This window comes from Carnobacterium divergens (assembly GCF_900258435.1).
GTDB classification, from domain to species: Bacteria; Bacillota; Bacilli; order Lactobacillales; family Carnobacteriaceae; genus Carnobacterium; species Carnobacterium divergens_A.
Window position 1 is genome coordinate 72035 of record NZ_LT992558.1, and the last position, 57671, is coordinate 129705.

A 57671-nucleotide genomic window follows, 5' to 3' on the forward strand; every position below is an offset into this window, starting at 1 on the left:
TGCAAGTTTGCGATTTGACCGCTCATTTCTCCTTCTCTCCAAGTCTCATGCAGTTCATTAAAAAGGTGTTGGACTCTTTGAAAAATACTCTGAACGTCCCCTGTGTTCTGTTCTAACTTACGGAGATCCGTTTCTGTTTGATAGCGGTCTTCCGTGATATTTCTTAATTGTTTTTGCAACTCGTCAATCGTTGACTGTGGTTCCAATCCTTATTCCTCCAAACATTAGTTTATGCTAAATAAGGATTTTGCTAGTGTTTGATCCGTTGCTTCAAAATCCGTCGCGATACTTTGGATATTTTGGCTATCACGCTGTAAGGCACCTAAAAAGCTCGTTAACAATGAGCTTGTTTGATCACTAGTAAGACCAGATTTTTGGTTTCCTAATACCGTTGTAGCGGAAGCTTTTGAGATTGAACTAGGTTGAGAGAACGTCTGTGTAGCGTTGAAAAGTTCGGTAGCTAGAGAACGAGCTTGATTGAAATCACTTTTTATTACTCCCATTTTAAAATCCCCTTTAGTTTAATAATAGCGCATTTGATTTTTAAAATACAGATGTTTTATTATTATTAAACCATAGATTTCTAAAAAAGAAAATAGTAAACAAAATCATTATTTGAAATTCTATCTGTAACGCTTGTTGATTGTAAATTTAGCCATTCAGAGTTGGAGAGATAACATTTCAGCCATTTCTTCTATAATACTGCTTTAAATGTATAGTCCATATAGCCTGAATAGATGGCATAAGAATTTTCTGTTTCGTGCTTGCGTACTAATAACATGTATTCTAGTAATTCTTCATAACTTACAGCTATTTTTTCTTCTTTTTTATGTTGAATTAAAAACTCAAGCATCGCTTTTGAATACTCGAAAAAATTAAAATAAACTTCCTTAAAGGGTGTGTTCATTGCAGCGCGGTCTTCCCCTATTCCTTGACAGATATCTGATAAATTCGTTTTTTTCATCTGCGTATCTAAACTGGCCTGAAATAAAAACAAACATTCTTTTCGATATTCAATTAAGTAGTCCTTCTCAGAAGCTCTTAGTGTATGTTCATTTGAGTGAATGTAATATTCATTTACCCAATAATCAATAAATTCTAAATCGTGTTTTTTTAAGTAGTCGTAGATTTTCTGATTCATGTTTTATCGTCACCTTCCCGATTTTCACTATTTCTTCAAATAACTAGATTATACTTTTTTTTTTACTTTACCATAAATCTTTCCAATTTTAAAAAGAATTCCATAGTAAAATTCATCCTTTTCTTGATTTCGCCATTCTTTTGTAACATTCCCATTCTATACTCTTTTTAACAACTACAACAGAAATGAGGACGAACATTTATGGCACCTTTAACTATTGCGAAAAAAACATTCTTACCTATTTTATTTCTTATGCTGGCTTTATCTTTCTGGTTCTTTTCAGTGACGAATATTTCGCAAAATAAGACATTACCGATAGAACAGCCTGACAATTCAACAGCTTATCAACAAAAATTCATTGATGAAATAGTTTTGGAAGCCCAAGCTCTTCAACAACAAACAAACTTATTTGCAAGTATTACAATTGCTCAAGCAATTTTAGAATCTGACTGGGGACGAAGTGATTTGGCAGTTGATTCTCATAATCTCTTTGGGATTAAAGGAAGTTTCAACGATCAATCTAGTACCCTGCCAACGGATGAATTTGAAAATGGAGAACGTATTACAATTGAGGCTAGCTTTAAAAAATATGACACTATCCAAGAATCAATGGTTGATCACATCGACTTTCTAAAAGGTGGAACGTATGACGCCATCAAAACTAGTACCGATTATAAAGAAGCTGCTTATGCCTTACAAAATGGAGGGTATGCTACAGATCCTCAATACGCAGAAAAATTAATCGAATTGATTGAACAGTTTCATTTAAATAAATACGATCAACAAGGGAGTTTATCATGAGCAAACAAACAACTATCCAAAAAAGACGTCGTCACTTTTTACTAGGCGGTATTATCCTTTTAGCAATTGGGCTAACGAGTTTTGCGGTTTATGGCGCTACATTATTAACTGAAACAAAACAGGTTATTGATGGTTCTTTTCAGCCCTTAAAAAGAGATGACGGAATTAAAAAATCGCTTTCAAAGAAAGATCCATTCTCTGTTTTACTGATGGGAATTGATGATACGAGTGAACGTAATTTAGGCAGTGCTCGGACAGACGCTCTAATTTATTTGACTATAAATCCTAAAAATCATACGGTTGATATGGTCAGTATTCCTCGTGATACCTATACAACAATAAAAACAAAGCAAACTACTTATCAAACAAGAATCAACGCTGCCTACGCTTATGGACAAGAGGAAATCACGGTTCCAACAGTGGAGAAGCTGTTAAATGCTCCCGTTGATTATTATGCTACCTTCAATTTTAATTCATTTCTTGAAATCGTTGATCAATTGGGCGGTATTGAGGTTGATGTTCCCGTTACTTTCACGGATACCAATACTCTTGGAAATGGTGAAATTCACTTAAAAAAAGGAAAGCAACATTTGACTGGTGAAGAGGCATTAGCACTGGCAAGAACTAGACATATTGATAATGACGTCAAGCGTGGCGAACGCCAGCAACTTGTTCTTGAAGCGATTGCAAAGAAAGCTATGGACACTGGTTCAATCAAGCAATATTCAAGTGTTTTAGCCGTCATTGGTAAAAATATGAAAACTGATTTAACATTTAATGACATTCTTGATTTAGGAAAAACCGCTTTGGGAAAACCTTATACATTTACTTCTTATGTCTTTGACTGGGGAGATGTTACAATTGATGAGGCAAGTATGGTGGAATTATTTCCAGACAGTCTTGATTTTATCAGCCATCGTTTGAGAGTTTCTTTAAAATTAGATGATGCTGATCAACGTGATAAAAAAGAGTATCAGTTTACAAGTACTAAGGAAAGCCAGTATAATTAAGGAAAGAATAGAATCCAGCAACTGGGTTCTATCTTTTTTTGAAAGGAAGTTACTCAATGAATATTTTAATTGCCGACGATAGTCTAGAAATTGTCCATATTGTTCGTGCTTATTTAAAAAAAGACGGATTTACTGTATTTACAGCATCCAACGGGGAAGAAGCCCTAGATATTTTTTATCAAGAAAAAATTGATTTAGCTATTGTTGATTGGATGATGCCTAAACTCGACGGGATTGAGGTTACTAAAACAATCAAAGCAGAAAGTCCCGTGAAGGTGCTGATGTTGACTGCAAAAAATACCGGGGCTGACGAGTTTCTTTCATTAACAAACGGCGCCGATGACTACATCACGAAGCCTTTCCATCCGCAAGTCTTAATGTTGCGCATCAAAAAGTTATTAGGTTTGGCTCAAACCATTTTCATTCAAGATTTGATGATTGACCCTACCAATATGAAAGTTTGGAAAAAGGATGACTCCATCGATTTAACGAAAAAAGAATTTGAATTATTAATGATGCTTTTTAAAAATCGTGGCACTATTTTAACTAGAGAACAATTGTTAATTGGCGTGTGGGGAATGGAATATGATGGCGTTGAACGAACAGTCGATACTCACATCAGACGACTCCGGGAAAAAGTCGGAACCTCTATCGTCCATACAAAACGAGGAGTGGGATATACCATTGAAAATGAACTTTAAAAAAATAAGCACTACGTTAACCGTGACCCTATCGTCGATTTTAATTGCTAGTTTTATTTTAATGTTTCTCCTCAACACCTTGATTTTGCCTCACTACTATTTTTCAAAAATGGAAGATAAAGTAAGTCAGGTGATGACATCTATTAAAGCCTTGCCTGATACAAAAAGAACAACAGATGCATTAAATCAGCTAGAAAATACTCAACAAGTAACGATTTTAAAGTTAAAAAACGACCCTGCCCACATTGATGAGTTTAATGAAGCTTTAAATACACAACTTAATCGCAAAAGAGTTGCCTTAAATCGGTTTTGGATTACTGAAGACACATTGAATCAGTTACAAAAAAGTCCCTCTTCCATCCAAAGAAATTTCGATCAAGGAAAACAAAAATCAAGCTTCTTAGTAGAGATGGCAATGATAAAGGACACTTTTTATCTCGTTGGCGTTTCAACTGTCGACTTTACAGAAACCGTTGAAATTATTAATACTTTTAATTTAATCTCTTTAAGCGTGACCTTGCTCATCATTATTGTCTTAATTTATTTTTCTGCAAAAAAAATAACCGATCCTTTAGTTAAATTAAAAACCATTGCTGAAGAAATTTCAACGTTAACTTTTGTTACAACGACTGATATTCCTAGCAATGAAATTGGTGAATTAGCCATCAGCATCAATAAAATGAGTCACGCACTTGCTCGTTACCAACAAAATTTATTAGCTACTAATAAACAATTAAAGCAATTTACAGCGGATTTAACCCATGAATTAAAAACGCCGATTGCAGTGATTAAAGCCTATGGTTCAGGAATTGAAGACGGTTTAGATGATGGGACCTATCTCAGCGTTATCTTGCAACAAACCCAACGTCTAAATGAAATCGTAGACCAAATGTTAACCTATGCCAAGCTTGAATCTCAGCCTCTTCAAAAAACGTCTCTTCAGCTAAGTGAATGTTGGAATCAAAGCGTGATGGCGTTAACACCGATGATGAAAAAAGAGCAGCTCTTATTATTAGAAGCCAAAACAGATCACCCCTTACCCGCTATTGAAGCTGATCCAGCACTTATTAAACGTGTTTTTGATAATCTTCTAACCAATAGTATTAAATACACAACCGATAAGGAAATCCAAGTAACTTGGCGAGAAACCGCTACATTGATTGAATTTTCTATTAGCAATCAAACAAACTTACCGACTGGATTCGATGTAGATAAACTTTGGGAAGCTTTTTACGTTTATGAAAAGTCTCGAAACAAAGATTTATCAGGAACGGGATTAGGGTTGCCAATTGTGAAATCAATTATGGAGGAACACGGCTTCAGCATTGAGGCAAAATTAGTTCATCATTTGTTAGTCTTTACGTTGACTTTTCATAAAAATGAAACAAAAAACCGTTAATTTTATAACTAAAAAATAATGTGAACCCTCATTTTTAATAAAAAGAGGGTTCACATTATTTTAGTGTTCCTGCATAGCAACTATTTTTTTAAATTGAGTATAGGTTTCTTTAAACAAATTGGCTTGATAATGGAATTCCAAATTTTCTAAAGTATCGATGGCGTTGTTTACTTTTTTTTCACCATCAAGCAACTTATCTTCATAAATTAACATTAAGCCCATGTAATAAAAATAACTAATTCTAAAAAACAGTTCTTCAATTCCGTTAGAAAAATAATCTAACTCTTTCAAAAGGATTTTAGCCGTTTCAATATCAAGCAACATCATGGCTTCACGAGTAGAATTGACTAGTAATGTACAGATAACTTTTTTTCCTCTTCCAAAATCTTTATATTTCCTCATTTTTGGAAGCAGCAACTTAAAATAATCGAGTCTCTCTTTATAATCAATATAGTCAATCGTGTTGGCTAAAAAGCGCAGTTCGTCGATTGTCCAATCTTGTATAGTCTCTAAATGAGTCATAATTAGATTTAAGGCTTGTTCATCTATCTTTTCTTTTCTATATATCCCAGTCTCATTATAATCATTTAGTTGATCGATTCGAGCAGTCAGTTCAGCTATTTTTAAGTTAACCTGATTGTTATCAACTGCGTTGCTGATTTTATTTTTCAAGTTCACTAGACCCGTAATATCATTTATATTTCCGTAATGTCCGTATTCATTATAAAAAGCTTCTGATTGAGACTCATGGTAATGATTGTAAATATATAGAAATTCATCTACTTCCATTGGGATTTTTTCTAAAATTTGATTGAATAAAAAAAACGAAATGTCATGTTTTCCTTGTTCAAATCGAATCGCATATGATTTTGACATAATCGATTGATATAAGTATTTTTGCGTTATATTTTTTTTAATTCTAATTTCTCGAATTAACTCACCGTATGTCAAACGATCACTCTTTTCTCTTTTTTACTAACTATTATAAAATAAAAGTGTTAAATAAGGTACTTTTAAGCATTTATTGCTTTTTTTATTTATAATAAGTCGTGTAAGTATTACGTACAAGGAGGATCAGCATTATGTATGAATTAAAAGAAAATAAGTTATCTGGAAGAAGAATGATTATTGGTTCTCTGCTATTATTGATAGGCTTTATCTTCCTTATGGTTTACAGTTGGGCTTGGTGGGGACTATTTGTTGGAGGAGCGATCGCTTGGATAATTGTTTTTGGTGCTACTGGACGTGAATCGTTTCATTTTCCAAAAAAATTGTGGGTTATTCCATTAGGTGTTCTGCTTTATTTTGTGGTTGGAATCGTCTTCGGCACACTTGCAAAAGCACTTGGACTACATTGGGCAAGTAGTCCCGCAGTTGGTCATCTTAACGAACTTATCCTCATGCTTCCTATTATGTTAATGGGAGAAGAGTTGTTGGGCATAGGTATTTTAGAAGTGGCACGAAAAAAAGGACTGTCCTTAACTACCAGTACACTAATAAGTGCTGTAATTTTTGGTTTACTGCATGTGATTCCATATTGGGATGGCAGTCTATTTTCAACCTTATTGCATGTTTTACTTTTGCAAGGTGTTGCTAGAATTATTTTTAATTTCATTTATTTGAAAACAGGAAATAGTATATGGGGCTCTTGGGTAGCCCATATGCTAGTAGATATCATTGCATTATTTGTGGCACAATCTATAATGGTAGGTATGATATAATTCTGTTCTATCATTTCTAAAAACAACGACAAGAGAGGAAGGATTTACATGCTAATAACAACTACTGAAGCGATACCAGGAAAAGAATATGAAGTGATTGGAGAAGTTTTTGGACTAACCACACAATCCAAAAATGTCTTCAAAAATATTGGTGCTAATTTGAAAAACATTGTGGGTGGTGAAATAAAAGCCTACACGGAAATGTTGGAAGAATCTCGTGAAAAAGCGATTGAACGCTTGAAACAAAATGCTAAGGACATGGGAGCAGACGCCGTTGTGATGATGCGCTTTGATTCCGGTTCGATTGGAACAGATATGCAGTCCGTTGCAGCATATGGAACAGCCGTAAAATACAAATAATTTTTATCTAAACCAGTTTACTCTTTCTCCATCTCTTTATTTTAAATAGAGAGATGGGGAATTTTTTTATTTAAAATACCCAATCCATTCAATCCTCCTTTATCGTTCTTACTCTACTTTCGCCATTTTTCTGTAACATTCCCTTGCTACACTAAGTCCATCTTAAAGGAGGACAATTATGAAAAAATTTGGAGTGTATTTAAGTTTAGCAATGATTTCACTGTCATTACCCGCTTGTAGTTTGGCAAATTCAAAAGAAGCTGGAACGGTTGACGCTGCTGTCGTAAACAAAGAGGTCGAAAAAAATAAATCCTACGCGAAAAAGGATTTTGATTTTGACGTTGTTCCTGAAACCTTTCAAGTAGCCATCACAGAAAATGGAACGAAGGAAATTGTTGCACAACCTTTGGAAGCTAAGAAAGTTACCGATTTAAAAAAAGAGAAAAAACAGATTAGTTGGACTTATCCAACCGAACAAATCCACGTTGACATTCAGAAAAAAGCGAATCATCTGGCTATTTCCATCACAAGTTCAGATAAAGAAGACCGCACCTTTAATTGGCCAAAGCTAGACGCAACAAACTATACGTTGCCTATCGCTGAAGGAAAGACCATTCCCAATGACCAAAAAGATTGGCTGGCCTATTTTAAACAAAACGACGAATTAGCTATGAGTGAGTCTTTTTCAATGAACTTTTTCACAACCAATCAACAAAAATTCGCTACTACTTTTGTGATGGACAATACTTTTGATAGTGACTTGATTGCTCAAACAGAGCCTCATTTAACACTTGAAAATGCGCATCATTTTATTGGGTTTAATCCAAATAAAACCTTGAATTATCGTTTATATGTAACCGATAATGATCCTGTTGCAATTGCCAAAACCTATCAAATGGACCGGATGGAGCGTGGGGAATTTAAAACCCTTGATGAAAAAGCTGAAAAAAATCCGGAAATCAAAAAAATGGCAGGTGCGATTCAAGTTTATTATTGGAACAATCGTATTTTAAATACCGAAGATATCAAATGGAACAAGCTTCCCGATAAAGTCGACGAACCTATTTTTAAATGGATTGGCGAACTATTGGATCAATACGGCGAAGATGGTTCCGAAGAATATTTAAATGCGTTAGCTGCCTTTAAAAATCATGAAGGGTATACATTTGAAAAAAATACTATTTTAACAGCGATTAATTATACTTTGCTTTATCCTCAATTTTACAACGACGCTATTTTTAAAAATCCTGATAAGATAGCTCAACAGTTACTGGATAAAGGAATTGATTCCCTGAGTGAACAAGAACGCTACACGCTAAATAAACATTTATTAGCTGGGGTTCTTTCGGATTTGACACCAGAACTTAATTCATGGGGACAAGCTTCTTCTACGGATGTTTTAAAAGATATGAAAGCCAGTGGCATTGAAAATGCTTGGATTGGTTTGCCAAATTGGGCGAATGGCTTGATGAATCCAACGATGGTTAAAACAGCAAATGACCAAGGCTACTTAGTTGGCCCCTATGATTCTTATCAATCGATTCAAGAAAATGCAAGTATTGACTGGAACACAGCTTCTTTCCCTAATAAAGACCTTTACGAGCAAGCAACGGTTTCCAAAAAAAATGGGGACAAAGTGGCTGGTTTCTTAGGTAAAGGACGTAAGCTAAATCCAACGCTTATTTTCCCAGATGTCAAAGAGCGCTTTACTGGCATCGTTAAAAATAAAATTCCCTTTAATTCTTGGTTTTTAGATACCGATGCTGCAGGTGAAATTTATAATGATTACAGTAAAGATCACTTAACAACTAAAAGCGAAGATGTCGCTGGACGTTTACAACGAATGGATTATTTCGATCAACAAGGAATGGTCGTTGGCTCTGAGGGGGGAAATGATTTTGCCTCAAAAGAAATGGTTTTTGCTCATGGATTAGAAACACCCGTCATTATGTGGTCAGATCCTGATATGCGTGAAAATAAAGACAGCCCCTATTATGTTGGAAGTTACGCTGCTCTTGATGGCGGCATCCCTAGCAAATACAATAAAGTAGTCCCTATCAAAGAAGAATATAAAGCTATTTACACAGATCCAGTTTATTCGCTACCACTGTATAAACTTGTCTACAATCGCTCTGTTATTACATCTCATCATTGGGAATGGGATAGCTACAAAATCAAGGATCAAGTTAGCGAGCGTCGTATGACAGAATATTTATATAACACGCCACCGATGGCCCATTTAGATAAAGCGAGCTGGGAAGAACATAAAGCTGATTTAAGCCAAAATGCTAAAACTTGGGCGCCGTTCCAAAAAGCAACTTTACAACATGAAATGACTGATTTCAGTATGTTAACAGCGGATCGTTTAGTCCAAAAAACACAATTTGGAGATAAACTGTCTGTCATCGCTAATTTTTCTGATACTGATTATGAGGCTAATGGTGTGAAGGTTGCTGCTCAAACCGCTCTTGTTCTAAATGATGGAAAAGAAACAGTGATTAAAGGAGACTAACTAAAAAGATCCACAGCCCAATTAAACTGGGTTGCGGATCTTTTTGTTTAATTCAATTCAAATGTCATCTCAACTGGATTGTGATCTGAATGTTCAAATCCCGCATCAATCACATTGGTACGACGATTCGTTACATTATCCGAAATAATAAAGCCATCAATCACCGCAACAAAAGATTTATCTTTTTCATAGGGTTTATCCAAATTGCGGACACTTGGAACTGGCGTTTTCACGTCACTAAGTTCTGCTAGTGATAAATTTTTTGGCAAGTCTTTTTTAGGGAATGCTTGTAGCCACGTGTACTCTTCCTCTTGATTATTATCAAATACCTCTGAGGATGTTTCTAGTAAATCATGATTGAAGTCCCCACCGCAAATAACATAGTTCCCTTTTTTATATTCGGCCTCCATATGATTAAATAATTTGGCAATCTGTTCTTTTTGTACTTTTTTATCCTTCATATAGGCAGATAAATGAACATTATAAAGCATTAAATTCTTTCCATTTTCTACGGGTATCTTCGAGACCGTAAAGGCTCTGTCTAAATCAAAAAACTTATTGAAATTTGTTTCAATCGGCAAACTGTAGCGCGTGCTTTCGGTTATTTGAACATCACTCATTGTGACAATTCCAGATTTTGATTTTCCAATCGGATCAAAAATAGGATACATCAAGTACGCTGAATCGTAATTGGTCGCATAGCTTCTTGAATAGGTTGGGAAACGTTGACTTAGTTGTTTGATTTCATTGATTCCTCGACTACGTGTTGCGTTTACATCTACTTCTTGAAACAGTGCAAAATCCGGATTAGCATTTTGAATGGTTTTTGCCGCACCATTTACATTGGTTAATACACTTTCTTTGCTATACGCTTTTGATTCTTTTCCGCCATCCATAAAAAAGGTGTATTCGGGACTGTAGGAACCGTAACCGATGTTAAAGGTCGTAACGTTATATTCTTTCTTTTGAACTATTTTTGTAGCTGTTGCTTTTTGTTTGATTTCAGCAGGGAGCTGATCATCCAGTCTAGCATAGCTCACATAAACATAGCCGACATAAATCAAAACGGCTACTAAGATAATCCCTAACATTCCACCAACTATTTTCAAAAACTTTTTTATCTTCATATTCCATAAACCCTCCACCCTTTAGTAAATTCCATTATATCATCAATGGATCTCAATTTGCTAAATGAAGGGTAAAAAAACTGCTCTTAAAAGAGCAGTTTAAACGACTACAGTCACCGCTTCAAAGGGTTCTAATTTCCCACTGAATAAATGCGTTCTCTCAGGTTCATAATTTGAAATCACAATTTCTTGAACTGCATACTTTTGGTTGAGTTGAAAATACTGGCTTTCTTTTGAAAAATTGACGATCGTCAGCCATTTGGTTGATTGCTCCGTTCGTAGATAGGCTAATACAACAGGATTCCCTGTTTCTATCTGTTGATAATCCCCCTCAACTAAAATTGAGTTTTCTTTCCGCAACGCAATTAATTTTTGATACGTATAAAAAATTGAATTTGAATCTGCCAAGGCATTTTCTACATTAATTGTATGAGAATTCTTGTGAACAGGTAACCACGGTGTTCCTTTTGTAAAACCACCATGCAATTCATTCCCCCACTGCATCGGATGCCTTGCGTTATCTCTACCTTTGGCATTAATCGACTTTATTAATGATTCTTTCGCGTATCCTTGGCGCAATCGCTCCTCATACATTCGTCTGCTTTCAATATCATCCACTTCACTAATTTCTGTAATTGGATAGTTTGTCATCCCAATTTCTTCGCCTTGATAGATATAGGGCGTTCCCTTCATTCCATGGAGATAAATAGCCAACATTTTAGCACTTTCTACACGATACTCGCCGTCATCTCCCCATCTTGAAACGATTCTAGGCAAATCATGGTTGTTCCAAAACAAACTATTCCAGCCTTCATTTCCTAGTTCAACTTGCCACTTAGAAAATACTTGATGCAACTCTGCTGGATTCAAGGTTTTTAAATCCCATTTTCGCTGTCCTTGAATTTTATCTAAATTAATATGCTCAAATTGGAAAACCATTGATAATTCCTGACGTGCTGGATGGGAATAATCTTTCGCAATTTCTGGAGTCGCACCCCATGTTTCACCCACTGTTACAACGTCATACTGACCAAAAGACTGTTCATTCATTTCTCTAAGATATGGATGCAACATCGGTCCATTTTTGGTGATTAAGTTTTCAGGTTCCTTGCCAATCAAATCAATTACGTCCATCCGAAATCCGCCTACTCCTTTGTCCAGCCAGAAGGTCATCATTTTCCATATTTCCTGTCGCAATTTTGGATTTTCCCAATTTAAATCTGGCTGTTTTTTAGAGTGGATGTGTAGATAATATTGTTGGGTAACTTCGTCATATTCCCAAGCAGAGCCACCAAAATCTGAAGTTAATTCATTTGGCTTATCTCGCCAAATATAATAATCTCGGTATCGATTTTCTTTACTTTTTTTAGCTTCAATAAACCAGCGATGTTCGTCTGAAGTGTGGTTGACAACTAAATCCATTATCACTTTGATGTTTCTTTTTTTCGCCTCGTCCAACAATTCATCCATGTCTTCCATTGTGCCATATTCCGGTTGGATTTCTTGATAATCGCTAATATCATAGCCATTGTCATCATTTGGAGATGCATAGACTGGACTAATCCACAAGCCTGTAATCCCTAGTTTTTCTAGATAATCTAAACGTTGGATGATTCCTTTAAGGTCTCCGATTCCATCCTCATTGCTATCTTGAAAACTCCTTGGATAAACTTGATAAATAACTGCATCTTGCCACCATTTTTTAGTCATTTTTTTTAACTGGTTGGGTTAAGGCAATCAGTGCTTCACCTGCTCCAACTTCCTCCTTGGTGATCTCTTCAACATTTCCATAAGCCAAAGTGTTGGTCACAATAACCATTACTGTAGCGTCATAACCAGCCGCTTGAATGTGTTCTTTATCAAAGGTACCTAATACGTCCCCTCGTTTAACTACTTGACCTTGGGTTACTTGTTGGGTAAAGCCAGTCCCTTTTAATTCTACCGTATCGATTCCCACATGAATCAACAGTTCACTTCCTAATGCTGATTTAATCCCATAAGCATGCTTGGTTTCATAAGCCACTTCAATCACGCCATCACAAGGCGCGTAAATCGTCCCGTCTAAAGGAATAATGGCTGCACCTTTTCCCATAAGTTCTGCTGAAAAAACTTGATCTTTTACTTGACGTAAGCTTTCGACTTGACCGGAAACAGGTGCGTAAATTACTTCATCCTGCACACCTTGCGCCACTTCTGATGGGTCTTCATTAATTGTTTGGGCTGTTGATGTACCTGTTTCCACATTCAATACTTTTTTTCCATACATAAAAGTAAACACAAAGGCTAAAACAAAACTAATGACACTGCAAATCATAAAGACTGGAATTGATTTTGGTGAAATGGAAATAAATCCTATCACACTGGCTGGTCCCATTGCTACTGCTAAAACATGAAATAATCCGATAAAAGCAGAGGCGATTCCAGAAGCAATCATCCCGCAGACAAACGGGAATTTTAATTTTAAATTGATCCCAAAAATAGCTGGCTCCGTAATACCTAAAAGTGCTGAAATACTAGCTGAAGAAGCTAAACTTTTTTGTTTATCATTTTTTGTAATAAAGAAAACAGCCAAACAAGCCGCCCCCTGCGCAATATTTGCCATTGACGCTACTGGGAAAATAAAGGAACCTCCTGTTTTAGCAACTTCTGCCAAAAGAGTCGTTTCAATTGCTGGAAAACTTTGGTGTAGTCCCGTAATAACAATCGGTGAATAAAACAAACCAAAAATTCCCATACCAAGAAAGCCTGTTGTTTCATACAACCAAACAAGGCCATCTGTCAAACCGTCACTCACAATACGCATCAAAGGTCCGACTAGGATAAAGGTTAAAAATCCCGTAATAATAATGGCCAACATCGGTGTAAAGGTAAAATCAAAAGCCTTTGAAATTCGTTTGTGGAAAAACTTCTCTAATGTTGCTAAGATCCAAGAAACAGCCAGAACAGGTAAAACAGAACCTTGATACCCTGCTTGAGCTACATTCAAACTAAAGATGTTCCAGTAAGGCATACTTCCATCTGTAATAGCATTGGCCACGCCGTATCCATTTACTAAACTTGGCATCACCATCACCATTCCCATGGCTGCTCCTAAATAGGGATTTCCTCCAAAACGTTTGGTTGCTGAAAAACCAACTAAGATTGGTAAAAAGGCAAAGGGTGCTGAGGCCATTAAATTAATAATATCTGCTAAATCTTTAATCGCTGGAAAATTTTCAACAACCGATTGAGGTCCAAATAGATGTTGTGCTGTCAATAAATTATTCAATGCCATTAACAAACCACCAGCAACTAAGGCTGGAACAATTGGTACAAAAATATCAGATAAAATTTTAATAAATGCCATTAAAGGATTCGGCTTATTTCCTTCGCTTGCAACAGCTTTTAAATCCTCTGTTGACGTTTCACGAACACCGGTCAACTTTACAAGTTCGTCATAGACGACATCCACATCCCCTGGTCCAACTATAATTTGAAATTGGCCATTCGTTTTAAACGTTCCTTTGATATCTGCTTGATTATCTAATAATTGCTGATTGATTTTACTATCGTCTTTTAGAACAAGACGCAATCTTGTCGCACAGTGGGCCGCAGCTTGAATATTATCTTCTCCTAATGCCGTTAAAATATCCTTGGCAACTTGTTTGTGATTCATCTTATCTCCTCCTATGAAATCGCTTTTATAGTTCTATCATACACGATTTTATTTTTATGTCAAACGTATATCATATTTATTGTTAATAAATACTAAAACGACACATTTCATCTATATAAAGCTTTTTAAAAATGACAAACGATTGACATATTTCAGAAACTACCGTATTCTAAAAATAGATAACGCTTTCTACTGGAGGTTTTTTTATGTCAAAGTTAATTGAAAATTGGACGACCGATTTACGTTACAAAAAATACAATGCTTGGGATTCCACCTATTTATCTGCATTAACAGAAAAAGTGAACGCTGCACCTTGGCGTTTGCAGTATCATATCCAGCCAACATCAGGTTTATTAAATGATCCAAATGGTTTTTCTTACTTTAATGGCAAGTGGCACTTATTTTACCAGGCCTATCCATTTGGCCCCGTGCATGGATTGAAATCTTGGGCTCATATGACTTCCACCGATTTAGTCCACTGGGAATATGAAGGCATCCCACTTGTACCAAGCAACGAATATGACAGCCACGGGGTTTATTCTGGCTCCGCTCTTCCAATTGAGGACAAGCTTTTTTTAATGTATACAGGAAATGTGCGCGATGCTGATTGGAATCGTTCTGCTTTCCAATTGGGAGCATGGCTCGACCAAGAGGGACAACTCACAAAATTGACACACCCTTTAATTGAAACAGATACTACTCAGTACACACATGATTTTCGTGATCCGCAAATTTTTAACTACGGAGATACTTATTTAGCAATAATCGGTGCACAAGATACGAACAAACAAGGAAAAGTCGCCGTCTATCAGTCTGAAAATAGTCACGATTGGCACTATCTTGGAAATTTAGCGTACACCGATTTACCGATGGGTTATATGGTAGAATGTCCCAATTTAGTATTTATCGACGAGCAACCGGTTTTACTTTTTTGTCCACAAGGTATCGATCATTCCTTACTGGATTATCAAACAATTTATCCAAATGCCTACGTTTTGGGAAGCCGCTTCAATAAAGAAACGTTAACTATTGAAAATCCGACAACTCTTCAAAACTTAGATGAAGGATTCGACGTTTACGCAACGCAAGCTTTTAACGCACCAGATGGTCGAGCGTTAAGTATTAGCTGGATTGGCCTTCCAGAAATTGAGTACCCTACTTTTTCTGATGGCTGGGCACATTGTCTAAGCTTGGTTAAGGAGCTATCCATTAAAGACGGGCACCTTTATCAGTTTCCTGTTGCTGAAACTCAAACACTACGCCAAAATGAGCTTTCTTTTAAAGGTCAGCTTCTTTCCTCAGGGCAACAATTACTTGAAAATACGTCTTTTTCCTATGAACTAGAGCTAGCATTGCCAAAAGACGAACGTGGTGAGTTGAAACTCTTTGCAGATGAGGACGCTACACGCTATTTAAGCCTATCTTTTGATACAATATCTGGTAAACTAACAGTAGATAGAACGCTAGCTGGTGTCCCATTCGCAGAAGAATTCGGCAATACTCGCTCTATAACTATTCCAAGACACGAAGCTCTTAAGCTTTCTATCTTTGTTGACCATTCAGTCTGCGAAATTTTTATCAATAATGGACTTAAAGTAATCACACTAAGACTTTTCCCTGCAGACAACCAAACTCATTTATGGTTATCTGGTTCTGGCAAGGGTTCTTATCAAGGAAAGTTCTGGGAATTACTTAGTCAATAAAAGGATGGAAATCAATGACAATCAAATTAACCGACGTTGCAAAAAAAGCAGGCGTTTCGCCAACCACCGTTTCAAGAGTCATTAATCATTATGGCTATTTAAGTCAAAAAACCATTGATAAAGTTCATTTAGCGATGGAAGAATTGAATTATCAACCTAATTCACTTGCACGCTCCTTGCAAGGTAAAAACACACAATTAATTGGCTTGATTTTCTCATCTGTAGGCAATCCTTTTTTTGGCGAATTAGTTGAAAAATTAGAAAATAAATTATTTGAAAAAGGCTACAAGACGATCTTATGTAATAGTGCGGACAATAAAGAAAAGGAACGTGATTATTTAAGAATGCTCGCTGCCAATAAGGTAGATGGCATTATTGCTGGCGCCCATAATTTAGGTATTAAAGAATACGAAAAAGTTGGTTTGCCTATCGTTTCATTTGACCGTTTTTTAGCCGATAATATTCCTATTGTTAGTAGTGACAATTTTCATGGTGGGCAAATCGCTACTCAGGCATTGATTCAATCTGGAGGAGAGAAGATTGCTATTTTTACAGGAACCAATCGTTCTAACTCTCCCACAAATAGTCGGCTAGAAGGATATTTAGCAACGATTAAAAAAAATCAATTAGAGCCTTATGTTTTTGAATTTGATTCTCATTACTCTCCTGCTTTAAAATCGCTTGAAATTAAAAAGATTTTAAAGGAAGAAGCGCTTGATAGCGTCTTTTGTACGGATGATCTAACGGCCATCTTAGTGATGAACGAAGCGGTGAAGTTAGGATTAAACGTTCCTGAAGAATTGAAAATTATTGGTTATGACGGAACTACTTTCATGCAGCAGTATTTTTCACAATTGACTACCATTGTACAACCTATTGAGGATTGTGCTACTCTCTTAATTGATTTGCTTGTCCAACGAATCACAGATAAAGACGTCGCCTTAGAACCGCTTTACACTCTTCCTGTAAAATTAATTCAGGGAGAATCAACTTAATGACAGCAAAAGACCCTTTTTAGCTAGCATAATTTGCTCAGTTAAAAGGGTCTTTTTTTGTTATTTTTTATCATTCAAATGACGACTTACTGTTTATAAAATAGAACTAAAATCATGCTCAATAATGTCTTCTAAACTAAATTGGTTGTCACTATACGTGTATTTAAACAACGAACAGTTTTGAATTTTGACATTTTTTTTAACTGGACTTGTGTGTTCCCAGTGACGATAAAAGTTCGCAATTGCAGCACCATGAGAAACAATCAAACTATTTTTTGCATGACTTTTTTCAATAATTTTTTTTATCGCTGAACTGATTCTTGCTTCTACTTCCTCTTGGGATTCGCCACCAAATTGCACAAAGTAATCCTTGTATGGAAGTGGGGGATTTAAATGTTCCCCTTCTCCTTCATAGGAACCAAAATTCCATTCTCGTAGATCTTTGATACGTTCATAGGGAAGATCCGTCAGCAGTTCAAGCGTATCAATGGCTCTTTCAGAGGTGGAAGTATACGCCTCATCAAACTGAATGCCTTCCTTTTCCAAATGCGCTCGTGCCATCTTAGCTTGTTTGATTCCTAGTTCAGTTAAAGGAGAGTCACAAAATCCTTGTATTTTGTGTTGAGCGTTGAATAGAGTTTGTCCATGTCTCACTAAATAGAGTGTTGTCATTTATTTACCTCTTTTCATAGGATTTAATTGATTGTACATTTGGAAAAATGTTTTTTTATCACCCTTTTTAGATGCCTTCTATTTCACGAGTTACCATCCATTTAATCATAGCAGGATCTGCATGTGAGAAGAATTGACTTTCGCCATCATTTAATGTGGCTATCTGATTGATATCTTCTGCTGTTAATTCAAAATCAAATACATCGATATTCTCTTTCATTCGATCTGGATTAACTGATTTTGCTAGTACGATAATGTCTTGTTGAATTAACCAACGCAGGATAATTTGAGCGACACTTTTGTGATAGGTTTGACCAATTTTCGTTAGAATAGGATTTTTAAAAATATCCCTTTTTCCTTCAGCAAAAGGCGCCCATGCTTCAACAGCAATCCCATCTTCACGTAATGCTTTGATAGTATTGGTTTGCTGTTGGAATGGATTGATTTGTGGTTTAATTTCATTAAATGCGGCTAAATCAATTGCACGATCGACGGCAAAATTTGAAATACCAATTGCTCGTACCTTGCCTGATTTTTGCAATTCTTCCATGGCACGCCACGCACCATAAACGTCATTGTACGGCTGATGTATCAGTAATAGATCGACATATTCAAGATTGAGGCGTTTAAGGGATTCGTCGAAAGATTTCATGACGCCGTCATAACTGACATTGTGTACCCAAATTTTAGTGGTCACAAATAGCTCTTCCCGCGCAATGCCAGAGGCTGTAATTCCCTGACCAACTTCACTCTCGTTTAGATAACTTTGTGCGGTATCAATATGACGGTAACCTGCTTTAATTGCATCTTCGACTGCTTGTGCTGTCTTTTCTTTCGGAATTTGATATACCCCAAATCCTATGATTGGTACCTGAACACCGTTTGCTAACGTTACTTTTTTCATAATTAACTACCCCTAGTTTTTTTATACATTGAGTATAAACTATGGAGTCTACTCTAGGTCAACTACTTTACATTTAACTCCCATCATTTTTTTCTTTCTTTCCTATCTTATTGCATTTAGTCGCAATTTTTAACTATATAAACACTTCCTTGCTGAATCGCTACTAACTATTTTTTAACCTAGCAAATAAAAATCTTGCCTCTCACTAACAAAAAAAGTTGCCTAAATACCTCTCAAAAGAGAGATACCTAGACAACTTTTTTAATGTTAAATCTTGATTCCTAAACCTTCCGCAACACGTGCGCCATATTCAGGATCTGCTTTTAAGAAATGCCCAATTTGGCGAATCTTGATTTGCTCGTCCTTCACTGGGCTCATCGCTGCCACAATATTTTCTATCAAACGAGTCTTCTCATCTGCAGGTAACAGACGGTAAAGATCACCCGCTTGCGTGTAATGATCGTCGTCGTCATAAGGAACTGCATCTGCTACGCCATGAATTTCAAAGCTTGCTTGTTTATTTTCTGGTGTTTCTGTTGGTCCACCTAAGCTATTAGGCTCGTAATATGCGGAACCACCTCCATTGGCATCACTTCGCATGGCACCATCTCGATGATAGTTGTTTACGTCAGTTTTCGAACGGTTGATTGGCAATAAATGACTGTTTGCTCCCACACGATGACGGTGAGCATCACCATATGCAAATAAACGACCTTGAAGTAATTTATCTGGTGAAAAATCAATTCCTGGTACAATATTTCCAGGTGAAAAAGTCACTTGTTCTACTTCAGCAAAATAATTTGCCGGGTTTTCATTTAAAACCATACGACCTAGTTCAATTAATGGATAATCTTTTTGTGACCATACTTTAGTTACGTCAAATGGATTGAATCGGTAGTGGTCAGCGTCTGCTAATGGCATTAATTGGACACATACTTTCCACGCTGGGAAGTCTCCATTTTCAATGGCATTGAATAGATCTTCGGTATGATGATCTGGATTTTCACCGGCAATTTGCTCCGCCACATCAGCCGTTAAATTTTTGATTCCTTGTTCTGTTTTAAAGTGGTATTTCACCCAAACGCTTTCTCCTTCCGCATTCGTCCACTTAAAGGTATGACTACCAAAACCATGCATATGACGGAAAGTAGCTGGAATGCCTCGGTCAGACATTAAAATCGTTACTTGATGAAGTGCTTCTGGTGATAATGACCAAAAATCCCAAACAGCATTTGGATTTTTTAAATGAGTCTGTGGATCACGTTTTTGAGTATGAATAAAATCTGGGAATTTGATTGCATCTCGAATGAAAAATATGGGTGTATTGTTCCCTACAATATCGTAATTGCCTTCTTCTGTGTAAAACTTCAATGCAAACCCACGCGGGTCACGAAGTGTATCTGCTGAACCACTTTCGCCAGCTACCGTTGAAAAACGAGCAAACATCGGCGTTTTTTTGCCTACTTTTGAAAATAAATCAGCTTTCGTATAATGGCTTAAATCATTGGTTACTTCAAAATAACCATGAGCTCCTGCTCCTTTTGCATGTACCACACGCTCAGGAATTCGTTCACGGTTAAAGTGTGCTAATTTTTCTAATAAGGCGACGTCTTGTATTAAAACAGGTCCTCGTACGCCAGCTGTCATTGAATTTTGATTGTCGCCAACTGGAGCTCCCTGATCGGTTGTTAAGTTTGATTTTGTTGGATCTAAATTTTTAGTCATTCTTTTTCCCCTATCCATCTTTATTTATTATCATTCTAAAAATAGAACGATTATAATAAGGATAACGTTAAAAAAACTGCCGGTCAATCTATCTGCTCTTATCTAATTGACGATTTGAATGAAAATCATAAAATTATGTTTCGAGTTTTTTATGGAATTCTATTTAATTCTTTTGATTGTTACTATTTACAATGTAGTGATTATGCATTAAACTATTTTATTAATCATTGAAGACCGATTAGGAGGACAAAAACGATGCATCACCCAAAAAAGCTAGCTCTACTATTCTGCGTTATAGCGCTTCTTGCTATTATTGGATTTTTTATAATTACTACTAACACAGGAGACTTGAAAAAAAAGCTTATTCATACAACTTGGACTATACATACCGCTGAAGGAGAAGTAGGAACTGTTCTATTCAACAAAGATACTGCATCTTTTTCTATAAAATGCAGCGATGGTCGAAAAGAAAAAATAAAGGGATACTTTAAAGTTAATAACTATACTAGAAAAATAAAAATAAAAAATTCAAAAAAAGAACTCACTATATCTGTAGAAAACACAAAATTCAATGAGTTTGATAAAGGGAGCAATACCGTTAATCTTGAAGGTTTTTGTGATTATTCCTATCCAAATACAGTGGATGGTGTGATGGAAAAAAGCATTAAGTTATCTGATTGAAAATTGATAGAGTTATTTTCAAATTCGCAGAATTTCTACTTTTTAAACACGCACTTAATTTTTTACTTTATAACAACTAAAAATCTTATTTATTTTTTATTGCTCCAATTTCTTGCAACCCGATTTGAATGCCATTTTTTTCTGGGCTTTCTGTAATCTTATCTGCTACTTGTTTTAATTCTTCTCGTCCATTTCCCATTGCAATACCTGTTCCAACCAATTTCAACATTTCTATATCATTTAATCCATCACCAAAAGCTGCAGTTGCTTCAATGGGAATGTGTAAGTGTTCTAGTAGTTTAATGATTCCGACCGCCTTTGAACCGCCTTCTGGACAGACGTCCACTGAATAAGGATTCCATCGCATAAAATTACAGTCTGGAAATTCTTTTGCGTAGTAGGCATCGTATTTTTCAGTTGCATGTAACATACACTGGTAAATAACACGATTTTCATAATATTCTTTTAAAATGGGTTTTTTGCTTTTATCGCCATATTTAAAAATTAAGTTCACGATAAAGTGAGGCGGTGTAAAGGGGAGATGGTTGCTAATTTTTTTCTTCCAGCCTTTACTGCTGGCACTTACTAATGAATTGCCTAAAATTTTGTCTGAACCACAAAAGGCAACCGTTTGATTGTTTAATTCAGCTGCTTTTGCAATTCGCTTAACAGCTCCTTTTTTCATGGGATTCTGATAAATAACTTCATTTTGATGGACAACGTATTGACCGTTCAAGCTCACATAGGTTTCAATCTCTAGTTCTGCTAAGATTTCGTGAATCCTAAAAGGCGGTCTACCTGTTGCGATTGCAGGAATAATTCCGGCTTCTTTTAATTCTGCAATTGCTTTTCTGGCTGATTCTGGAATGCGCTTCTTCCCATTTAAAAGAGTGCCATCAATATCAAAAAAGATGATTTTATACATAACTAGCTCCTTTTTAAAACTGATTTGATTTAAGTTTATTGTACTCTATTTAATAGCAAAATAAAAAGGTTGAATGTCAGCAACTATATCACTAACAAGTTAAGATACTGTTAAACAGTCCCTTAATTAGTTCGTTATATTTTTTAATTTCCTCCCCATTCTTATCACCCGTACTTGATCTACCTATTCACTTAAGAAAATTATTGCATTTTTTCTACAAAACCATAAATATATGTTAAAATAAAATCACGATACATATTTAATTAAAAAGGAAGCGGTTAGTGTGCTACAAAACAGCTTAACAAATAAAAAAATCCAACCATTTAGCCCACATCGTCACCTCAATATAGCTTGTTTCAAACCAGTTGTTCGTGAGGTGATGATTTGTTAGAACCAAAGCTTATTAAACAACTACTTTTCAGAATTATAGGCTTCATTCTTTTACTGCTATTACCTTTCGATTTAAAAATTGGATTACTCATCTCTATCATTTACTTTTTAATCATGTGGTTGCCTGTTTGCTTGTTAAATTTTAAAAAGAAAAAATAGAAAAAATCCCATGAAATAACCCCTACATAGCGGTTATTTCATGGGATTTCTTATTCTTTATTTTTTCAACCACGTTTCTTCAATTTCATCATAAGGAATCGGCTTACTAAAGTAATAACCTTGAATTAAAAAATTCCCCATATGATTTAACGTTGCTAGCTGTTCTTTGGTTTCAACGCCTTCAACTATAATTTGCAAATCAAGTTTTTGGGCTAGTTGAATAATTGTTTCTGTCACGATAAATACTTTTTTATCAATGTTCATCGCTTCGGTAAAGCTTCGATCAATCTTCAAGCTTTGAATAGGAAATTCCATTAAATAGCGTAATGAACTGTAGCCTGTTCCAAAGTCATCCACACTTAAATGGACGCCTAGTCGATGCAACCGCCATAGAATATTTTTTGATTCTGTTACGTCTTCCATTAAGACCGTTTCCGTAATTTCTAACTCGAGTAAATAGGGTGGAATTTGATATTTTTTTAGCAATTCTTCAATTAATGCAACCAACTCATCTTCTTGAAAATGTTCAGCGGAAACATTGACAGAAATGGGAACTTCATAGCCTTTTGTAAGCCAACATTTTATTTGTTTCACACTCATTTCCACTAATTGCTTGGTTAACTCTAAAATATGTCCGGTCTTTTCACTTAATGGGATAAATTCATCTGGGTAACGCAACCGATCCTCACCAGTGACTTGCCAGCGAATCAAGCCTTCTACCCCATAAAAACGACCGCTATCTGCATATACTTTAGGTTGGTAGTGTAAAATAAATTCCTGATTTTCAATACCTTGAATCAATTCTAATTCTTTTTGATAATCATTTTTCAACTGCACTTGATAGTCAGAATACGAAACAATCATCGTTTTCCCTGAATTTTTCACTTCTTGCTTAGCTGAAAACATCGCAATATCTGCTTTTTTTAGCAACTCTTCTAATTCAGACCCATCTTCAAAGGCTTTTACAACACCAATGCTTGCGGTTGGATTCAACACCATTTTTTCAACAATAAGAGGTTCATCAAAGGCTCTTAAAAGATTTTCAGTTACTTCTCTTGTTTCTGCTTCAGTTTTTTCAATGTAAATTAATGCAAATTCGTCGCCACCAGTGCGCGCAAGAAAGTAGTGGTGACCGATATAGTCGCGCATCCGTTTTGCAATATTTTCTAAATATGCGTCCCCAATATGGTGACCAAGTGTATCATTGACTTTCTTTAATTCGTTCAAATCAATATAGAAAATAACGAAAGAATTCTTTTTAGTACAATCATAATTTTTTTCAAAAAGCTCAAGTTCTTGATGAACAAATTCATTCATATAATAACGATTGGGAAGATTGGTTAAGCTGTCATGATAAGCGATTTGACGAATTTGACGCTTCATCTCATTTTCTTCTGTTACGTCAATAGCAATAATAAAGACTTCTGTTACTATTCGATTGTTAGGAACTACTGGAATCATTTTAATTTTAAATTCACGATATTCATTGGTTTTTAGTTTTATTTGTTCTTCTAAATGCATGCTTGTTCCCGTTTCGATTACTTCTTGAAAACATTGAACTGCATTGACATAATCTTCATCTCGCATAAATTGACGAACGGGATGTTCCCTATCTTTTTCTAAACTTATCTGGAATGAATCAATAGCCACTTCATTTGCGGTCACCAATTCTCCATTTGTATTTAATAGAAAAACAGGATCGGGATTGCTTTTTAATAGTGCTAAACTGGTATCTTTTAATTTACTGATTTCTAGTCTGTTTGTATCAAAAATGTAACTGATTAAGCTACTAAAAATCAATAACACCTCTACTAAAACAACCATTGAACTTAAACTGACAGACAAAAATGCTAAATTCGCATGATTTTCACCAACACTATGAGGCGTCATCATTCCAAACATTCCTAAATAGTGAAATGAAAAAATACCTACTGCCAAAATCAATACTTGTTTCAAATCTTTGATTATTTTAAAAGAGTGATGTTCTATTCGAATCGCTTTCATGGTTAAATACGCTGAGACGTAACCGATGACCAGTGAAACCAACAAAACAATCGGATGTTTTTCTAGCTCTAAAGGCATCATTGCAGCCATTCCGATATAATGCATCAAAACAAGTCCAGTACCAAACAGCACCGTTCCTTTTGTTACATCTTGAGATTTGAATTTTGGTGAGCAAATTTTAAAGAACGCTCCATATGTTCCAATAAAAACAACTACTCCTGATAAAACAACTAATTGAGTATTGTAAGAATCAAACACCGCATGCTGAAACGAAATCATACTGATAAAATGCATTCCCCAGATACCAAAACTAACACCTAATGATTTTAATAGTAACCACACATGCCAATTGAGTTTCTTTTTTCTACTTAAAAAATAATCCATACTAACAGCATTATAAGAAGTAAAGATGGCAATCATAAATGAAATTGCCATTAACAACGGAGTTAAATAATTAAATTTCACGAATCACTCCACCTTTTCAGATTTGTTATTTCACATCAAAAAATTGATTGAAATACTCACAACACTATCATAGCTCAATTTTATTTTTGATACATTAAAATAGACTTAAATTATGTTATTTATCCAAATTTAGCCCTAATTTACAAAAAAGAAGACAACTTCGTATTCTCATACTTATAGTTGCCCTCTTTTAGATTGTGTTTTAAACATCGTACTCCAATTCTTTAATTGCCGCTTCAACAAAGTCATAGGGTGTATGAATCGTTTCTTTATCAAATTGTGCTGCCCCTGCTTGAATCACAAGATCAACGGTGTGGAGATCTGAAAATTCTCTTGCTGACTTTTCAAAGAATTCTTTAATTCGATCGGTTACAATTTTGCTGCCGTCTTGATCTGTAAACAATAATAAACCCCAAGTTAAATGTTCCCGATCCAATACATAAAGAACATCGTTGTCTCTTATCGCTTCTTTAGTCGATCTCGTCACGCGTTTAATCACTTCTGAAATTTGTTCATCATCTAACATTCGTTGCAGTTCATTCCAATACTTCACTTGAATCACAACCATTGAAACCGGTAAATTAAAACGTCTAGATGTCGACATAAATACCAACGCATCTTCTTTATAGGCGGTCATCGTACGCAGTCTTGTTTCTGCGTCAAGCGTTCCTAACTGTCTAGTTTTACGTTCTAATTGATGATTCTCAGCTTGCAGTTCTTTAGTATGGTAACTAAACAGATAGATCATCACTGAAAATAAGGGTGTCATCACTAACCAAAAATACAAATTCAAGCTAACCGATTGACTGTTGGTAGTTGCTAAAAATAACGCATAACTCCCTTGACCAAAAATAAACAATAAATTTAGGACAAGTCCCATGGTAATGGTGGTGAAATACGTGACAATCGCTAAAATCATCGCGATGTTCATAAAAATGATATTTTGCGCAAAACGTTCAGGATTCATTCCGACAAAAATAGCAACGATAAAATTCAATAACAGAAATCCTAATAAAGATAAATCTGATAATAATTGGTTATTTTTCATCATGATCCCCCTTCATTTTGCGATTTTTACGGAATGCTAAGAATAATCCCACAATTACTGAAATGCCTACTAAGGCAACCGTTAGCAAATAAATGGTAAGCGTTGAATTTTTCTGAATTTTTTCAACAAAAGTTTTCTTCTTACCAACATCTTCCGATTTTTTAAAGCGATAGTTGTAGCTATTTTTATCCTTATCAATCACAAACCCATCGCCCGCATGTCTACTTAAACTCGCTTGACTTGCCATTTCCTTTGAAGCAAGATAAACAGCTTCCGATGTTGCTCCTGTGACTACTAACGCTCCAGCCCCTTCATTATACGGTGAATGGATCAGCTGACCTGTTCCAATTTGTTTGCCATAATCTGTCTCAATACTAAGTTTTTCATTTGAAACAAATCCATTGCCCGCTTTATCATATTGAAAATACAACTCTTTATTGAGTGATTTGATGACTGGATTATCTTTTGGAGAACCCCATTAAGATAAGGTTATAGTTTTTCAAATCGTCTTTAGTTGCAGTCGTTGGGAAGAATTTTACGATCCCTGTATTATCTGCTGTGTATTTTCCTAATAAATTAATGATATTCGTTAAACTTTGATAATAATTTTGATCCATTTTATCAGGTAACACAATGCCGATTTGATTGTAGCTGCCATCTTGTAAAAATGGGAATGGGTAATTTTGAAACAATAAGTCTGTTCGGTCTTGTGTATTAATCAATAGCGTTGATTCTGGTGCAATATACGCCCATGGTGTTTGACTACTGTCAGCAACACAAGGAACTGACTTCATCTCTAAATCAAAGCTGACTGTGACGGTATAATTTCCAACAACGGATAAATCTGCTGGCATTTTAAAAGAAACCGTATCTGAATCCGCATATTCTTTGTTTAGTTTTTTACTTCCAATTGGAATATCATTGATAGAAACCGTCACTAATGAACGATCAAAATCTAGATTTTTAGCGTATCTAAAGGCTAAATTCACTTCACTATTTTCAGCAATTGAACGATTGGCTGGCAAGCTCATAAAGTATTTTTTTTCTTGATGACCCGTTCCTCCCACTTCATCTCCTGTTTTTGTTAAGGGAAGTTCGTCGTTAATTTTTAAGGGTTGACTAGCCGTTTCAGTAGTAGTGGTCACTACTTTTTGGTCACTAGAAATTTGAGACATCAACTCATCATTTGCCACAAAACGCCCTGCTTTGATAAGTGCTTTTGGATCATTTGACGTTACAACAAGTACCGCTTTATTTTCCGTTTTAAACAACTGGATGACTGCATCTTTTTTTACTTTTTCAGCATCAATTTTACTTTGATATTCAGCTGGCAAATTTTTATATTCCGCTACCATAATGGTGTAAGGCAAGTCTTTTGATGCGCTGTCTGAAAAAGGACTAATCGGAATAGTTGCTCCGTCTGCTTCATTTTTCTTTGTATAACCTGACAAGGCATAAACAGCGCTTTGTAGCTCTACTTCATTGGCCTTATCGGGTACTAAAATGGCTACTTTTTTCTGAACGGCTGAATCCATGCCACCAAAATACGTATTGAATGACTGAATGGCATTTGAAATAGGCTGTTTTGTATAAGAAACTCCTACGTTTGAGCCATTAAAGATATGCAACCAATCCGCAGCTGATTGTGTAACGCTACAAACATCTTGCGTTTCTTTGGTTACAATAACACCTTCTACTTTCAGCTCATTTTCACCTTTTTCCAAAAGGTCTTTAGGTATTTCCAAGCTTAAACTTTGTCTTTCTTGTGTTGCTTCTGTTGGTCTAAAGGAATAGAATTTCGTCCCATTCATTGAAATCGTGATGCTTGATGCTTCATTTTTTGTTAACTGTGATACATTGTAATCTAAATTAAGTGTCACTTTGTCAACATCCCAATACTCTAATACGCTAAAATAAAGGTTACTTGTAGGTGCACTTCCAACTAAAGAACTTTTCGTACTTTGAAAATTTGTAATAAAAATTTCTTTATCTGCTGTTGGCTCTTCACCTTCAGCGTGAGCTAACATGGGGACACTTATTGATAGAAATGCTAAAATTACTCCCATTTTGAACCACTGTTTCATATAATTGCCACTCCTTTTTTATTTTTCATTTAAAATCGCTCGGTTTTGTACCATTTAGCTTCACGTTTTAAAACGGACTCTTTAATAAACATCACCATACCGTACGCTGCAACAAACAACCACATTTGACTGTAAGTGATATACATCAACATAATAATCCCAACGTTTCCTAGCGTCATCTCGCCTTTTTCAGTGGTGATTGTGATAAAGGTTCCTACAATAAATAACAAAATCGCTAGGAGCCAAAGCAGTCCACTAAACCCTGCTAATGTTGTGGTGAGGTAACCCATTAAATTCATCACCAATAAAGTATCTGAAACTACTAACGACGTCATTAATAAAAAGTAAATAGATAAAAAATACAAAATATCAAATCGGATTTTCCTTGCCGTACGATCAAATAGCAACGGGGTATTTTTAACAATTACATAAATATTGCCTTTTACCCATCTCGTCCGTTGTCTAAACCATACTTTCAGTGTTTGAGGCTCTTGCTCCCAAGTAACAGCTTTTGGTTGAAATTTAATGCGATAGCCCATCATGTAAATTCGAAAACTAATTTCCGTGTCCTCAGCTAACGCTTTTTCATCCCATCCTCCAATTGCTTCAATGATTGAGCGTCTGACAATAAAATTCGTACCTGGAATGGTACACAACCCAAATAATTGCCAACGTCCTGCTTGGGCCATCCATTGAAAGGATAACGTTTCGATGTTGATAAAGCGAGTCAGCAAACTAGCATTTCGATTTCGAGTTCTAAATTTACCAATGACCCCACCAAGACGGTCATCATTTGTAAGTTCTGCTACTAAATAACGCAAGGCTGTTTTTTCGGGTGTATTATCCGCATCGTAAATTGCAATAATTTCTCCTTTTGCCTGCTTAAAGCCAATATTCAATGCATTGGATTTCCCTTTACCGCCAGTCTCCGCATCTGTATTTACAATGTGTAGCTGTCTGCTTGGGTTTTTTCGTTGAATCGCAGCTAATAATTCGGCACTATTATCAGAAGAATTGTCATTGATAACAATAATTTCATATCGTTCATGTGGGTAATCAAAACGTAGTAAGGCTTCAACTGTTTTTACAATCACAATTCCTTCATTGTGGGCAGGTACCATAATTGAAACAAATGGTATTTCGCCTTTAATTTGTGGAACTGCTTTTTTTTCTGTCTTTATATAGTAAATATACCCCGCAATAATCAGGACAACATTTACTAATAGTAAACTCCATATTGAAATCGTTGAAATAAGCAAAAGATAGTCTGCTAATGTCATCAAGGTTCCTCCTTACTTTTTAGTGCGATATTTTCCACGATATAAGTTATAACCAACAATAAAGAAGACAACTAAAATAAAGAGCGTCCCAACTATAATAATCGTTAGCACTTTATCTTGAAAAGCAAAAAAATCAGCCAAACTGCCTTTATCTGTTGCTTGTTTTTGAATCTTTTTTTGGCTCTCTTGAGGCAATGTGTGTAGCTGTTTTAATTCACCGTTGACACGCATTTGACCATTTTTCACATCAATTACACTTGTCGAAGTTGCAACATGGTGTTCGCTTTTCCGGATATCTCTTGCCATCATCGGCAGATTGTCTATTTTTTCCAACATGCTGTTAAGTTTTTTTAACGTATCAGGAAAATCATACGTAATAGCGGTTGGCGATGAAAATTTATACCCTAAAGCGGTATCGGTCCATTCAATTTCATCTAAATTTTCTGCTGGCAACGCGTAATAGGCTTTTTGATACACACCACTTTTTTCTGCTACAACACGTTTTGCTATTGTTTGAGGGTTTGGCAACAATAACACACTATCACTTAAACGCAAGGCATCTTCTTGATAACCTTGATCTTGATTCCAATAAGCTGGTGTCGCGATGCCAATTGGGTAAACTTCATGCTCTACCAATTGATCAATCGTTGTATTCATAATCTCTTTTAACTCACTATCGTCTTGCTTATTCGCTTGTGAAGCTACTGGCGTCTGCAATAAAATGGAGCCATTTCGAAATTGCAAATATTGCAACGTATCCACATATTTATCGTAAGCTTTTAAATCTGTATTTTGCCAAACACTAGTTGCACTGACTGCAAAAGGAATTCCTTCTTTAAAGAGCTGATCCCCCATATATTCCAATAATGCCAAATCGGAAAATGGCGTGACGCCAGTAATCACTAATACTGGTTGACTTTGATAGGTGATGTTCAACCATTTCTGTAACAGCTTTACCATTAATTCTTGACTTAAACCCGTTGCATGAAAATAGGGTAGGTAGGCCATTTTACCTTTCAACGTCCCGTAGGAATACGTTGTCTCTTGGTTTTCAAATGAAATCGAACCTAGATCTGTGGTTGCATCCGTTGCATTTACTGTAACTTCTGCTGGTTCCAAAATCAGTTCTTTCGCCTCTAACTCTTGACTGCTGAGTTTAAAACGTTGCTTTGGAATCTTCTTCAGTTGAATGCCCATTTGTTCTTGCCAACTAACCGGTAAGTTATCGCCAATATGAAGCTTCAAGCCTTGATAATCCTCTCGGTCTGCTAAAAAGGCTTTATTTTGTATCTCTAAATCAGAAGCATTCATTAATTCAATCATGCCGTCAAACTCTTGAACTTGATTTTTTTGATACTGATCCATGCTGACTGTTGAAACAGCAACATTTAAACTCGTTAACAAACGCTGTAAACTTTCAATTGATTTTTCACCTGACCCTGACACATCTAAACTATCATAGACGAATAAAATCGTTTTATGGGGGTTCCCAATCGTTTCAGCCTTTGCATGTGGCGCTCCATTTGCTAATGAAACGAATAACAGGAAAAAGAGGAACATCATTTTTTGAATTCGATTCATTTTATTAACGCCCCTTTTCATCCTGTAATAAGTTGCCTTCATCCGACCATAAATGATTCGTTAAAATATCCGTAATCGTCATTAACGTCAAGCCATCAAAAATAACTGCTATTAGGAAAAGATGTTTTGCTAAATCTGCATCTCCATCTCCAACAATAGAAATCAATAGAATCCCTGGAACCATCGTAATTAAGGCGATAATAAATCCATAACGCACAAGCCCACGATAACGTTTTTCTTTAAAATTTTGATAGGCGGATACCCCGTATATTCCTAAATATACCAACATCCAAATGGCAATAAAACCGATTGTCTTAGGATAAAACATGCGTTTAATTGAACTATAACCTGTAAAATAGGTGACTTGAGCTTTATCTGGACGTTTAGCAGAGGCTTCAAAATTTCCCATTTCTCTTGGTTGCACTTCATGAATGTCACGAGCTGCAATATCTAATAGTGTAAACAGCTCATCTGGATGAAAGAGGTAATGTTTTAAAATCCAACCAAATCCATATTCATTGTAAAAATGCTTAAACAAATAAGGACTGTTTACATCAATCGCCTTGTACTTTTGAAAAAAAGTATTGCCTTTTAGCAACGCGTATTGTTCGCTCATCCCTCCATCTGCTAAAGCAGCTTCTGGTTCTTTCGATTCTAACAAAACCCCGCGTGTCAATGATTGGTATTGGTTGATTTTTTCAAATTCAGAAGTGATTAGTTTGTATGTAGCCACACCTGATATTAAAACCAAAACCAATCCAACAGATACTCCAATTCGATAAAAGCGCTCTTTGCGAACAAACCAAAACGCAATATAAAGAAAAGCTAAACAAATCGCCAGTGGTGCATTTTGTTGCTTAACCGTTACTAAAATAATCGAACTGACTGTAACCAAAGCTACCATTGCGGTGTCATTGTAGCGTTGGCGGTATAGTAATAATGTTCCACTAATGATATAAAGCATCGCGATAAACATAATAGGTTCGCTATAAAGAGAATTAAAATAAACTGTATAAGCCGTATCACCAAAAATAAAAACCGTTATCAAACCGATTAAATAAGCTTTATTACTTGCCACACGATACGTTAACCCCTCCACTAACAAATAAATACCACCTAAATAGAACACATAATAAATCAATCCCATGAATCGTAGATCAAAAACGGTGTTACTATAAAAAAGCTTGTTCACAAAAATGGCTAATTTAATAAATAAGGGTTGCGAAGAAAAAATCGTCGCTAAGTTTTCATTATAATACTGCATAATTCCTAACTTTTTAACAACATCTACAAAATAATGATCTGAATAGCCTGGCAAATGATACAATCCGTTACTATAAATCATTCTAAAAAAATCGCCATTATCTGCAATGCCGTTATATGGCGGAACAAACAAAACAATTCCAACAATAATCGCCACTAAACACACACTAAATAGTGCCGGTGAAATAAAACGATCGAGAAAGTTGACCGTTTTTGTATACCCATTATTCATCGCTCGTAATCCTTTTTTCAAAAAGTCACCCTCTTATACTATTTCAGTGTGATTTAATATTGATATGCTAGTAATGCAATTAAATTATTAAATGAATACACTTGGTTCGTCACTGTATCGCCGTAACCGCCATTTAACGGGCTTGCTCCATCGGTTACTTGATACGTTTCCATTTTATTTATTGCGGTTAAATAAAATTCTTCATCTCCAACTTCAGAAGCAATCATTGCCGCAATTCCGTAGCTTGCTGGCGACTGATTTAAATCAATCGGTTTTCCTTGGCTATCATAACGATTCGATAAGGTTCCATCATTGACCTGTTCTTTTAAATAATCAATACTCGCTTGCTTTTGTAACCCCACTTCACTTAGATGTAAAATTGCTAATAATGACTCAATGACATTGATTTCATCACTATCTTGATAAGCTTCTTTAGAGTAACTAAAGCGAGTTTTGTAAAATGGAAAACCGTCTCCTAAATAGCCGTTTTCCAGAATCGTAAGCTGATTTTCTAACAATTTTGTTTGATTGTCTGGCAACAGGCTAATTGTTTTTAAATCAATATAGCATAACGTAATAAAATCATTGTTTACTTTTATTTTGCTGTCATAAAAATCATAGAGTTCATTCTTCTTAATGGATGTTTTAGTAAAACGGTTCGCATACTTTTCAAAATCTTTTTCATAGTCAGTGTCATGAAATTTACTCGCTGCCTCTTTCAAACTACGCAAAATGCGTAAATCGTCCACCGACGCGTTCACGTCAGATCGTTTGGCTAACTTAGGACTGTAGCGATAACTAAACTGTGTTCCATCATCGACGGTTTTAAGCGTCAGATCCCACTCATGGTTAAAGTCTTTTTTTTGACCTGATAAAGCTAAATAACGTAACATTAGACCAGCCGATTCACTTAATATCTCATGCCCTGTTGCGGTTTCTTCAGTTTGATTCGTATCTATATAATTAGTCACAATCCCATGCTCGCTTGTCATTTTATTTTGTATAAATTGAAGTAGCGCTTGCTTATGTTGGTTGTTATTCGTTCCAAAATGATTTTTTGGTTTCACTTCTTCTTGCTCTTTCATAATGCTAGCTACCTCGCTTGAGGATTTTTTTTGTGATGAAGGAGTTGACTTGGCTGGCAATAATACAATAAGTCCCATGACTAACAAGATTATTAATACACCGCTAATTAGAAAATAATGGCTCTTTTTCATCATTATTGCTCCTTTTTAGTATAACTTTGCTTCTTTATTTAAAAAATTTTCAATTTTTGTTTGGTCTTTATAGTTTGTTAATTTTTTAACCACGGCTCCATCTTTAATTACAATAACCATTGGAACAGAAGAAATACTCGTAGTTTTAATAATCTTGCTAAACAGTGCATTGTCTTCTTTTTTAGCTTCATCTGTATTGTAGTAGAAAACCTGTTTATTAGTTGATTTTAATGCTGCTTCTAATTTAGGTTGAAAGGCTTGGCAATGAACACATGTCGGGCGTCCAATATAGAAAATCCCACTTTTTTTTGTATTGACTACATCTAAAAAGGCTTCATTCTTGATAGTGACTAATTCCGCCTCATTCTTTTGATTCCATCGAACCATTAACATACTTAACAATCCTATTAAAACAAGACCTATTAGCAAAAATCCTAGCCATTTTTTCATATTCCCAGCCCCCATGTTCACTTAATAGTAAAAGTTTATCATAGATACTTAAAAATGTGGATTTAAAGCATTTGTGATTCCTTCATTAATACAAAATCCTCAAAGTTTTACAGTATATCTTACCATACAAAGTACCAAATAAGATTATCATTTTTTATGGATGCCAAGTAGAAAACTGATAATCCCAAACTTAAAACGCTTCCTATTTTAAGGGGATTATTTCCTAGGAAATAATGTTGCACCTTCTTTTCATTTTCCACAATGTTGCGTTACAATAATAATAGGAATCTACTAAAAATAGGGGGAATTTTATGATTACCATCGGTTTAACAGGTTGGGGAGACCATGATACATTGATTTTAAATAAACAACAGAAATTAGAAAACTATGCCGCACATTTTCCGTTTGTAGAATTAGACACAAGTTTTTACGCATTGCCTGCTATTTCTAGTATTGAAAGCTGGTTAGCAAAAACACCTCCCACTTTCCAATTTATACCCAAGGCATTGCAGACCATGACCAAACATCGCGACTGGAGTGATTTCTACCCTAGCGAAAAAAATATGTTTGACACTTACTTAGCTACATTTGAACCCATGATTTCAGCAAATCGATTGAAAGCCTTTCTTTTTCAATTTCCACCGTATTTCGCCTGCACAAAAGAGCATGTTGCTTACTTGAGAAACATTCGAATTTGGATGAACGATTTACCAGTTGCAATTGAATTTCGCAACAATACTTGGTATTCCATTGACTATCAGCAACAGACCCTTCAATTGTTAAAGGAACTCAACTTTATTCACACAGTAGTCGATCAGCCTCAAACGCCAACAAATAGCGTCCCTAAAGTTTTAGCAGTGACTAACTCTGCTTTAACGTTATATCGCCTTCATGGTCGGAATTTTGATGGCTGGTTAAATGCTTCAGGGCCTGATTGGCGAAAAAAAAGAACTCTTTATAATTATAATTTAGCAGAACTTGAAGGCATTAAGCAGGATGTTTTAACACTTACAGAGGAATCAAATGACGTTGCGGTTATCTTTAATAACAATTCTGGTGGTCATGCTGCAGGTAATGGGAAAAATTTGCAAAAATTATTAAATGTAACGTTTACTGGACTGTTACCACAACAGCTGGATTTAGAATTATTTTAATAATCTTATCGTTTTATTAATAAAAGATTCACGATTCCTTTGAAAAGCGTGTGCTACACTAATAGGAATGATAAAAAGAAAAGAAGGTCTAATTATGTCTTATCGAACACCACCCTTTATAACTCCATTTGCAATTGTTTCAATTGTTATTGGACTAAGCGCTACGAACACCATCGTAAATCGGGTGAACCCACCCGCACCTAGGCAAGAACAAAAAGAAAGTCAAGAAACGCCGATCCAAAAAGACACTTCTGTAACTGACAGTGCTCCTTCAGAAAAAAATGAATCGGAAAATTCTTCTTCAATAGAAACTAAAAATTCAGAAGAACCTGCTAAAAATGATGCAACAGAAAATAGTAACACTTCTGACAGCACAACAGATTCTAGTCAAAAAGAGCCTGCAACAAACGACACCAGTACAAGTGACACTCCACCGGTGAATAGTTCAGTTGATTCTAGTCAATCCAATCCAACTACAAACACACCAAAAGATCCAACTCAGCAGCAAAAAAATACGACGAATCCAACCGCTGCCCAATAGAAAGGAGATGAGTGATCGTGTTTAGTCTATTTGACGCTATTAATCATTATCTAGGCTTTTTTAACTTTAATCTTAAGTTAAAAAATCAAATTTATACGCTAATGGGATTTATTGGAAATTGGTATTTGTTGCATTTAGCGATTCAATTTTTTAAAAATCAGCTTTACTTGCGTGGCTTTTTATTTGCACTGATTTTTCTTGTGCTTCTTTATTTTTCAATTTTAAATCTTGTTTACTACTTTACATCCAAAACGATAAAAGGAGATATTTCTCCTCATATTGAAAAAATATTTGGTGGAAAACCTAAAGATGCTGATGCTTCAGCACCGATTTCTCCTAATCCTTTTCATACACAATCAGCTACTCCTGTAATGTATGATCCTGTTGGAATTTATGATCAAAATAATTTGATTTCTGCAACGTTAACTAGTACCGATTCTCAACGAGCAGCCCTTAAACATATCGCGGATTATTTGATTGAAACCCACCATATTCAAGAAAATTATCAAGGTTTGGATGATCATCAGCTAACCGATTTTCTAAAAAAAAGCAATCTCATTAAATTTGACGCTATTGGAACGCATGCTTTGATTCCATCTTATAAATTAGTCGCTGAAGAACATCAGTTGCATGTCTATGCTGGTTTAAATATCCTCGATCAACAACTTATCGGCAGTATCGAAACTGTTGGAACTTTTGATATTCATGACTTGCAAGAAAATTATCAGCTTTTACCTGTTAGTTGCCTCCTTCATGGCGGAAAATGCAAAACAATTGGGCGATCAGGCCTCATTGAAAGGATTGATCCTTATTTTGTTGAAATGAAAATTGCCTATCAAAGAAAAAACGAATGAACCTAAAAATGCCAACTAAGTAAAATTGGTTTACTTAGTTGGCATTTTTTATATGATTTCCTTCGCTAACAATCGGTAGGTGTTTAACCGTTTTTCTTGGCTATGGGTAATGCTCACAATCATCGCTTCATCAAAACCATACTCGTTTCCTTCTTGAAGTAATTTATCGGCAACGATTGCCGGTGTTCCTACTAGGTGGATTTTACGATTTTCTTGAATTTTCATTCGATCGAGCTCTGTTAAAGGCAAGCTTTTTGCTGCTTCAGGTGTTAAAATAACTGGTTTTTGACCTTTAGCCATCATCAAACGTTGAATATCGGCTGGTGCTGCCTCATACTCTGCTTCTTCCAGACTTTCTGCAACCGTTGCTAAATAGGCAACATTGATTTCTGGTTTTTCCATAAAATCAGACGGTTGAAATCTTGATTTGTACAAATCCAGTATTTCTTTTGATAACGAACCCATAAAAAATTGGGCAAAAGAATAACCAACACCCATTCTAGCAGCTTCTCTAGCACTGTCTCCACTGGATCCTAATAGCCATGCTTCGGGTAATACTATTTGGCTTGGAGAAGCGATTGTTTCTTGATACAGCGAATCACTAGGAAGCGCATCTTTAATTAACTCTAAGGTTGTTTCTAATTTTTTATATAGATAACGCAACTCAGGGCGTGCCCCTTCTGATAATGCATAAATAGCCTTCATATCTCCACCAGGCGCTCTTCCAACACCAAAATCAATTTTCCCTGGATTCAATGCACTTAGCGTTTTAAATACTTCCGCCATTTTTAGTGGAGAATAATGCATCATCATCGTTCCACCTGTCCCTAATCTGAGGTTTTTAGTCAAACTAGATAAATAGGCAATGATAATCTCAGGCGCTGAGCTTGCGAAGGTTGTTGTGTTGTGATGTTCTGCTAACCACATGCGATGATATCCTAATTCATCTGCTAGTAACGCTAATTCCACGGCTTTTATAATTGCCTCCGCACTTTGATTCCCTGCAGTTACAGGAGCTTGGTCTAAGACACTTAATTTCATTTTTCGTTCCTCCTACCTTCACTGATACACTGCTTTTAGTATACTGCTCTTATACATAAAAAGCTGAGTTTTTGCTTTAACTAAAAAAGCCAGTAACTGAATAACGATCAGCTACTGGCTTCCAATTGTTTTATTTTACAACACGAACTGCAAATGAAGGTGCATACCCGCTGATACTTTGGTATTTCACAACGTCACCTGTTTGTGGAGCATGAATGTATTGTCCACCACCTGCATAAATTGCTACGTGATGAGTAGCTCCACGAGGTCCCCAGAACAATAAATCTCCAGCTTGTAACGCGCCCATTGACACTTGAACACCTGATGATTCTTGAGGAACGGTATAACCACCGATTGATTTTCCTAGAACACGACTAAATGCATAGCCTGTTAAACCAGAACAATCAAATCCAGCAGGACTTTTCCCACCCCATACGTAAGGAACGCCTAGATAACGTGCTGCTTCAGCAACAACTGCTGCTCCTTCGGCTGCTGAAATAGTATTTCCAGAAACGCTACCTGCACCTGGATCAACAGCAGGTGCATTATTTGTATTTTCAGTTTCTGTTTTTGATGTTTCGGTTGAAGTTGGAACTGCTTTTGGAGCTTTAGCAGCAGCTTCTTGTTGTGCTTTTAGGTCAGCTGCTTTTTTCTCAGCATCCGCTTTTTCAGCTAAAAACTGATCACGTTCGCCTTCTGCTGTAGCTTTACTTGCTGCAAGAGTTGCAACTGCTGATTCTTGTGCAATTTTTTTCGTTTCTAACTCACCTTTTAACTTTTCTAATTCACCAGAAACTTGACGTTGTTCTTCGATTTTAGAATCAGTTTCTGATTTTTTAGTTTCTACGGCTTTTTTATCATCTGCTTGTGCTTTAACTAATTCACGATTTGCTGAAACCATTTGGCTAACAACATCAACGCGGCCAATAACATCAGATAAAGATTCAGCTGAGATAATGAAATCTATGTAGCTATCTCCATCATTTACTTGTACTGATCTTGCTTGTTTTTTCAATTGTTCTGTTCTTTGGTCAATTTTAGCAGTTAAATCAGTGATTTCTGCTTCTAATTTCTCTTTTTCTTTTTGAGTCGCTTCACTTTGCGCAACCAATGTTTTTGCTTTTTCTTCTGCTACTACGATTTCTTTTGTAACAGCTTCTAAACTTGTTGTTGCTTCTTTTTGTTGACCTGATAAGTCACTAATTTTTGAATTTTGTTGGTCAATTTTTTCAGATAAATCGTCTGCTAATGCGCTAATTGGTGCTGCTAAAGCTGATAATGTCAACGTTCCTGCTAATACAAATGTCATGATTTTGTTTTTCACACTAAATTCCTCCAGATGTCGTTGTTTTTAAGTTTATGTTTTAAGTTTATGTTTTAAATTTTAGCGGTTATTTAACCTTAAAATATTGTATCATACCCTCACCTCAACGACTAGCAATTCTCAAAGATGACTCACAAATGTAATATTTTTAAAATAGGACTAAAGGATGAATTATGTTTTGATAGGTTTTGGCTCTTTTCAATGGATGGATTGTTACAGATGCGTAACATACAGCTTTTGTACGTGTTTAATTCTAAGTTATCTGACCAAATCAAATAAACTAAGTAAAAAACCACACTGAATTAAAATCCAGTATGGTTTTGCTTTTAGTATGCTTCTACTTTACTTCACTATCTAAAACAAATTTCCCAACAATAGCAGCTAATACACCACCAACAATTGGTCCTACAATAAAGACCCAAAGTTGTGATAACGCTTCGCCGCCAGCAAAAATTGCAGGAGCAATACTTCTAGCTGGGTTAACGGATGTGCCAGTTAACGGAATGCCTAGTAAGTGAATCAATACAAGTGTTAAACCAATGACTAATCCAGCAAATTCTGGGTTGCCTTTTTTACCTGTTACCATCACGATTACCAGTACAAAAACAAAAGTTAAGATGCATTCAACTAGAAAAGCACCCATTGCGTTTAAGTTACCAAAACCATTTTGACCTAAGTTTGAAACCGATAAATCAGATGCGACTAAAATACTTTTTAACACTGCAGTTGCAACGATTGCACCTAGCACTTGACCAACCAGGTAGTACACAAGCTCCATTGCTGAAATACGTTTATTAACAAATAAACCGATTGAAACAGCTGGGTTAACGTGACAACCTGAAATCGTTCCGATACTATAAGCCATTGCTACGATGGATAAACCAAATGCCATTGCAATGGCTAACGTACCAATCCCTTCAATTCCTCCGCCTAAAACAGCCGTTCCTGTACCAAATAATACCAAAACAAACGTTCCGATAAATTCAGCGATTCCTTTTTTCATCATTCGCAATTCCTCCTTAAGGAAATAAATAAGTGCATTTTTTCATTCAGAGTTTTATTTTATCACACTTATTGAAAATCATGCCTAAATTTGATCAAAGACAATTTTCATCCTTTCTTAAGAATATACGATGTTTTATCATCCTTTTTTTCCAAGAACAGGGAAAAATTTAGCGGTTTTTTTAGCATATTCAATAAAATCAGGCCGGTCTTGGTATTTTTTTTCTAATAATGGAACCCCTGACACAAATAATAGCAACAATGTAATGATGATTGGGCCAATTACTCCCCATAGATTTCCTACAGTTGTCAATGTCACCAAATAAATTCCCCACCAACTAAGCGCTTCACCAAAATAATTAGGGTGACGAGTTAGCGACCAAAGACCTGTTGTTAAAAGTTTGCCATGATTTCCAGCTTGTTGTTTGAATTTCCTCAATTGCCAATCGCCTACAACTTCAAAAAAGAAGCCAATTGCCCAAATAATGATTCCTAAGCTATTCCACCAGTAAAATGAATCCACTTTCGTTGTATTTACTAACAGAATTGGAAGAGACACGATGTATAAAAGAACCCCTTGTAGCACAAAAACATTTAAATACGCTTTTAGTCTTGGAAAATTCGTTCCCCAACGTTTACGCATATTGACATATCGATAATCCTCAGGCTTGCCGATATTCCGACGTGCCAGATGGTAAAACAATCGCAAGCCCCATACCAACACTAATAACGTCACCCACATGCCTGCCAATGTTGGCGCTCCTGTCGAAAAATAAGAAGCAAGTGCTACAATAATAAATCCTGGTCCCCATGCTAAATCTACGATTGAATTGTTATTTAACATCTGAGCAACTAGGAATAATATCGTAAAATAAATAACTAATAAAATCCCACTTAATACATACGCATTTCCCATTTAAATCTCCTCCATTTTCTTATCTTCCATCGATACTGCAATTGCAATACACTCTTCTCCAGCACTCATGGCCACTACTGTCGAGATTTCCATTAAATAATGCGGCGGATATCCTAATTCCGTTTCGACTTGTTTTGCAAAGCGTTGCGCTCGTTTTTCATCATTTGCATGAATGATTGCGTATCTTTTAATTGAATGTATTCATTGCAGTTTTTTAACTTCTTTCAATAAGCGTTTTTCATTCGATTTGGTGCTAAAGGCTACACCTAAAACAGAGCCACCACCTTTTTCATTTAAACTAACAATAGGCTTTAAGTGAATTTTTTGAGCAATTTTTCCAATCGTCCCTGGCAATCTTCCAGATTGAATCATTGCGTCTAAGCGATTTACACTCACTAAAATTTTCGTCTTCGTCGTTGCTGTTTCTAATTTAGCAACAATCGTCTCAAAGGACTCCCCTTTTGCAATCCATTCCGCTGCATCCATTACTAACAAACCTTCTGCAGCAGAATTTTGTTTGGAATCGACAATTGCTATCTTTGTTCCTTTTTGCTGGAATTTTTTAGCGCCTTCTTTTATAGAAGAATAGGTACCGCTTAACGCACTGGCAACCGTGACAACAATGATTTCTTGATATCTTGTTTCTAAATAAGAAAAAAGGTTCTCAATCGCTTTAAGGCTAGGCTGCGAAGAACTCGATTCCCCATCTGCTATTCGAGTCATTTCATAAAATTCAGTAGGTTGAATCGTGAGTTTATCTAGATAATTAACCTCGTTAACAATTAAGTTCATCGGCAATACATGGATTTGTTCGTTTAACACAAAAGAAGCTGGTAAATCTGCAATCGAGTCCGTTACAAGTGCAATTTTATATTTTTGGTTTGTGTTGACTTCAAATTGCAACAACATATCCTCCGCTTTTTGTTGTAAGATACGCCCCTTGGTTCGAAGACGCTTCATAACTTCTGCCGGTTGGTTTGAATGAATATGAATACGCGCCTTTTTAGCGCCAGCTGCAACTACCATCGAATCACCCAGGTCTTGCAGTAAGGCTTTGATTTCTTCTTGGACAAGTTGCTGTCCTTCTATTAAAACTTCGGTACAATAACGATTTTCTGGCGCATTGTCTAATTCATGACTAGACTGACTGATTTCAACTTTCAACTGCTGTTCTATAAATGCAGAATCTGTTTTCATTTCTGCTTCCCCGTGACGACAAATCATTTCAGTAAACCCTTCAAGAAATAGAACAAAGCCTTTAGCTCCAGCATCCACAACATTATTCTTTTGTAAAATTTTTAATTGTTTCGGTGTTTCAGTTAAAGCAACTTTGGCTTCTTCTAACCCTTGGCTTAAAATGGCTTTGAAATTTGTTTCTGTTGCATCTAAAGCCTCCGCCCATGCTCGAATAACGGTAATCATCGTACCTTCTACTGGGTTTTCAATTGCCGCATAAGCATCTTTGACAGCTGCCTTGGCACTAGTTGTAAAGTTGGCTACTGAAAACGACGCTTCTTTTTCAACTTGTCTTGCAAAACCGTTTAAATATTGAGCGAAAATGATTCCTGAATTCCCTCGAGCACTTACTAGTGCAGCATCTGCCACTGCATCAAACACTTCCTTGATAGACTGAAATTGCTGCCCCGTCTCCTCAATAATGCCTTGCATAAGAGACGCAAGATTGCTACCCGTATCACCATCTGCAACTGGAAATACATTGATTGTATTAAGTGCTTTCTTTTTATTAATAACAGCTATAGCTCCTTGCTGAAATGCCAACCTCAATTGTTCTTTATCGATTATTTCATTAGATTCCATTCGTTCTCCCATCCTTATTCACTACCTTATGGCTGTTAATTCCATTGGAAATGCTTCACTATTAAATAGACAATTCCTGCAGTGGCACTATTTAATACCGTACCCCAGATTAAATCAAGAATCGTTACTAACGTTGACCAATCTTTTAACGTTGCTAGGTTCGTTAAATCGTAAGTTCCATAACAAATCAATCCAAAAAATCCTCCTGTAATAAGAGCCGTTAACAATGAACCTTTTTCAATTGACGGACTAATAACGAAAAAAATCAATCCTGCAATAAATAACAAATAGAAAACTGCTGCTGGAAAAACTTTCGTTTGTCCCATCAAATGCCCTATTTCTTTTTGATACAAATTCTTCGCAATAAATAATAACCAAATTAAATCAATGATTAAAAAAACAAAAACGGTTGTTAGGTAAATCTTACTATAATAAGCCATTATCTCTCCCCCTTATTATTCTTAAAAACGTTTATTTATTATAACAATAATCGCCTTTAATTAGCGAATAGTTTGATTTCAATTGAATCGATTGACAGCTCAAACATTTCGTTGTATGATAGTAAAAAACTTACTATTTGTAAGTTATAGACTTTTAATAAAAGGAGCTTCTCTACTATGAAAATTGATATTTGGTCTGATTTTGTCTGTCCATTTTGTTATATCGGAAAACGCCACTTAGAAGCTGCACTAGGAAATGAAAAAGATGTTGAAATCATCTTTCACAGCTTTGAACTTGATCCCAATACAGCCATTCACCACAATGAAGACATTCACCAATTGATTGCCACAAAATACGGGATTAGCTACGATCAATCCAAAGCAAATAACGCTCACATTCAACAAATGGCTGCAAACGTTGGGTTAGATTATGATTTTGATAATATGAAAGCTACAAACAGCTTTACTATGCATCGTTTAGCACAGTTTGCCAAAGAACAGGGGTTAGGCAATGAATTTGTTGAAGCAGGTATGTATGCCTACTTTACCGAAGCCGCTTTTTTGAATGACGAAGAAACCTTAGTGGCTATCGCTAAAAAAGTGGGATTGGACGAAGCTAGAACTCGTGAAATCATCCATTCAACAGAATACACAGCGCCTGTTCGGGTCGACGAAACCAAAGCAATGGAATTGGGCATTCAAAGTGTTCCGTTCTTTTTAATTGATGACCACTACGCTTTAAGTGGTGCTCAACCAATTGAAACCTTTAAATCTGTTTTGGCTCAAATTAAAGAAAAATCAGCAACTTCAGCACCCATCGCTTCTACTGATGCTAATTGTGAAGGAGATTCTTGTACAATTTAACTAAAAAGCAGTTCCCTGAACATTTTTCGCCATCTGACTCATTATCGGATGGTTTTTTATTTTTTTCTATTGCTATTCTTTTAAATACTTGTTTAAATTAAAAGAAAACCTTTACAAAAAGAAGGAGGCATTTCCATGTTAAAAAAAATCCATACCGATTCAGCACCAGCAGCGATTGGACCTTATTCTCAAGCGATTGCTGTCGGCGACACACTCTACACATCTGGCCAAATCCCAGTTGATCCTACCACTGGAAAAGTTGTCGCATCTACCATTTCTCAGCAAACTGAACAAGTCATGAAAAACCTAGCTGCTGTTTTAAATGAAGGCAACAGTGATTTACACCACGTTATCAAAACAACTTGTTTTTTAACAAATATGTCAGATTTTGCTGAATTTAATCATGTTTATGGTACACACTTTGGCAATCATAAACCTGCTCGCTCATGCGTAGCTGTAAAAGATCTCCCACTTGGCGTTTTAGTTGAAGTAGAAGCCATTGCCCTCCTCAACTAATTGAAACAAAAAATGATCTATTCCCAACTAAGCATCATTAGTTAAGAATAGATCGTTTTTCATTTCGATGCCATTTCATCAGAGAGTTTAAATACATAGTTGTCTACTTCAAATAGCTCCCTTAAAATTTCTTCCACTTGGTTAAATAATTGATTGACTTCATTGATTTTATTCGAACATTCGATTGTTTTATGTCCTTCGTAAATGAATTGATCGTACGCTTCAATTAATTTTACTTGGTGCGCTCCTTTAGTAAACAAGGTGAATTCATCCATCATCTGAACTTCAAAACTCTGTTTCCACCCCTCTGTTAAGACAATCGTCATTACAACCGTATGGACTGACAGGCCATCTAATGCTATTTCTCTGCCATTAACCAATAACGTATAGCAAACACTTTTCACAATCCCACAAGCATTGCATCCACCTTCAGTTAAATCAACAGAACTGCTAAGAACAATCTCTTTCATTTTTTACCTCCACTTATAATGACTTATATTAGTTAAATTATACTACTTTTTAGGGACAAGAACACCTTGACTATTCATCATTTAGTATTCCTATCGCAATCACGTTTTTTATTCATTCTTTTAATCCAAACGTAGCAAGCAATCAAATATCCATGTTAATTTTTTGGGTACATCGCCACATGGAACATGCTAAAATTGGTTTATACTATTCAATGAAAGGAAGGGCTCCAGATGATAACAAATCAAGCAAAAATCGACCTCTATTACCAAATGCTCCTTGAAAAAAATTCAACCTTCGAAGGTGTCTTTTACGCAGGAATCAAAACCACCGGCATTTTTTGTCGCCCTACTTGTCCCGCGCGAAAACCTAAGAAAGAAAACTGTGAATTTTTCGAAACTGCCAAAGAGGCAATCTTAGCTTCTTATCGCCCTTGCAAAAGATGCTCGCCTCTTTCAAATCCAAGTCACTTATCTCCTGAAGTAAAGAAATTGGTTCACGCAATTGAAGAAAATCCAGAACGAAAATGGACAGATAGAGATTTTGATGCGCTTTCTATCAGTGCAAACACTGCTCGCAGACAATTTAAAAAGCAATTTGGCATGACCTTTATTGAATATGCTCGTTCAAGAAGGTTAGGGTTTGCTTTTGAACATATTCGTAAAGGAACCTCCTTTATCGACGCACAACTTAATACTGGTTACGAATCAAGCAATGGCTTTCGAGACGCCTTCACACGAACAATGGGCACCGTTCCAACCAAATCTGCTGATCTTAAATTGCTCACTGCTCATTGGATTGAAACACCTCTTGGATCGATGCTAGCAATCGCTGATGAAAATGCGCTTTATTTGTTGGAATTTGTTGACCGTAGGGGCTTGGAAACTGAAATTGAAACATTACGAAAACGAGCACATGCTGCTATTATTCCAGGAGCCAATTCCATTATCCAACAGATTTCCTCCGATTTAACCAACTATTTCAATGGCACACTAACCCAATTTACGACTCCCATCCACTACCTAGGATCTGATTTTCAAAAAAGTGTTTGGGACGAACTTCAAAAAATACCAGCTGGCACGACTCTTTCCTATAAAGAACTTGCCGAAAAAATAAACAATCCAAAAGGCTACCGTGCCGTTGCCCGTGCAAATGGTGCAAATCAGCTTTCTTTAATCGTTCCTTGTCACCGCGTTATCAATACAAATGGCGCTTTAGGAGGATATGGTGGAGGCGTAGATCGTAAGGAATGGTTATTAAAACATGAAATAAAACACTACAACAGAAAAAGCAACTAGGAAAAATTCCCAGTTGCTTCTTCTTATTTTTCAGATTTTTTCATAAATCCAACCAAAACGGTAAATAAAGGGGTCAAATAACAGAAAAACGCAAAAGGTAAATACTGCAACGTACCAATTCCAAGCGTCCCTGCAATAAATACACCACTTACCCCCCATGGAATTAGTGGATTGAAGGTTGCTCCCGCATCTGACAAGGTTCTAGATAGATACTTATCAGGTAAATCAATTTTACGATAATTCTCTTTATAAGCCTTACCTGGCAAAATAATAGAGAGATATTGTTCGCCAATCAATAAATTGACTCCAATTGAACTTAAAGCCGTCATTAAAATCAAACGCCCTTTTGTCTTCATCAAATCCTCTACCTGTTGCAAAATCGTTTCTATAATACGCAATTTCACTAACAGTCCACCTAGCGACAAAGCTAAAATAATCAATGAAACCGACCACATCATGCTTTGCATCCCACCACGAGTCAATAGCGTATCAACATTTTCAACCCCTGTTTTCGATACAAATCCATCTTGAATCCAAGAACCCACAGAAGCAATTGTTGTCGCTGGATGATAAATGTAGCGCACCACAATGGATAGCACAATGCTCGTTAAAAGAGTAGGAATCGCAGGCACTTTACGCCATGCAGCAATAAATAAAATTAAAACAGGAAGTAACGTAATTGGAGAAATCGTATAAAACTGATGCAGCGTATCTGTAATAACTTGTAAATCATCACCAGCTGCACCTTTTACTGGATGAAAACCAAGAGAAATAAACGCGATAAGAGAAAGAACGAAGGCTGGAAAAACCGTCCACAACTCATTTTTAATATGCTCAAATAGATCAACTTCAGCAATTGCTGCGGAAAGATTTGCTGTATCCGATAAAGGAGAAATACTGTTCCCTAGAAAAGCTCCGGAAACAATTGCTCCAGTTGTAATCGCTGGATTAAATCCCATGATTTGTCCCATTCCAAAAAAGGCAATTCCCACTGTTGAAATCGTCGTAAAGGAACTTCCTACCGTTGCACCAACAACTCCACAAATAATAAAAACTGTTGGCAAAAAGAATTTAACAGACAAGACGCTAAATCCATACACCATAATCGTGGGAATCGTTCCTGCAGCAATCCAAACACTGATTAACGCACCAATCAAAATGAAAATAATAATCGGAACCAAACCTGGCGTAATCCCTTCCTGAATGCCCTCATGAATTGTCTTCCAAGATACTTCTTTCACTGCAGCAAATAAAATGACCAATGCTAAGGCAAATAAAATCGCCACATGAGCCGGCAGTTTAAAGCCAATAATACAAGTTCCAATCATTGCTAATAAAACAACTAAAAGAAACATTGCTTCTTTAATCGTTACATCTTTCTTCATCTTTTGCGCTTCCTCTCTTCTCTTTTCCTTCACCTAATCCATTAACGTCTTGAGTACGCTCCATGCCACACAGGACCAATAAATTGGTTTAAAGCAAACCCTTCTTCAATGCCACAATAAACAAAGTCTTTGGCTTTTATCACAGCCTCTTTTGCAGACAAGTCATTGGCTAAACCAGCAGTTACAGCAGCTGCAAAGGTACAGCCTGCACCATGGTTGTGATTTCCTTCAATTTTAGGTGATTTTAGTAGCATAAATTCTTCCCCATCATAAAACAAATCAATCGCTTCTTGACTAGTTAACCCTTTTCCGCCCTTAATGACAACATTTTTGGCTCCTAAAGCAATAATTTTAGCGGCAGCCACTTTCATATCTTCCACTGTTTCAAGTGGGTCCATTTCTGCTAACTGACTGGCTTCAAATAAATTTGGCGTTGTAATGGTTGCTTTTGGAATCAATAATTGACGCATACTGCTAACATTTTCAGGCTGTAAAACCTCTGTTTCACCTTTACAAACCATTACTGGATCAATCACGATTTGTTCAATTGCACCTGTTTCTAACATTTGACTCACCTGTTCAATGGTTTCAACTGTTCCAAGCATACCTGTTTTCATCGCTTTAAATGGCCCACACGCTAATGCCGTTGCCAATTCTTTTTCAATAATTGATTCTGCGATTGGAAAAACGTCATGATGCCAAAAATTCGCTGGGTCCATTGTCACAATCGATGTAACCACACTAATACCGTAAGTGCCATATTCTTCAAATGTTTTTAAGTCCGCTTGTAAGCCTGCTCCGCCACTTGTGTCAGAACCTGCAACTGTCAATACTCTTTGAATTTCCATCTAATCCCCATCTTTCCTCCAAATTTAGTTGCTTGTTATACAAAGAAATGTATAGCAGAATGCGCTCCACTATACATTACTGTAAACCAGCCTTCGCTATTTTCCTTGCGTAGACAGTAGTTCTATTCAGAAAATCCAAGCCAACTTGGAATCAGTTGAATACCGATTTCAAGTCAGCTAAGACTTACATTTTCGTTCAATTAGTTTTCTTCAGCATAGATTGCTTCTAATTTACTTTGAATTGCGGCTTCAATTTTAGCTGCATATTCGTCAAATACTTCTTTATCATTCATATATGGTGACATTGCAGAAGCACGTAAGATGGTTACTTTGTCAGCACGTTCCCATTCTTTACGTGAGAAACCTAAGCCATTTACAAATTCAAATGGGCTGTGGCCATATTCTTCAATCGCAAAGTCAGTATGTGAAGTGATAAATTCATTGTTGTATAAACCACCTTTTGCATATGAAGCATAATCATAGAAATCATGGTTTAATTTGTTCATTTTCACTAAGTCAGTGTTGCCTTTTTCGTTGAATACATAATCTACCATGTTGAAATCTGGTTTTGTTAATGCATGCAATTCAATTGTTTTATCGCCAACTTTAAATTCTTTGCCGTCGATAAAGTGATAGAAGTGATATGCTCCTTCAATGCTTGCGCCCATTAATTTACCGTAACCAGTTACGTTTAATGGCAATACTTTGTGTGCAGTCCATACAGCAGCTGCAGTTGCGCCGGCTTTTGAACCTTCAAGAATATATGCACCTAATAATGCTGGAATATCCGCACCTTTTTCAAATACATATGTTGCAAAGTAAGAAATAACGTCACGCATGCGGATATCTTTAATGACTACGCCACCTGCAGAGTAAGGGATATAACCCATTTTATGAGGGTCGATTGTAACAGATTCAGCTAAGCTGATTGCTTTGAATGATTCATAAACTTCTCTTGTTAACCAATCATTTTTTTCCATGAAGATGCCGTTTTTAGCGTAAACAGCTTCGATTTGATCCCATTCAATAAATTCATCGTTTTCATCTAAGAAGATTGAACGTCCATAACCACCGTATGCAGCATCAACGTGTACGTAGAAGTAAATGCCTTCTTTAGCTAATTTTTCACGTAACGCAATGATTTGGTCGATACGATCGATTTGACCTTCTTCAGTTGAACCAACAACACCTACTACTCCAAGAGTTGGAATACCTTGTGCAGCTAAATCACGAATTTGTGCTTCTAATTTATCAATATCCATACGGTATTCACTGTTTACTTCACCAGCGATCACTTGGTCTAAACCAATACCGATAATATCAGCAGCTTTTAACCATGAATAATGTTTTGTTTGTGGCACAATCCATTTACCTAATTTTTCTAAGTTTTTACCACTACGCGCTGAACGTGCTTTAATTTCGTCAAATTGGTCTTGAAGTTGGTCTAAAATGTTTAGAACTTCTTCAGTAGACATATTTAATAATTCCCATTCAGATTTACCCGCAACCATTTCTGGTGCTACTTCTTGGATAGCAAATGGCAATGATTTCATGTTACGTGCATACCATAAGCCTTCTAAGTTAGCGATTGAACCATCAGCTGCGATGTGTCCCCAACCATTTTTATAGCCCATCAATGTTGCAAATTCCATTCCGACTTCTTCTTCCATTTGAGAAGTTGCTGGAGATGATTCGTAAGCCACGTTGTTGCCGTTCCAAAGCATTGCAGTTGTATAAGCAATAATGGCTGGCATTAGTGTTTCAGAGTTCATATGGCCCCAGAAACGACCTGCTGAGTGCCATGGAAGTGATTCAGTACGTAAACGTGAAGACAATACGTTAAATACGCTTCTCATGTTGTCTGCTGTTGCTTGGAATTCTTTTGAACTTCTGTCTTGTGGAGTAATTACTGGTAAATCTTGAGGCATGTAGTTTTGTCTCCAACCAACGTGTTCGTCGATCATTTTGTTTAAAATTTCTTTGAATAAATCAACGTTTTCGCCTTTGTCGCCAAGGAATAAAGCTTTTAAATTAGTATCATCTGTATTAAATGTGTTTTTCATGATGTGTTCCTCCTGTAAAGTTGTTTTTAAGTGCAAGCAAGGACATTTGTATAGGATGTCAGGTGCTTGTTACTTTTTTATTGATTAATCTTGTTTTTTCCATTCTGGTTTTTTAAATTTGAAGATTAGTAACGCAATCACTACCATAATCACCGTTGCTGCTACTTGATAGATAATGTAACCGATATGACCACTTTCAGAAATTGAAGATGGTGGAATCAAACTTACTAGAATTGTTACGATAACACTTAAGATTGAAAGTCCTGCAACAAACCACATTAAGCCATTGCCTTTACTTCCTAATCTAAATGGACGTTCTACTTCTGGCATTTTGTAACGTAATTTAATTGCTGAAATGGCAATCAATAGATAAACGATGCAATAAAGAATCGTTGTTGTAATCGTAATAATTAAGAACGCTGCACTAATATCTGGAATCACTACATATAAGAAAGATACAAGAGAGATGACGATTGCTTGGATCATGACAAATGTAATTGGAATTCCTTTAGCATTACGTTTTTGGAAGAATGGAGGAAGATTTCCTTCATCTGCCACTTTAATCATCGATTTACTTGGGCCTAAGACCCATGCACTTAATTGAACCAATACCCCAACTAAAATCATTAGTGAAATAATGTTATTGAAAATTGATGGAATCCCTAAGTCTTGCGTCATAATTACAAATGGTTGTGTAATATTTGCTAATTCCATTTTTCCTGCTGGTACGCTATCTGCCACACTTAAACCTGCTACTAAGTTGAAAACAACTAATAATAGAACAGATGCGATTACTGCGATTGGATAGTTGCGTTTTGGATTGTCGATATTATTTGCATGAACCGAAGAAATTTCAACCCCTGCAAAGATAAAGATAATTCCTGTTAAAGTTGGTAAGCTTCCTAAATCACTGAAATCAGGTAATAATTTACCAGCTTCAAAATGACCTAAATAGCTATCTGCATTAATTCCGTGTTTTGCCATATAGAGTACGCCTAGAATCACTAGTGCTAAGAATGGGATATAAACACCGATAATTGCACCCCAGTCACCTGCGATTTTAACCATGTCAAATTTCAAGTTCAATAACGTAATTCCCCAATAAGAAATTAAAATCATCACGAAGATGAAAATATTGTTTGTACCAAGTTCTGGACGGTTAATAACATAACCTAGTAATACGCCGACTGTTGAAGCAACCATTACCATTCCAAAGAACATTTGCACCCATAGTAACCAAGAAGTAACAAAACCCCATTTTTCGCCAAGTGCGTTACGCACCCAAACTTGAGGACCTCCTTCTTCTGGCCAACCCGTTGATAATTCAGCTGACATTAACGCAATTGGTAATGCGAAGACACAGGCTGCTAATAACATATAGAAGATTTGCGACCATCCTGTTGAAGCTAACGTTGGTACACTACGAACCGTTCCAAAGAAAGCCATTGTAATTCCAATTAAACCAAATAATGATAATTTTTTAGATTTTCCCATAATAGCTTTACCACTCCTTTTTTAGTTTAGGAGTTTTCTGAGGTAATTGACTAATTGATAGCGCTGATGAAAATTCAATTAGTATCTTAAGTCAAAAAACTTCTATTAAATGCTGTTATCGATTTATTTCACAATTCAAAAAAACAAATAAACTAATGTTTCAATAACTTTATATAGTGATTTATGCATTATAAATTTGATTTTCAAATTCCAAATAAAACCGATAAACAAATGCTAACTTGTTAATACATGCGTTAGTTTAGTCCTCAAAAATAAGTTTGTCAACACGCTTAAAACCCTTTAAATTAAAAGAAAATTAGACTTTCAACAATTTCTTTGTTAGGGGTTTTCGTTAAAGCTTCACCTCGTTAACGCATTAAAGAAAAGGCGTGTAAAAGTGTTTTTAACGATATTTTTTATACATTTTTATTTAATTATACATAATTTTATCCACTCGGTTTAAAAATAAAGAAAACAACTTAAAGATAATTTTTTCACAAAAAAAGCTCTATTAAAGACTTTTCGAGTCCACAATAGAGAAAAACATTACCTTGCGATTACGATTAAAATGATAACGAATTCGACATACAAAAAATTTATACAAAAAAACTCCTTCCATTTTTCTCTAACAAAAAAATAACGCACTTCAATATTGTCCTTATTCTTCCTAGTAACATGAAAAATAAAAAAGCTTAAAATGAGAAAACAACCTTTTTTACTCATTTTATTTCTCATCATTTTTTTAGTATTTTTTATTAAAATAACACTTTGTTTTTTTGAATCAACCTGTATTCAACAAAAAAAAGCCTTAACTAAGTTCGAAAACTAGTCACAGGCTTACTTTTACTCTTCATTATTATTTGTTTGATCATTCTTTTCCAATTCAATTCGTTTAAACAACATGTCGTAAGAATTGTTCCCATCAAAAAGCGAACGTTTCACTCGAGCAATCGTTGCCGTACTTGCATGAGTCTCTTTTTCAATAACACTGTATGTCTTCTTTTCATGTAGCATTTTTGCAACTTGATAGCGTTGTACCATCGTTTTAATCTCATTTAATGTTAGTAAGTCATCAAAAAAAGCAAAGCATTCTTCTTTTGATTCCAATGCTAAAATACCATCAAAAAATTCATCTAGCATTTGATCGCGTATTTTATCTATCTGCAAAATCAAAACCCCTTTCACAAACTTATCTTGATTCCTTTTTTAATAGTATGCTCTTGGCTGATTATATCAAATTATTCACTAAAAGTCATGAAGTTATGTGAAGGAAAGTAAAATGAAATCCTTCTTTAAAACAACTTTAGCAGAAATCACTTTTATTACGTAAAAATAAAAAAGAATTTTAAAAAAAAGAATATGCTTATTTTAATCTGTTTTCATTTCATTTTCATGCTCACATTTTTACTATTTTACAATTTGCTTGTTGACAAAGTTTTTTTCTTGGACTATACTTTGGTCAATCTCATAAATAACTTACTTTGAAAGAGCGCAGTAGCATGTTATCCCTGTTTATAGAGAGCTAGAGGTCGGTGAAATCTAGCACAAATAACTTTTGCGAAATACACTCTGGAGTTTCTTGACTAACCTCAAGCGTTTTACAAACGTTATCTAGTAAATGAGTGACATTTACAACTTGGCTTTTGGGTTGTTTATGTAATTTGGGTGGTAACACGGTTAATTCGTCCCTATTAAACTGAAACTTTATGTTTTGGTTTGGTAGGGACTTTTTTATATTTCTAACTAATTTGAAGGAGTGAAGAACACATGAACATTATTGATGAATTACAATGGCGCGATGCCATCAACCAACAAACTGACGCTGAGGGCTTAAGAGAACTTGTGGAGACGAAAAATATTTCATTGTACTGTGGAGTAGATCCAACTGGCGATAGTATGCACATTGGACATTTAATTCCATTTATGATGATGAAACGATTCCAACTAGCTGGACATCACCCTTACATTTTAATTGGAGGGGCAACTGGTACAATTGGCGATCCAAGTGGTCGTACATCCGAACGCCAACTGCAAACAATGGAACAAGTTCAAGCAAACGTAGACGCCTTAACAGCACAAATGCAAAGCCTATTCGACTTTGGTGGAAATGACGATGTGACTATGGTGAACAACTTTGACTGGACACATGATTTGACATTACTTGATTTCTTACGTGACTACGGTAAAAACTTTAACATTAACACAATGTTAGCTAAAGATATCGTTTCAAGTCGTTTAGAAACAGGAATCTCATTCACTGAGTTCACCTACCAAATTCTTCAATCAATGGATTACCTTCACCTATTCAAACACCATGATGTTCAATTGCAAATTGGTGGCGCGGATCAATGGGGCAATATCACTGCTGGTTTAGATTTGATTCGTAAAAAAGAAGGCGCTGAAGCGAAAGCCTTTGGTTTAACAATTCCATTAATGTTAAAAGCAGACGGTACTAAATTCGGTAAAACTGCTGGTGGCGCAATCTGGTTAGATCCTAAGAAAACAACACCATTTGAGTTTTTCCAATTCTGGTTAAACCAAGATGATCGTGACGTTGTGAGATACTTGAAATTCTTCACTTTCTTAACAAAAGAAGAAATTGATGACCTTGCAAACAAAGTGGCAACAGAACCACATAAACGTGAAGCTCAAAAAACGTTAGCTAAAGAAATGACCAACTTTGTACATGGTGCTGACGCATTAGCAGAAGCAGAAAAAATTACAGCTGCTTTATTCTCAGGTGACGTTAAAAATCTAAATGCGGATGAAATCGAAGAAGGCTTTAAAAATATGCCAACTTTCGAAGCAGCTAAAGAAGAAAAAAACATTGTGGACTGGTTAGTTGATCTTGGAATCGAGCCTTCAAAACGCCAAGCCCGTGAAGATATTAACAACGGCGCAATTTCAATGAATGGTGAAAAAGTTGAAAGCGTGGATGCTGTCGCTTCTCCAAGCAACTCATTTGACGAACGTTTCATTTTAATTCGTAAAGGCAAGAAAAATTACTCATTAGTTAAACTAGTTTAATTTTAAAAAGGGATAAATTCGATTTTATCCCTTTTTAATTACCTCATAAAAAGGAGCCCAGATGATGATCCATTTAATTTCAGCAACTTCAAAAGAAGACGCCTTACTCTTAAACCAATTAGCTACTAAAATTTGGCAAGAACACTACATTCCAATCATCGGCGCGGACCAAGTTTCTTATATGCTAACCAACTTACAATCGGCTGATAAAATGTTCCAAGACATCCAAAGTGGGATGACCTACTATTTAATCCAAGTTATAAAAGCCGACGGTACAAAAGAATGGGCTGGTTACGCAGGATTTGAAATCAAAGCAGACCACTTATTTCTAAGCAAACTTTATGTATTAGCTGATTTTAGACAACACGGCATCGGTTCTTTTGTTTTCCAACACATTCTCAAAGAAGCAAAATCAAGCAACTTACCTGCCATCCAATTAACAGTCAACAAATACAACGACAAGTCAATTGCAGCCTATCAAAAAATGGGCTTTACAACGATTAAAGAACAAGTTGCAGATATTGGTGGCGGCTATGTAATGGATGATTACGTGATGGAATATCGCATTTCATAGAACTTTTCAACGATTAAAAAAACCTGACACAACTCAACCTCGTAAAGGCTGAATTGTATCAGGTTTTTCTTCTTTTAAAATACATATGTCAGCAATAAAATCGCCGCCAAACCACCAATAACCGAAAGTCCCATTGACTTTGTTTTATAAGCAACTGCCATCACGATTACTGCCGCAATAATTTTCAAATTACTAAATAACGAAAAATCGCCATCTACAATAAAAACATCTTTAAAGAACAAGGCCGCAAACAACGCAGCTGGAACGTATTTCATCCATTCATGAAACCATTCAGGAATATCACGCTTAGAAAAATACATCATCGGAATTACTCTTGGCAGATATGAAACAAATGCCATTCCTAAGATTAATAGGATAAATTGACTATTCATGTGGTGTCGTTGCCTCCGTCTCTAACGGTTGTCGTGTTTTTTCTTTAAACTTTAGTTTGCCAGCAAGATTCCGTTTCTTTAATTGCTTTTCAATCATATAACCCGTAAACGAAGCAATGATTGTAGCTAAAATCAAGCCAATTGTACTTTTTAATATCAACATCGTCATAATTGAAAGCACACCAGAAAAAAGACCTACAAAAATAATTAATTTATTTTGCAACTGCATCGTAAACATATAAATAAACATCGCTGTTAAAGCAAAATCAACAATATGAACATCTAGTGGAAGCACTGATCCTAACATTGTCCCTGCAACAGTACTCGCTAACCAAGAAACCAATGAATAACGATTGACCATCAAAGCCTTATGGGCATTCCAACTTGGATCAGTGGAAAATTTCAAATAATTAACTGCATAATTTTCATCATTGATACTTTTAGTAAACAAAGCTATAAAGCTGCGCTTTTCTTTTTTGATAAATGTCGATAAACTAGAACTAAGCAATATGTAGCGCAATTCTAAAAATAACGTCATCATGATAATCGAGAGAATTGGAGCTGAATCTACTAACATAGCTGCGGCCAAAAATTGAGCACCGCCAGAAAAGACTAAAAACGAGATAAGTGCGGTATACAATCCGTTAAATCCAACTTTTTGTAACAACACGCCACAAGCTAGACCAACAGGAATATAACTTAAGCAAAGTGGCATCGCAACTTTTAACGTTTCTTGCCAGACTGCTTTATTCTTCTTTAACATGAGACAATCCTCCATTTTACGTAGGTAAACAATGTGTCAATTATAACATAAAAAAATAAAAAATGATGCTTCTTTTTTCTGATAGACCAATAAGCTCTTTTGAATAAGAATTCATCCACAACCAAAATAAAGAAAAAGCTATTTAATTAGGCTTTTCAGCTATTTGGTTAATAAAGACTCATACCAAACTCATGTATTTCTTAGATTAAAAACCATAAAAAAAACGGTTTCAACTACATCAACAGACTTTCATTACCTGCCATATAACGTTTCAAGACGTGCTTTAAACCTGTCCCGATTGTCTGTAAATTCAACAAAATAGTCTAGCTGCCATTTTTGTGTTGCTTGAGCTTGTTTGCTAGTTGGAGAATCCCAACTTGGATAAACCCGCATGGCCATTTTCCCTTTTTGTGAATCTGTCCGTAAAATATGTCGCTCTATCAAAACACCTTTAGGAAAGACAAATTGTCCTATTCTCTCTCCAAGAAAAGTTGTCACTACTAACAAATCTGGACTTTCCTTTTCATGAAAAGCTTGATTTTTATTTAAAGGATCTTTCTCCCAAAATGCAACAAACTGTCCAATTTTTGTTGGAGTAATTTTAGCAACCCGAAAACGAATCGATAGTTGATTTAATTGGAAAACGCCACCTGCATACTCCCTATTCTGCACTTCTTCAGATAC

53 protein-coding genes and 1 other annotated feature (1 of these 54 cut by a window edge) are annotated in these 57671 nt (G+C 35.8%); of the genes, 18 read left to right on the forward strand and 35 right to left on the reverse strand.

The features are described from left to right. From CDIMF43_RS00910 to CDIMF43_RS00920, 3 genes are all read right to left on the reverse strand, one after another. Nucleotides 1-206 (reverse strand): DUF3958 family protein (locus CDIMF43_RS00910; protein ID WP_162532890.1); only part of this gene is annotated, 206 nt, incomplete at its 3' end. Between the two features lie 18 nt (nt 207-224). Then, complete coding sequence (locus tag CDIMF43_RS00915; protein WP_109840932.1) at nt 225-503, reverse strand: TIGR04197 family type VII secretion effector; 279 nt, start codon at nt 501-503, stop codon at nt 225-227. 191 nt (nt 504-694) lie between these two features. After that, complete coding sequence (locus CDIMF43_RS00920) at nt 695-1141, reverse strand: histidine kinase N-terminal domain-containing protein (protein ID WP_109840933.1); 447 nt, start codon at nt 1139-1141, stop codon at nt 695-697. Nucleotides 1142-1342: 201 nt separating this feature from the next. On the opposite strand from CDIMF43_RS00920, the gene CDIMF43_RS00925 reads away from it, so the two are divergent. Genes CDIMF43_RS00925 through CDIMF43_RS00940 form a run of 4 tightly spaced genes read left to right on the forward strand, consistent with a single transcriptional unit; the run spans nt 1343 to nt 5052 of the window. After that, nucleotides 1343-1942, forward strand: a complete 600-nt coding sequence (locus CDIMF43_RS00925) for a glycoside hydrolase family 73 protein (RefSeq protein ID WP_109840934.1) — start codon at nt 1343-1345, stop codon at nt 1940-1942. After that, on the forward strand, nt 1939-2952 hold the full coding sequence (locus CDIMF43_RS00930) for an LCP family protein (protein WP_109840935.1): 1014 nt from the start codon (nt 1939-1941) through the stop codon (nt 2950-2952). Before CDIMF43_RS00925 ends, CDIMF43_RS00930 begins: the two co-directional genes overlap by 4 nt. 56 nt (nt 2953-3008) lie before the next feature. Further along, a complete protein-coding gene (locus CDIMF43_RS00935) occupies nt 3009-3653 on the forward strand; it encodes a response regulator transcription factor (RefSeq protein WP_109840936.1) in 645 nt (214 codons plus the stop codon). Further along, the gene (locus CDIMF43_RS00940) at nt 3643-5052 is read left to right on the forward strand and encodes a HAMP domain-containing sensor histidine kinase (RefSeq protein WP_233218334.1); all 1410 of its coding nucleotides are present in this window, start codon (nt 3643-3645) and stop codon (nt 5050-5052) included. Before CDIMF43_RS00935 ends, CDIMF43_RS00940 begins: the two co-directional genes overlap by 11 nt. Before the next feature lie 60 nt (nt 5053-5112). Here the strand turns inward: CDIMF43_RS00940 and CDIMF43_RS00945 are convergent, their stop codons facing one another. Next, a complete protein-coding gene (locus tag CDIMF43_RS00945) occupies nt 5113-6003 on the reverse strand; it encodes a helix-turn-helix domain-containing protein (protein WP_109840938.1) in 891 nt (296 codons plus the stop codon). 131 nt (nt 6004-6134) lie between these two features. On the opposite strand from CDIMF43_RS00945, the gene CDIMF43_RS00950 reads away from it, so the two are divergent. The 3 genes from CDIMF43_RS00950 (at nt 6135) to CDIMF43_RS00960 (ending at nt 9645) form a co-directional block, all read left to right on the forward strand. After that, nucleotides 6135-6773 (forward strand): CPBP family intramembrane glutamic endopeptidase, encoded by a 639-nt coding sequence (locus CDIMF43_RS00950; RefSeq protein WP_074403468.1) that lies wholly within the window; start codon nt 6135-6137, stop codon nt 6771-6773. Between the two features lie 48 nt (nt 6774-6821). Further along, nucleotides 6822-7133 carry a heavy metal-binding domain-containing protein gene (locus CDIMF43_RS00955; protein WP_074403469.1) on the forward strand — a complete coding sequence of 104 codons (312 nt, stop codon included), beginning with the start codon at nt 6822-6824 and terminating at the stop codon, nt 7131-7133. Between the two features lie 178 nt (nt 7134-7311). Continuing rightward, on the forward strand, nt 7312-9645 hold the full coding sequence (locus tag CDIMF43_RS00960) for a glycoside hydrolase (RefSeq protein ID WP_109840939.1): 2334 nt from the start codon (nt 7312-7314) through the stop codon (nt 9643-9645). Between the two features lie 47 nt (nt 9646-9692). Here the strand turns inward: CDIMF43_RS00960 and CDIMF43_RS00965 are convergent, their stop codons facing one another. From CDIMF43_RS00965 to CDIMF43_RS00975, 3 genes are all read right to left on the reverse strand, one after another. After that, nucleotides 9693-10772, reverse strand: a complete 1080-nt coding sequence (locus CDIMF43_RS00965) for an endonuclease/exonuclease/phosphatase family protein (RefSeq protein ID WP_109840940.1) — start codon at nt 10770-10772, stop codon at nt 9693-9695. 99 nt (nt 10773-10871) lie between these two features. Continuing rightward, complete coding sequence (locus tag CDIMF43_RS00970; RefSeq protein ID WP_109840941.1) at nt 10872-12482, reverse strand: glycoside hydrolase family 13 protein; 1611 nt, start codon at nt 12480-12482, stop codon at nt 10872-10874. After that, a complete protein-coding gene (locus CDIMF43_RS00975; protein ID WP_109840942.1) occupies nt 12475-14427 on the reverse strand; it encodes a sucrose-specific PTS transporter subunit IIBC in 1953 nt (650 codons plus the stop codon). Before CDIMF43_RS00975 ends, CDIMF43_RS00970 begins: the two co-directional genes overlap by 8 nt. 206 nt (nt 14428-14633) lie before the next feature. On the opposite strand from CDIMF43_RS00975, the gene CDIMF43_RS00980 reads away from it, so the two are divergent. Both CDIMF43_RS00980 and CDIMF43_RS00985 read left to right on the forward strand, forming a co-directional pair. Continuing rightward, the gene (locus CDIMF43_RS00980; RefSeq protein WP_193553784.1) at nt 14634-16130 is read left to right on the forward strand and encodes a sucrose-6-phosphate hydrolase; all 1497 of its coding nucleotides are present in this window, start codon (nt 14634-14636) and stop codon (nt 16128-16130) included. Between the two features lie 14 nt (nt 16131-16144). After that, on the forward strand, nt 16145-17125 hold the full coding sequence (locus CDIMF43_RS00985) for a LacI family DNA-binding transcriptional regulator (RefSeq protein WP_074403474.1): 981 nt from the start codon (nt 16145-16147) through the stop codon (nt 17123-17125). Nucleotides 17126-17218: 93 nt separating this feature from the next. Here the strand turns inward: CDIMF43_RS00985 and CDIMF43_RS00990 are convergent, their stop codons facing one another. From CDIMF43_RS00990 to CDIMF43_RS01000, 3 genes are all read right to left on the reverse strand, one after another. Next, nucleotides 17219-17797 (reverse strand): histidine phosphatase family protein, encoded by a 579-nt coding sequence (locus CDIMF43_RS00990; protein ID WP_109840943.1) that lies wholly within the window; start codon nt 17795-17797, stop codon nt 17219-17221. 67 nt (nt 17798-17864) lie between these two features. Continuing rightward, a complete protein-coding gene (locus tag CDIMF43_RS00995) occupies nt 17865-18701 on the reverse strand; it encodes an aldo/keto reductase (protein WP_109840944.1) in 837 nt (278 codons plus the stop codon). A 267-nt stretch (nt 18702-18968) separates the two neighbouring features. Then, complete coding sequence (locus CDIMF43_RS01000) at nt 18969-20426, reverse strand: catalase (protein ID WP_109840945.1); 1458 nt, start codon at nt 20424-20426, stop codon at nt 18969-18971. 255 nt (nt 20427-20681) lie between these two features. Between CDIMF43_RS01000 and CDIMF43_RS01005 the strand changes: the two genes are divergently transcribed. Continuing rightward, a complete protein-coding gene (locus CDIMF43_RS01005; RefSeq protein WP_074403488.1) occupies nt 20682-21107 on the forward strand; it encodes a hypothetical protein in 426 nt (141 codons plus the stop codon). Nucleotides 21108-21192: 85 nt separating this feature from the next. Here the strand turns inward: CDIMF43_RS01005 and CDIMF43_RS01010 are convergent, their stop codons facing one another. The 10 genes from CDIMF43_RS01010 to CDIMF43_RS01050 form a co-directional block, all read right to left on the reverse strand. After that, the gene (locus CDIMF43_RS01010) at nt 21193-22032 is read right to left on the reverse strand and encodes a Cof-type HAD-IIB family hydrolase (RefSeq protein WP_109840946.1); all 840 of its coding nucleotides are present in this window, start codon (nt 22030-22032) and stop codon (nt 21193-21195) included. 606 nt (nt 22033-22638) lie between these two features. Beyond that, nucleotides 22639-25050, reverse strand: a complete 2412-nt coding sequence (locus CDIMF43_RS01015) for an EAL domain-containing protein (RefSeq protein ID WP_109840947.1) — start codon at nt 25048-25050, stop codon at nt 22639-22641. Between the two features lie 202 nt (nt 25051-25252). Then, nucleotides 25253-26098, reverse strand: a complete 846-nt coding sequence (locus tag CDIMF43_RS01020) for a GGDEF domain-containing protein (RefSeq protein ID WP_074403491.1) — start codon at nt 26096-26098, stop codon at nt 25253-25255. Then, nucleotides 26088-26528 carry a hypothetical protein gene (locus tag CDIMF43_RS13775; protein WP_233218269.1) on the reverse strand — a complete coding sequence of 147 codons (441 nt, stop codon included), beginning with the start codon at nt 26526-26528 and terminating at the stop codon, nt 26088-26090. The genes CDIMF43_RS01020 and CDIMF43_RS13775 overlap by 11 nt, the downstream gene beginning before the upstream one ends. A gap of 28 nt (nt 26529-26556) precedes the next feature. Then, nucleotides 26557-28182 carry a cellulose biosynthesis cyclic di-GMP-binding regulatory protein BcsB gene (locus CDIMF43_RS01025; RefSeq protein WP_233218270.1) on the reverse strand — a complete coding sequence of 542 codons (1626 nt, stop codon included), beginning with the start codon at nt 28180-28182 and terminating at the stop codon, nt 26557-26559. 29 nt (nt 28183-28211) lie between these two features. Continuing rightward, nucleotides 28212-29462 (reverse strand): glycosyltransferase family 2 protein, encoded by a 1251-nt coding sequence (locus CDIMF43_RS01030; RefSeq protein ID WP_074403493.1) that lies wholly within the window; start codon nt 29460-29462, stop codon nt 28212-28214. A 12-nt stretch (nt 29463-29474) separates the two neighbouring features. Continuing rightward, a complete protein-coding gene (locus tag CDIMF43_RS01035) occupies nt 29475-31043 on the reverse strand; it encodes a DUF2334 domain-containing protein (RefSeq protein ID WP_162532891.1) in 1569 nt (522 codons plus the stop codon). A gap of 4 nt (nt 31044-31047) precedes the next feature. Continuing rightward, a complete protein-coding gene (gene wsfD, locus CDIMF43_RS01040) occupies nt 31048-32559 on the reverse strand; it encodes a glycan biosynthesis hexose transferase WsfD (protein ID WP_233218271.1) in 1512 nt (503 codons plus the stop codon). A gap of 32 nt (nt 32560-32591) precedes the next feature. Continuing rightward, on the reverse strand, nt 32592-33755 hold the full coding sequence (locus CDIMF43_RS01045) for a hypothetical protein (protein ID WP_074403494.1): 1164 nt from the start codon (nt 33753-33755) through the stop codon (nt 32592-32594). Nucleotides 33756-33770: 15 nt separating this feature from the next. Beyond that, complete coding sequence (locus CDIMF43_RS01050; protein ID WP_162532892.1) at nt 33771-34205, reverse strand: thioredoxin family protein; 435 nt, start codon at nt 34203-34205, stop codon at nt 33771-33773. Between the two features lie 311 nt (nt 34206-34516). Here CDIMF43_RS01050 and CDIMF43_RS01055 point away from each other — a divergent pair, with 311 nt between their 5' ends. The 3 genes from CDIMF43_RS01055 (at nt 34517) to CDIMF43_RS01065 (ending at nt 36754) form a co-directional block, all read left to right on the forward strand. After that, a complete protein-coding gene (locus tag CDIMF43_RS01055) occupies nt 34517-35359 on the forward strand; it encodes a DUF72 domain-containing protein (RefSeq protein ID WP_109840950.1) in 843 nt (280 codons plus the stop codon). Nucleotides 35360-35453: 94 nt separating this feature from the next. Next, complete coding sequence (locus tag CDIMF43_RS01060) at nt 35454-35900, forward strand: hypothetical protein (protein ID WP_109840951.1); 447 nt, start codon at nt 35454-35456, stop codon at nt 35898-35900. A gap of 17 nt (nt 35901-35917) precedes the next feature. Beyond that, nucleotides 35918-36754, forward strand: a complete 837-nt coding sequence (locus tag CDIMF43_RS01065; protein WP_074403498.1) for a DUF6681 family protein — start codon at nt 35918-35920, stop codon at nt 36752-36754. A gap of 48 nt (nt 36755-36802) precedes the next feature. On the opposite strand, the gene CDIMF43_RS01070 is transcribed toward CDIMF43_RS01065, so the two are convergent. From CDIMF43_RS01070 to CDIMF43_RS01095, 6 genes are all read right to left on the reverse strand, one after another. After that, nucleotides 36803-37795: an MsnO8 family LLM class oxidoreductase gene (locus CDIMF43_RS01070; protein WP_074403499.1), complete on the reverse strand. Its 993-nt coding sequence runs from the start codon at nt 37793-37795 to the stop codon at nt 36803-36805. Between the two features lie 130 nt (nt 37796-37925). Beyond that, nucleotides 37926-39119, reverse strand: a complete 1194-nt coding sequence (locus tag CDIMF43_RS01075; RefSeq protein WP_109840952.1) for a C40 family peptidase — start codon at nt 39117-39119, stop codon at nt 37926-37928. A 337-nt stretch (nt 39120-39456) separates the two neighbouring features. Beyond that, on the reverse strand, nt 39457-40122 hold the full coding sequence (locus tag CDIMF43_RS01080; RefSeq protein WP_199198175.1) for an MIP family channel protein: 666 nt from the start codon (nt 40120-40122) through the stop codon (nt 39457-39459). A gap of 138 nt (nt 40123-40260) precedes the next feature. Continuing rightward, entirely contained in the window at nt 40261-41037 is a 777-nt protein-coding gene (locus CDIMF43_RS01085; RefSeq protein ID WP_109840954.1) for a DUF1295 domain-containing protein, read from the reverse strand. 201 nt (nt 41038-41238) lie between these two features. After that, nucleotides 41239-42855, reverse strand: coding sequence for a DegV family protein (locus tag CDIMF43_RS01090; protein WP_233218272.1), 1617 nt, complete (start codon nt 42853-42855; stop codon nt 41239-41241). A gap of 35 nt (nt 42856-42890) precedes the next feature. Next, nucleotides 42891-43295, reverse strand: coding sequence for a DUF2177 family protein (locus tag CDIMF43_RS01095; protein WP_109840955.1), 405 nt, complete (start codon nt 43293-43295; stop codon nt 42891-42893). Between the two features lie 177 nt (nt 43296-43472). Here CDIMF43_RS01095 and CDIMF43_RS01100 point away from each other — a divergent pair, with 177 nt between their 5' ends. Next, nucleotides 43473-44159, forward strand: coding sequence for a DsbA family oxidoreductase (locus tag CDIMF43_RS01100; RefSeq protein WP_109840956.1), 687 nt, complete (start codon nt 43473-43475; stop codon nt 44157-44159). 135 nt (nt 44160-44294) lie between these two features. Then, nucleotides 44295-44675 (forward strand): RidA family protein, encoded by a 381-nt coding sequence (locus tag CDIMF43_RS01105; RefSeq protein ID WP_109840957.1) that lies wholly within the window; start codon nt 44295-44297, stop codon nt 44673-44675. 59 nt (nt 44676-44734) lie between these two features. On the opposite strand, the gene CDIMF43_RS01110 is transcribed toward CDIMF43_RS01105, so the two are convergent. Then, on the reverse strand, nt 44735-45145 hold the full coding sequence (locus CDIMF43_RS01110; RefSeq protein ID WP_109840958.1) for a DUF4809 family protein: 411 nt from the start codon (nt 45143-45145) through the stop codon (nt 44735-44737). A 231-nt stretch (nt 45146-45376) separates the two neighbouring features. Between CDIMF43_RS01110 and CDIMF43_RS01115 the strand changes: the two genes are divergently transcribed. Beyond that, the gene (locus CDIMF43_RS01115; RefSeq protein ID WP_109840959.1) at nt 45377-46441 is read left to right on the forward strand and encodes a bifunctional transcriptional activator/DNA repair enzyme AdaA; all 1065 of its coding nucleotides are present in this window, start codon (nt 45377-45379) and stop codon (nt 46439-46441) included. Nucleotides 46442-46464: 23 nt separating this feature from the next. On the opposite strand, the gene nhaC is transcribed toward CDIMF43_RS01115, so the two are convergent. The 5 genes from nhaC to CDIMF43_RS01140 all read right to left on the reverse strand — a co-directional run bounded on the left by nhaC (nt 46465) and on the right by CDIMF43_RS01140 (nt 53398). Beyond that, nucleotides 46465-47826, reverse strand: a complete 1362-nt coding sequence (nhaC, locus tag CDIMF43_RS01120) for a Na+/H+ antiporter NhaC (protein ID WP_109840960.1) — start codon at nt 47824-47826, stop codon at nt 46465-46467. Between the two features lie 41 nt (nt 47827-47867). Beyond that, a complete protein-coding gene (gene thiD, locus CDIMF43_RS01125) occupies nt 47868-48674 on the reverse strand; it encodes a bifunctional hydroxymethylpyrimidine kinase/phosphomethylpyrimidine kinase (RefSeq protein ID WP_109840961.1) in 807 nt (268 codons plus the stop codon). Nucleotides 48675-48874: 200 nt separating this feature from the next. Further along, on the reverse strand, nt 48875-50737 hold the full coding sequence (tdc, locus tag CDIMF43_RS01130) for a tyrosine decarboxylase (RefSeq protein ID WP_074403510.1): 1863 nt from the start codon (nt 50735-50737) through the stop codon (nt 48875-48877). An 84-nt stretch (nt 50738-50821) separates the two neighbouring features. Continuing rightward, complete coding sequence (tyrP, locus tag CDIMF43_RS01135) at nt 50822-52231, reverse strand: tyrosine-tyramine antiporter (protein ID WP_034573079.1); 1410 nt, start codon at nt 52229-52231, stop codon at nt 50822-50824. 843 nt (nt 52232-53074) lie between these two features. Beyond that, nucleotides 53075-53398, reverse strand: coding sequence for a YerC/YecD family TrpR-related protein (locus CDIMF43_RS01140; protein ID WP_074403511.1), 324 nt, complete (start codon nt 53396-53398; stop codon nt 53075-53077). Between the two features lie 305 nt (nt 53399-53703). Further along, nucleotides 53704-53924, forward strand: a binding site (T-box leader). Nucleotides 53925-53998: 74 nt separating this feature from the next. Here CDIMF43_RS01140 and tyrS point away from each other — a divergent pair. Both tyrS and CDIMF43_RS01150 read left to right on the forward strand, forming a co-directional pair. Beyond that, the gene (tyrS, locus tag CDIMF43_RS01145) at nt 53999-55258 is read left to right on the forward strand and encodes a tyrosine--tRNA ligase (RefSeq protein WP_074403512.1); all 1260 of its coding nucleotides are present in this window, start codon (nt 53999-54001) and stop codon (nt 55256-55258) included. Between the two features lie 64 nt (nt 55259-55322). Further along, on the forward strand, nt 55323-55832 hold the full coding sequence (locus CDIMF43_RS01150) for a GNAT family N-acetyltransferase (protein ID WP_109840962.1): 510 nt from the start codon (nt 55323-55325) through the stop codon (nt 55830-55832). Between the two features lie 74 nt (nt 55833-55906). On the opposite strand, the gene CDIMF43_RS01155 is transcribed toward CDIMF43_RS01150, so the two are convergent. From CDIMF43_RS01155 to CDIMF43_RS01165, 3 genes are all read right to left on the reverse strand, one after another. Continuing rightward, nucleotides 55907-56224 (reverse strand): AzlD domain-containing protein, encoded by a 318-nt coding sequence (locus tag CDIMF43_RS01155; RefSeq protein ID WP_074403514.1) that lies wholly within the window; start codon nt 56222-56224, stop codon nt 55907-55909. Next, entirely contained in the window at nt 56217-56987 is a 771-nt protein-coding gene (locus tag CDIMF43_RS01160; protein ID WP_074403515.1) for an AzlC family ABC transporter permease, read from the reverse strand. Before CDIMF43_RS01160 ends, CDIMF43_RS01155 begins: the two co-directional genes overlap by 8 nt. Before the next feature lie 252 nt (nt 56988-57239). Then, nucleotides 57240-57671, reverse strand: the 3' portion of a protein-coding gene (locus CDIMF43_RS01165) for a MepB family protein (protein ID WP_109840963.1). 75 nt of this gene lie beyond the right edge of the window; the window shows 432 of its 507 coding nt (coding positions 76-507); its start codon lies beyond the right edge, outside the window; its stop codon occupies nt 57240-57242.

Excerpts from the sequence above, each read along its gene's own strand:
- CDIMF43_RS00955 (WP_074403469.1), top strand. The coding sequence starts at position 6,822 with ATGCTAATAACAACTACTGAAGCGATACCAGGAAAAGAATATGAAGTG.
- CDIMF43_RS00975 (WP_109840942.1), bottom strand. The coding sequence starts at position 14,427 with ATGAATCACAAACAAGTTGCCAAGGATATTTTAACGGCATTAGGAGAA.
- CDIMF43_RS01070 (WP_074403499.1), bottom strand. The coding sequence starts at position 37,795 with ATGAAATTAAGTGTCTTAGACCAAGCTCCTGTAACTGCAGGGAATCAA.
- CDIMF43_RS00940 (WP_233218334.1), top strand. The coding sequence starts at position 3,643 with ATGAACTTTAAAAAAATAAGCACTACGTTAACCGTGACCCTATCGTCG.
- tyrS (WP_074403512.1), top strand. The coding sequence starts at position 53,999 with ATGAACATTATTGATGAATTACAATGGCGCGATGCCATCAACCAACAA.
- CDIMF43_RS01060 (WP_109840951.1), top strand. The coding sequence starts at position 35,454 with ATGTCTTATCGAACACCACCCTTTATAACTCCATTTGCAATTGTTTCA.
- CDIMF43_RS00935 (WP_109840936.1), top strand. The coding sequence starts at position 3,009 with ATGAATATTTTAATTGCCGACGATAGTCTAGAAATTGTCCATATTGTT.
- CDIMF43_RS01150 (WP_109840962.1), top strand. The coding sequence starts at position 55,323 with ATGATCCATTTAATTTCAGCAACTTCAAAAGAAGACGCCTTACTCTTA.
- CDIMF43_RS01090 (WP_233218272.1), bottom strand. The coding sequence starts at position 42,855 with ATGGAATCTAATGAAATAATCGATAAAGAACAATTGAGGTTGGCATTT.
- CDIMF43_RS00960 (WP_109840939.1), top strand. The coding sequence starts at position 7,312 with ATGAAAAAATTTGGAGTGTATTTAAGTTTAGCAATGATTTCACTGTCA.
- CDIMF43_RS01030 (WP_074403493.1), bottom strand. The coding sequence starts at position 29,462 with ATGACATTAGCAGACTATCTTTTGCTTATTTCAACGATTTCAATATGG.
- CDIMF43_RS01000 (WP_109840945.1), bottom strand. The coding sequence starts at position 20,426 with ATGACTAAAAATTTAGATCCAACAAAATCAAACTTAACAACCGATCAG.
- CDIMF43_RS01035 (WP_162532891.1), bottom strand. The coding sequence starts at position 31,043 with ATGAATCGAATTCAAAAAATGATGTTCCTCTTTTTCCTGTTATTCGTT.
- CDIMF43_RS00920 (WP_109840933.1), bottom strand. The coding sequence starts at position 1,141 with ATGAATCAGAAAATCTACGACTACTTAAAAAAACACGATTTAGAATTT.
- CDIMF43_RS01115 (WP_109840959.1), top strand. The coding sequence starts at position 45,377 with ATGATAACAAATCAAGCAAAAATCGACCTCTATTACCAAATGCTCCTT.
- CDIMF43_RS01080 (WP_199198175.1), bottom strand. The coding sequence starts at position 40,122 with ATGAAAAAAGGAATCGCTGAATTTATCGGAACGTTTGTTTTGGTATTA.
- CDIMF43_RS01050 (WP_162532892.1), bottom strand. The coding sequence starts at position 34,205 with ATGAAAAAATGGCTAGGATTTTTGCTAATAGGTCTTGTTTTAATAGGA.
- CDIMF43_RS00990 (WP_109840943.1), bottom strand. The coding sequence starts at position 17,797 with ATGACAACACTCTATTTAGTGAGACATGGACAAACTCTATTCAACGCT.
- CDIMF43_RS01025 (WP_233218270.1), bottom strand. The coding sequence starts at position 28,182 with ATGAAACAGTGGTTCAAAATGGGAGTAATTTTAGCATTTCTATCAATA.
- CDIMF43_RS00930 (WP_109840935.1), top strand. The coding sequence starts at position 1,939 with ATGAGCAAACAAACAACTATCCAAAAAAGACGTCGTCACTTTTTACTA.
- CDIMF43_RS01085 (WP_109840954.1), bottom strand. The coding sequence starts at position 41,037 with ATGGGAAATGCGTATGTATTAAGTGGGATTTTATTAGTTATTTATTTT.
- thiD (WP_109840961.1), bottom strand. The coding sequence starts at position 48,674 with ATGGAAATTCAAAGAGTATTGACAGTTGCAGGTTCTGACACAAGTGGC.
- CDIMF43_RS01110 (WP_109840958.1), bottom strand. The coding sequence starts at position 45,145 with ATGAAAGAGATTGTTCTTAGCAGTTCTGTTGATTTAACTGAAGGTGGA.
- CDIMF43_RS00980 (WP_193553784.1), top strand. The coding sequence starts at position 14,634 with ATGTCAAAGTTAATTGAAAATTGGACGACCGATTTACGTTACAAAAAA.
- CDIMF43_RS01045 (WP_074403494.1), bottom strand. The coding sequence starts at position 33,755 with ATGAAAAAGAGCCATTATTTTCTAATTAGCGGTGTATTAATAATCTTG.
- CDIMF43_RS01105 (WP_109840957.1), top strand. The coding sequence starts at position 44,295 with ATGTTAAAAAAAATCCATACCGATTCAGCACCAGCAGCGATTGGACCT.
- CDIMF43_RS01155 (WP_074403514.1), bottom strand. The coding sequence starts at position 56,224 with ATGAATAGTCAATTTATCCTATTAATCTTAGGAATGGCATTTGTTTCA.
- CDIMF43_RS01020 (WP_074403491.1), bottom strand. The coding sequence starts at position 26,098 with ATGAAAAATAACCAATTATTATCAGATTTATCTTTATTAGGATTTCTG.
- CDIMF43_RS01100 (WP_109840956.1), top strand. The coding sequence starts at position 43,473 with ATGAAAATTGATATTTGGTCTGATTTTGTCTGTCCATTTTGTTATATC.
- tyrP (WP_034573079.1), bottom strand. The coding sequence starts at position 52,231 with ATGGGAAAATCTAAAAAATTATCATTATTTGGTTTAATTGGAATTACA.
- CDIMF43_RS01095 (WP_109840955.1), bottom strand. The coding sequence starts at position 43,295 with ATGGCTTATTATAGTAAGATTTACCTAACAACCGTTTTTGTTTTTTTA.
- CDIMF43_RS00915 (WP_109840932.1), bottom strand. The coding sequence starts at position 503 with ATGGGAGTAATAAAAAGTGATTTCAATCAAGCTCGTTCTCTAGCTACC.
- CDIMF43_RS00995 (WP_109840944.1), bottom strand. The coding sequence starts at position 18,701 with ATGAAAAAAGTAACGTTAGCAAACGGTGTTCAGGTACCAATCATAGGA.
- nhaC (WP_109840960.1), bottom strand. The coding sequence starts at position 47,826 with ATGAAGAAAGATGTAACGATTAAAGAAGCAATGTTTCTTTTAGTTGTT.
- CDIMF43_RS00925 (WP_109840934.1), top strand. The coding sequence starts at position 1,343 with ATGGCACCTTTAACTATTGCGAAAAAAACATTCTTACCTATTTTATTT.
- CDIMF43_RS00985 (WP_074403474.1), top strand. The coding sequence starts at position 16,145 with ATGACAATCAAATTAACCGACGTTGCAAAAAAAGCAGGCGTTTCGCCA.
- tdc (WP_074403510.1), bottom strand. The coding sequence starts at position 50,737 with ATGAAAAACACATTTAATACAGATGATACTAATTTAAAAGCTTTATTC.
- CDIMF43_RS01160 (WP_074403515.1), bottom strand. The coding sequence starts at position 56,987 with ATGTTAAAGAAGAATAAAGCAGTCTGGCAAGAAACGTTAAAAGTTGCG.
- CDIMF43_RS00965 (WP_109840940.1), bottom strand. The coding sequence starts at position 10,772 with ATGAAGATAAAAAAGTTTTTGAAAATAGTTGGTGGAATGTTAGGGATT.
- CDIMF43_RS01055 (WP_109840950.1), top strand. The coding sequence starts at position 34,517 with ATGATTACCATCGGTTTAACAGGTTGGGGAGACCATGATACATTGATT.
- CDIMF43_RS00970 (WP_109840941.1), bottom strand. The coding sequence starts at position 12,482 with ATGACTAAAAAATGGTGGCAAGATGCAGTTATTTATCAAGTTTATCCA.
- CDIMF43_RS01010 (WP_109840946.1), bottom strand. The coding sequence starts at position 22,032 with ATGTATAAAATCATCTTTTTTGATATTGATGGCACTCTTTTAAATGGG.
- CDIMF43_RS01005 (WP_074403488.1), top strand. The coding sequence starts at position 20,682 with ATGCATCACCCAAAAAAGCTAGCTCTACTATTCTGCGTTATAGCGCTT.
- CDIMF43_RS00950 (WP_074403468.1), top strand. The coding sequence starts at position 6,135 with ATGTATGAATTAAAAGAAAATAAGTTATCTGGAAGAAGAATGATTATT.